Raw genomic sequence first — 56,976 nt, 5'->3', positions numbered from 1 at the left:
GCTACGCGACAATCTACCGAAAGTTAAGGCACAAATTCAGGGTACAGAAGTGCGGGTGAGTAGCGCCAAAAAGGATGAGCTGCAAGCTGCGATGAAAATTGTGCAGGCTCAGGATTTTGACTTCCCGGTTAACTTTACAAATTACAGGTAAAATTTTATAATAGGCGTTCATGTCAGCAACCGGCTGACATAGGTATCACGGAGGTGAGACGTGAGACGTTATCGACTCACGCTAGTGCTTGTCGCCATTTTGGCGGCGGCTGGCTGTACCACTCAGCTCGACACGTTCGAGGATAGTGGGCTGACGCGGAACCCTACATACCGCGGCCGCGCGGCGGCCATAACTCTGGTCGACCTGCCCCCTGTGGCAAGCGATCAGCAGATGCGGGTCTTCGCGGAGAGCACGATCACCCAGCTTCGCGAGCAGTGGGACATGTACGCCTACGGAAGCGTGCTGGTTCATCCACAGTCGTTCGAGGTCCAGTATCTGAGTGGCGACACCGAAGTCAAGGTGTCCTGTCGGGCTGAGAGAGGCGTGACTTCTCGCGACTCTCGCCCGACGCTATGCGAGAGTGTGCTGTACGTGCCCATCATCGGCATGCTCGTTTACTGGCAGGAGCTTCAGAGTGGGAAGTACGCCGGCAAGCCCGAGGCGGAGCTCGGAATGTTCGTCGAACTGGCCGCGGCGCTTGGCGACTACTACGAGTACTCGCTGACGCGCTTCGCGGACAACGTGTTCGAAGTCGAGCTCGCTCCGGCCAAGAACAAGCCGCTGTTCGCGCAGTGTGTGGCTGGCGTGTTGGCCTACCACAACGTCTCGATGTCGGGTGGGGCCGTCCCCAAGCCCTGGCGCCTGGCGATCCCGCGGCACGACAACAGCGAGGCTGTCGCTCTCGAGTCCGGCTACGGCAAGACCACCACGGTTCGCACCTGTTACGACCTGTACTGGGTTGCGTGATGCCTGGGGCGCGGTTCTGCGAGGAGCCGCGCCCTGCGCACAGAACTTATTTTGCTTTTTGTAGTAAAAACTGCTACAATAAGTTATCAACGCCTATCGACCTCTTGGGCGATCAGGGATATAATACAAACACGTTATGGGTAGAAAACGACGACGTACACCAAAAAAACTTCAGGCCGAGCATAAGTTGCCCGAAGGTTTTTGGCAGCAAGCCACTGCTGTTATTTTAATTGTTGCAGCATTTTTGGTTATTTTGGCCGTATTTGGTACTGGTGGACCAGTTCTCGAGTGGCTTAACGGCGCTCTTCGCTGGCTAATAGGCTGGACAATCCTTCTTGTTCCGGTTGTAGCGATTTACATTGCGATCGCAACTTTCAGAGCAGAGAACAACCGCTTACCGACTGTAGTCATCTTAGCCACAATCTTGTTTTTAGCAGAAATAGCTGGCCTAATTCATTTATTTAGTCCAAATGCAACTTCTTATGACCAAGTTTTAAGCAGTGACGGGGGAGGTTTCGTAGGCTACATAGTCTCTAGCTCGATGCTCTCGATTTTAGACACAAAAACTACTGGATTCATTTTGTTTATCGCAGCATTTATAACGAGCTTATTTGTTCTTAAATTATCTCCAATGACTGTTGTAAATGCGGTTGTTAACTTATTTAAACGTGAAGTTAGTGAAGAAGACCAAAACCGAGAAGTTGCCGAAAAGGCTGGCTTATTTACAAGCAAATCTATTGGCGAGCTTAAATTAAACGAAGGTGTGCCAACGTTAAACTCTGCTAAACTCGGATCGCTTAAAAACAGTGCAGAAAAACCCTCTGCAACCGATCAACAAGCTCTTACAAGCACAACCGATCCCGATTGGCAGAGTCCGAGTGTTGATCTGCTAGAGAAAAAACAGTCACCAGCTGATGCCGGAGACGTTAAACACAATGCTCAGGTAATTAAAGATACTTTGGGCGAATTTAACATCGATGTTGACATGGAGGGCGCCAACATTGGTCCAAAAGTTACGCAATATACGTTAAAGCCGCCAGCCGGCGTTAAGCTCACCCGAATTACTGCTTTAGAGACTAATATCGCATTGAACCTAGCTGCTCAAGCGATACGTATCGAGGCGCCAATCCCAGGCCAGCGGGCTGTTGGTATCGAGGTTCCAAACGTAAAAGCTGCTGATGTTCGCCTGCACGGAATTTTGACTTCTGGGCAGTGGCAAAATGCTGGCTCACCGCTTAGTTTTGCTATTGGGCGCGACATTGCAGGCGATCCCGTGATAGGGGAGTTAGACAAAATGCCGCACGTTTTAATCGCCGGTGCGACTGGTTCAGGTAAGTCGGTCATGATCAACAGTGTGCTTACAAGCATGCTTTACCGCAACAGTCCATCCGATTTGAAGCTCATTTTAGTCGACCCTAAGCAGGTAGAGCTGACTCCATATAATGATATCCCGCATTTGCTAACCCCGGTTATTACGGTGCCCGAAAAATGTATTAGCGCATTAAAATGGGCCGTAAACGAGATGGAGCGACGCTACAGTCTGCTTGCTGAAGAGAAGGTGCGTAATATCCAAGGTTATAACAGCTCGCGATCAGATGAACGCATGCCATACATTGTTATAGTGATTGACGAGCTGGCTGATCTTATGATGCTAGCTGCGCGCGATGTTGAGGCACTGATCGTTCGTTTAGCACAAAAGGCTCGAGCTGTCGGTATTCACCTTGTTTTGGCGACTCAACGTCCGAGTGTAGATGTTATCACTGGCTTAATCAAAGCCAATGTACCGGCTCGAATTGCATTCACGGTGGCGAGTCAGGTCGATAGTCGTACGATTTTGGATCAAGTGGGTGCCGAAAAACTGCTCGGAAAAGGTGACATGCTACTGCTTACGCCGGACATGAGTAAGCCGAAACGTGTCCAAGGTGCGTTTGTCGATGACCCTGAGGTGATTAAAGTTAGTGATCATTTGCGAATGCAGCGCCCACCTCAGTACGATGACGAAATTATTGCTCAACCAGTTCAGCTTAGCGGTAAAGGTGGCGTGGTTATGGACTACGACGGTGGTGGCGACGATGATATGTACAAAGATGCGGTGCGCTGTGTGATTGAAAGTGGTAAGGCAAGTGCCAGTTTATTGCAGCGACGCCTACGAGTTGGTTATGCACGAGCCGCGCGTTTGATAGAAACCATGGAAGAACAAGGAATAATCGGCCCCGCGGATGGCGCCCGACCACGAGATGTTCTTATCAAAAGTTTAGACGACGCTTTTGGTGGATCGACCGACGAAGCGTAAAAATACCGTAATTTATCAAAACTACAGAGCCAAGTTATGGTAGTGTATAAACAAGTCGGTGGCCACGACTGAAACAGGGTGATGTTTGCGCCGAGTCAGTCTAAAATAAACTGATCTCTGGCCGGATGAACTTGCAATTACCTCTGTTTTATAGTAAAGTTTACATATTAACAACTAACCGCGTATTTATACGCTCTTGGTATAAAAACCAAGATCCATGGAAGGAATCTATGCGAGATTACGAACTCGTTGTGGTTTTACACCCAGATCTAGAAATTGACCTGGAGAAACCGTTGACGAAAATCCGTCAAATTATCGCCGACAACAAAGGCGAAATTGTAAAAGAAGACAATTGGGGTAAGCGAAAACTTGCGTACAAGATCAAAAAAGAAGATTTTGGTGTTTACGTATACTTTGAGCTCAAGCTTCCAACTGAAACTGTTAAGAAGCTTCAAAGCACCCTTAACATCACTGACGAAGCCTTGCGCTACTTGCTAACTGCGATTGACCTAAAAGCTCGTGCAGCTCGCGAGGCAGCAGAAGCTGAAGCAGCTGAAAAAGAATCCAAAGAAGAAAAATAGTTAAACAAGCGAGGGTATATGAGCAAAAGTGTTAACCAAGTAATCCTTATGGGTAACCTAACTCGGGACCCAGAGCTAAAAACAACTCCGAGTGGGCAGAGTGTTTGTAGTTTTAGCCTAGCTATTAACCGCAGCTGGCAGGATCAATCTGGTCAACAGCAAGACGCAGTTGAGTTTTTTGACGTAACTGCTTGGGGTAAATTAGGTGAACTTGTTAACCAATATTTAAGCAAAGGCCGAAAATGCTTAGTAATGGGCAGATTAAGCCAGCGCAGTTGGGAGCAAGAAGGGCAAAAACGCAGCAAGGTTGAAGTGGTTGCAAGCGACGTAACTTTCCTTGATGGCGGTGGTGCTGGTGGTAATGGCGGTTCGGCCGGTTACTCAGCGCCAAGTTCAGACAAAAAATCTGACAAAAAAGATGATTCTGTAATTGAAGACATCGATGACAAACCAATTGACTTAAGTGAAATTCCATTCTAAGGAGTAAATAAATGAAACGAATAAAAAAAGATGTAGAGTTTGACTACAAAGATCCAAAACAGCTTTTGCGTTTTGTGAACCAATATGGTCAAATTGAACCACGCTCAAAAACTGGTTTAAGCCAGCGACAACAGAGCCGATTAGCTATTGAAGTTAAGCGCGCTCGTCATTTGGCATTGCTACCATTCGTAGCTAACAGCTAGGAGTTTTATGTACGGTATTACCGAGATTAAAAAGGGCACACTTATTCAAATCGACGGAAAACCTTTCCGAGTGATTGATTATTCGCAAAAAGTTATGGGTCGTGGCGGTTCGATCGTGAACGTTCGCTTGAAGAGTTTGCTTGATGGTGCTGTGATTCCAAAGACTTTTAAAGGCTCGGATAAATTGGAGCCTGCGCATGTCGAAAATCGTAAAGTGCAATATTTGTATACAGATGGAACAAATTACCACTTTATGGACGGCGAAAGCTTTGAGCAATTTGAGCTTCCTGGCGATTTAGTTGATGAAGCTAAAGACTACCTAAAAGAAGGCGACGAAGTCGAGCTACAGTTTTTTGACGGCAAAGTGATTAATATCGAGCTTGCAAAAAATGTTTACCTGACTGTAGCTTACGCCGAAACAGTGGTCAAAGGCGACACAACAAGTAGCGTTCTTAAAGACGCAACACTTGAGACCGGTTTAGTTTTAAAGGTTCCAGCTTTTATTAAAACTGGTGACGTAATAAAAGTTGACACTCGAACAGGTGAATACCTAGAACGCAAAAAGGACTAAATGCAAAAATCCAGGCTAGACCAAGCTATGGTTAAAAGAGGCTTGGTTCCAACTAGGTCGCAGGCCGAAAGCTGGATTAAAATGGGCAAAGTTAGCGTAAATAACCAGGTTATTTTAAAGCCTGGTTATTTTGTTGGCTCGGAAGCAAAAATTGAATTTAAAGCAGTCGAACAGTATGTTTCGCGTGCTGGATTAAAATTGGCATCTGTTGCCAAAGCCTTGAACCTAAATTTTAAAGATAAGGTGGTTTTGGACGTTGGTTCATCTACTGGCGGATTCACCGATTACGCTTTGCAACACCGTGCAACAAAAGTTATTGCCGTTGACGTTGGAACAAATCAACTGCACCCCACCTTGCGTAGTGATGACAGAGTGGAACTACACGAACAAACGGACATTCGAGATTTCCACAAGCTTTCCACAGCTGCTGATATCGTGGTTATAGATGTGAGCTTTATAAGCTTGCGTGATATTTTGCCAAGTGTAGCGAAGCTAAGCACTAAAAAAACTAAAATCGTCGCAATGGTTAAGCCGCAGTTTGAGGCCGGTAGCGCCGACAAACACAAAGGTGTGATTAAAAACGATGCTATGCGCCGCAAGATTTTAAAAGACTTTGAAACCTGGGCGAAGCAAAAGTTTATTATTCGTGATAAATCTGATAGCGAAATCGCCGGCGCTAAAGGCAATCGAGAGCGATTTTATTTGTTGAGTAAAGTTTAGAATTATTTTATAATTACACTGTCTTAGGAGGTGAAAAAGTGGCTTTCTTGTATCAGCTTTCGGCTAGCCAAAGCGCAAGAATTGTATTCGCTCTGAGTGCAATCGCGCTTGGCATCATGCTGGGAGTCGAGGACTGCGAGGGAGGCGGCGGCCGCGTGCCGTAGCACCTGGCCCTCGGCTAGTACTAGTGTGAGAGGAGGTGAAATGACTTCCACATGGCCTCAATTGCGCCCCCGGCTGGCAGCATTCCTTTTGGTTCTAGCTGCCACCCTGCTACTGATGGGAAAGAACGGCGGATGCGAAGTTCCGCCCGGCGGCGAATGGCGTCCGCCGTACACCGCCACTAACTGATCACCGCGACTTCTGTCGCACGAGATGAGGCGTTCTGAATCTTTCGGATCAGGGCGCCTCTTAAACGTTAAATCTAAACTCAACTACATCGCCAGGTTGCATCACGTAGGTTTTGCCTTCGGTTCGCATTTTGCCTGCGGCCTTAGCTGCGGCTTCTGATCCGGCGGCAACTAAATCGTCGTAGCTAACAATTTGGGCAGCAATAAATCCGCGTTCAAAATCTGTGTGGATCACCCCCGCCGCTTGTGGAGCCGTAAACCCTTTTTTGATCGTCCAAGCCCGAACCTCTTGCTTACCGGCTGTTAAGTAGCTCTGCAACCCTAATGTGTCATAAGCCGCGCTAATTAATTTATTTAAACCGGGCTCGTCTTGACCGTATGTTTCTAACATTTCAGCAGCATCCTCGGGTGATAAATCGCGGAGTTCTTCTTCTAGCTTTGCGCATATAAAAATGGATTTCGCAGGAGCGACCAAACTGGCCAGCTCTTGCTTGCGCGTTTCATTGGCTAGGGTCGTTTCGTCCACATTAAAAACATAGATTACTGGCTTTGCAGTCATTAAATTGATGTCTTTAATTGCTTCTTCGTCTAGTGATGGCAGTTTGTGCAGGGGAGTACCTTGCAACAAATGTTCTTTTAACCGCTCAATGTAGCCGGCAACTTCGCGGGCTTTCGGGTTGGCCTTGGCTTCTTTTTGAACTCGGGCTAGCTTGTTTTCAATCGTCTGCAAATCTGCCAAAATTAGTTCGGTATCGATGACTTCAATGTCGTCTTTTGGATCAACTTTGTCGGCTACGTGCAAAACGTTGTCGTCGGCGAAAGCGCGCACGACGTGTGCGATTGCATTGCATTCACGTATGTTGGCCAAAAACTTATTTCCCAAACCTTCACCCTTGTTGGCGCCAGCCACAAGACCTGCGATATCTACAAAAGTTACAGTTGCAGGAACAATTTTTTCGGTTGAATACATTTTTGCTAAAACATCCAGGCGTGAATCGGGCACTGGAACAATTCCCGTGTTCGGTTCGATGGTTGCGAACGGATAATTAGCCGCTAAAATTTTAGCGTCGGTTAGGGCATTAAATAAAGTAGATTTGCCGACGTTAGGTAGGCCGACGATTCCAATTGATAGACTCATGTGCCGTATTATAACAGAGGTAACGTAAAAATACATGCCCGAAAATAGTTATGCTATTATTTTTCTATGAGTGAAAATCCTGATTATAGTCGCGAGCAGCAGGCGGATTTTTATAATGCAGGGGAATTCCTTGAAGATGATCAAGATTCGGTGCTGCGTGATGAAATGCGCCGAGACTTATTTTTAGAGACAATTAGATCGTCTAGGAATCGAGGAGCGAGTTTAATAAAAGGGGTGGGTTGCGAGGTACACGTTACCGAAAACGGACATCCATATGTAATTGTCTCAGATATTATTAAGCGTGATTATGTGGAGCGCGGTGGAGGTCACGATGCTTTAGATATACAGCGTTTCGATGATCTAACAGAAGCTGAGTCGGGTAAAAAAACCAGAATGTTCTCCAAAAAAGCCATGAAACTTGCGGATGGACTTGGTCTCGACTTGGGTAATCTAGTCTCGCGAGGCTGGATTAAAATGGCCGAAGATGGTTCGGTGGCGCTTGAGCTGATAGGTTTTTCTAGGAGTCGATTGGGTAATGTGCAGGAGACTAATTCGTGGCTGCAGGAACTAAGGATGGCCAGAGATTATCTAGGGATTGATACAATGAGCTTTGAGAATGGTAAGGGATGGGAATCTTTTGATCAAGATGAAGTTATTTCTTTTGATCACCCAGAAATCCGAGTTTATCTCGATGATGAGAGTTTTACTAAAATTGATGCAGGCGATTTCGCTTCGGATGAAAGGGTGGTTGGTACTATCGCAGACCTTAATTTAACGAGTGAATTTGCCGAGCATAGAGGTGTTACTGAAACAGATTTATGGCCAAGCTTTTTGATTTCGGATAGTAAACTTCACGCTCCTTTATATGAACATTTGAACAAGGAGCCAAGTGAGTTATTTTTTCCGGTGCCCTGGGGCGATAAAGAGATTCAAGTTTCGGTAAGATTTGAAGGCGAAAGATCCAATGGCGAACTTAAGGTAGAACTTTTTGTGAACTCGCCTGCGCAGGACGCAGAAAGAGAGTATGTTCATGAAGCAACTGCAGTTTTACAGTGGTCGTTTTTGGAGTCATTAAGACAGTTTGGTGAGAAAACAGGTGAACTGCCTGTAAAAGAAATAAAAGTAAAAAAGATAGTGAATGGCAAGACATTGTAATGGGCCTGAGTGGTAAATTTGCCTGACTTTTTATTTTCGCTTATGCTTAATCTATGGAGCAACCCGAATCTTTAAACGTACAAACCGACAAACAGCTTTTAAAAGTTTTTTTACTTTTTATGTTCGTATTTTTAATAGGGGCAGTGTTTTTTCATTTAGTCGAAAAACTTTCTTACATTGATGCAATTTATTTTGCAGCAATGACGTTAACCACGGTCGGCTACGGTGACATTGCGCCACAAACTGATGCCGGTAAAATTTTTACAGCAATTTATGCCTTTTTGGGTATAGGTATATTTTTTGGATTTGCAGGAATTCTTTTTCAACGGGCGCGCGACCGCAGAATAATTTTGCACCGCAATCAGCCCGAAGAAAAATAGTGATACAATAAGCATAAGGCTAATAGGGGAGCTAAATGCAGCACGGTTGGATGGCTTTAGGTCATGTCGATCCGTCGTTGTTTAGGCATTGGCTTAAACATACAAAGTGGTTGCGACTTTTGGGTTGGGCGTTCCTGGGGATCGCATTTTTAACTATACCAATGCAACTTTTGTATCCCAGTGATCGTGCGCTGCCGCTTTACAGTGTGGGTGGCTTGATGATTGGCGGGAAAAACAAAGATCAGTTGATCGCAACTTTTGATGACTACGCTAATAATGGTGAAGTTACGATTGTTACTCCTAGTAAAACTTGGAAGGCGAAGTGGCAGGATATTGGATTGACGATTGATCGCGAAGCCAATGCAGAAATTGCACTGAATTACCCAACTTGGGAGAGGTTGATACCGTTTTCTAGCTGGATAAAAGTTGCACAATCTTCTAATATCCCAATGTTAGCGATTGTCGATAACGATCGATTGAACGCTTTTGCCGAGCAGCTAGTTGCCGAAGACAAGTTGGCAGCGAGCGATGCGGCGATCAGCATTAAGGCAGGCGAAGTTTTTATCGACGATGCAAAAAACGGCTATAATTTTAACGCGCATGATGTAAAGATGCAGATCCAGCGACAGGCGGTGGTTGCTTACGCTAAGGTGACTTTGACCCCAGATGCAGTTCCATTCAAAAGGTCGCTGACCGAGCTCCAAGATCTTAAAAAGCAAGCCGAGGACATTCTAGCCCACAGGCCAAAGCTTACGTTAAATGATAAAACTTTTGAGCCAACGCGCGATGTTATTGGTAATTGGATTAGTTTTGTAGAAAACCCCGAAACCAAACAGCTGACACTGGATTTTAACACCGAAGCAATAAAAGTCTATCTTAGCGAGATTGATCAGCAGAGTTCGATAGCTCCGGGCACATCTACAGTAACTTTGCTCGATGGTCAGGAGGTAGGTAGGAGTGAGGCTGCGTCAGGAAGATCGGTTTCTACCGACGATGCGGCCGAGCAAATAAAAGTAGCATTACTTGGACAAGACCAAAACCCCACGGTAGAGCTTAACGCGGTTGAGGTCCCGCCAAAGCTGCAGTATGTAAAAACTTATTCTAAAAGCAGCGAAGGTCTACTGGCCGTGATCCGTGACTGGGAATCTCAGGCGTACGGTGACTACGGGGTAATTATTCGTGAGCTTGGCGGCGAGCATCGTTACGCTGAGTGGCAGCCTGATAAACAATATGTTACGGCAAGCACTTTTAAGATGTTCGTGGCTTACGCGCTGTTAAAAAAGATCAACGAGGGTAGCATAAGTTATGATCAAATTACCGATATTGGATGGACGGTGGATGCGTGCTTAACCGAAATGATTGTTAATTCGACCAATCCTTGCTCGGTGTCGTTTTTAAACCTAATGGGCTGGGCTGAGGTTCAACGAATGGTTACCGAGGCTGGTTTTACGGATACTTTAATTAATAATGGATGCTGTGAAGAAAAGCATTCTACCGTGCGGGACGAAACCAATTTTATGTTGCGCTTAAACGCGGGCACTTTGCTTGACCCGGCAGGAACGGAACGACTACTAAGTATGTTCAAACGACAGGTGTGGCGTGGCGGGATTCCGTCAGGTGTACCGAGCAACGTAGTGGTTGCCGATAAAGTTGGTTTTTATGCTGGCTATATGCACGACGTTGCAATTGTTTATGCACCAAACGGAACGTACATTTTGGGCATAATGAGCTATGGCGGAAACAATCCAAATATGGCCGAACTTTCGCGGCGTGTTTATAACTTTTTTCAAAACTAAAAAATGATATACTTTTAAGCATAAGCATGAGTGGAATTAAAGACAAAAAGAAGCTAACTTTAGTGGCGATCTGGGTCGCGTTGCTTTTGCTGGGCGCTGTTGCGGCCGGGGCATTCGTACGCTGGGCGATTTTACAGTTTAGCGATCAGGCTGCAATTGATTCAGGTGTAAACGAATTGCCAGCCAACGTTGCTGAGGCTCAAAATTTGTTGCTCGAGGGCAAACCCGGCGAAGCAAACACGTACATCGATCAGTCGTTGGCAGATTCAAATATCTCTAATGCCGATAAGCAGATGCTTTTAGTGCAAAAGGGCAACATTGCTAGCGACCAAGGTGATACTAACGGGGCACTTGCGCTTTATCTTCAGGCTTATGAAATTTCACCGGATTTTCAAACTGCGAGCAAAATAGGCGCTCAATACCAAGGTTTAGGTGATAATGAAAAGGCAATCGAGTATTACAAAAAAGCGATCGAGCTGAATCCTGACAGTAACGCAATGAAAGAGGCCAACAACAATACATTGCGAGAATTAATTACTAGCTTGGGTGGACAGCCATGAGTAAAAAACTTATCCTAACGGCCGCTGTAATTGGCGCGTTTTTTATCGGGTATGGTGGAATGGTTCTGGCGTATCCCGCGGGTGGAATCCAGGGCAGGGCAGAGCACCGTGGTTACTTTACAAATAGTTTAGACACGGCTGGGTGGGAGGTTCTAAATCAATCTTGTAGTACGGGTGGCGAGTATGGCCCGTACAACTACAACAACGGCAATAACTGGTGTAATGCCATTCCTCGCGATTTAAATACAGCGGCAGAGTTAATTGCTTTTATCGAGGGTCGTTTAGCTAACGGAATTCCTAATGGAAGCTACGGTTTTGGTAGTGGAACTTACGGTGATGCCCGTGCTAAAACTGGTGCAGCGTTTATTGTACATACTATGCTTGGGACCCCGGCCGCTGAACGTAGTAGACCGCCAACTGCAGCGCAAATGACTGAATGGCGTGCTTTAGTTAACGCGTACGCATCGGCCGGTCGGATTAGTTGGAGTACTAACTACGCGTACAATATAAACACATATTACCAGGGAACGGATGATTCGCCATCGCCAAACGATGATGCATTTTTTGATTATAACAATGACGGCTTGGCAATCTTATTCCGCTCCAGTCCTACCGGTACGGTTCAGTATGCAATTAGGCGAGAATGCGGAAACCCGGTTGGCAATGGAAACATTCTACCGTTACCAAACCCCGTGGACTTTACTATGAATGGAAGAACTACTGTTAACGGAAGCTCGACCGACATTACAGTAAACCCTGGTGCTAGTTTGAGCTTTGTTAATTATCTCAGTAACTCCGGCCCATCTGCAACTCCATCATCTATTACTTGGTCGGCGCATAATATGCCCGGTGGCGCTTCTATAAGTTCTGGAAATGCAGGGACATTTACATCTGGTCAAGAAAAAACGGCGTATTCCGAGCCAGCATTTACAGTGCCGAATGGGACAGCGGCAGGAACTCAATATTGTAGACAAGTGCGCTGGTCGCCGTTGAACGAAAGCGGAGGTTCCGGTACGGGTGCGACAAGATGCGCTACTGTGGCTGCAGCATATGATCTGGTGCCCGTGACGGGTGTTAGTCCATCGACCACTGCGCAAGACGGTGATACGATTACGTTTACATTTACTATAGATAACGTAGGTAGTAATAATAGCCCAAGCGTAAGTTGTACGGTAAATGGCACTCAGCCTGGCGGAATAGCTGGACCTCCTTCGACAAGTTGTCCAACCACATTCACCTGGAATGCCGGTTCACCAACGGTAGTTGCAACTCAAAATATAACAATTTCTGGGCAAGCTCCGGGTAGTCAGATCTGCCGATCGCTAACGGTTTCTCCTGCCACTCCTAGCGTTGGATCCCGAACGAGTTCTACGGTTTGCGTAACGATAGTAAAGACCCCGTATGTTCACTTTATGGGCGGCGATGTTTGGGCTGGGGGTGGCCTAGCAGATTCTGCCGGGGCATGTACAAATGGATTAGCCAAGATTACAACTTCGTCTCGTACCTTGAGTGGTGGAGCAGGGTACGCTGGCTCAATGGTTGAGTATGCGTCGTTCTCACTCGGTGCTGTTACGAGCTTTGGATCTGCCAGCAAAGCCCTGGTAAACGGAGCTCCAGCCGGGCCGACTGCTCTAGCAAAGGCATTGACGTTCTCTAATACACAAGCAATTCCGGGTAACTTTGCAGCACCACAGCACTGTATAAAAGACTACGCAGCGGATTACGCAAACGTGACGACGGCTTGTCCATCGGCTGCGAACGTAGCTTCGCCACCAACTACACCTTGTAAGAGTTCGGGGATGTTTACAATTAGTACCGGCACATTGCCAGCGGGAAGTAAGCAAGTTTACATTATCGATGGAAATGTAAATATTACAGGCCTGGGAATTAACTACCCGGCAACCTATACCGACGCAGCTAGTATTCCTAGCTTAGTTGTAATAGCTACCGGTGATATTATGGTTAACGGAAGCGTCCGAAATTTGAGTGGAATATTTATAAGTAGAGGAACGTTCTTTACTTGCCAAGAAAAACCACCGTTACCGGCTGCTACTTGTAATTCAGATTTGTTGGTTGACGGTGCAATTATTGCTCGCCGATTGGATCTTTACAGAACTGCAGGTGCCGAAGGCTCAACGGTCGCGGCTAGGCGAGCGCCAGCAGAGATAATTAAATTGAGCCCAGAAGTCTTTTTGACAAACGCACTAAACGACAGTTCTTCGACAGTAATAACAACTTCACAGGTACGTGAACTTCCTCCAAGATTTTAAGCAAAAATGTAGTAAATATAAAAATGCTTATGCTATAATTTAGGGCAGTATGAGTTTGTTTTCATCGGTGGGCGACTTTTTCGCACTAGATATTGGCACTACAGCTATCAGGGTTGTACAGCTTAAAGAATCTGGCGGTGGCTGGAGCTTGGTTCGTTATGGCTCAGCCCCTGTTGATATTAAAATTTCAACATCTGACTCACCGGAAGACCAGCGTCGTTTAAGTGATGTGATAACTAATTTGATAGGGCAGAGCGGGATTACTGCGCGTAACGTTACCGTCGGAATACCTTCAAACAAAACGTTTATCACAGTAGTCGATTTACCTGATCTTCCTGCGCAAGAACTTTCTAGCACAATTAAGTATCAGGCTGAGCAGTTTATTCCTATGGCGGTGGACGATGTAAAAATAGACTGGGCTGTTCTGGGCAAATCTTTGCGTGACCCAAGTAAGATAGAAGTTTTGTTAGCTAGTGTTTCCAAGAAATTTAGTGAGGCTCGACTTGATATGGTCGAAGGTCTGGGCTTGAACGTTATTGCACTTGAGCCAGATTCATTGGCGCTTGTTCGAGCGCTAATTCCGCCAAACACCCAGGGCGCAAACATGATTTTGGATTTTGGTGACTTTTCAACAGATATTGTTTTGGTTTTGAACGACGCACCACGTTTAATTCGATCTATTCCAGTGGGAATGCAGACGTTAATTAGGGCTGCTATCCAAAATCTAAACGTTGATCCTAATCAGGCACAGCAGTTTATTACTAAGTTCGGTTTATATCCAGACAGACTAGAGGGGCAAATCCTAAAATCGCTAGATGCCACTTTAGAGCAGTTTGCGGCCGAAGTAACTAAATCGGCTAAGTTTTTCCAAACTCGCTATCCGAATGTGCCGGTTAATTCGGTGGTGCTATCAGGATATACACTTACAATTCCCGCATTTGCAGAATATATTTCGTCAAAGACTGGTATGCGTACGATCGCCGGTAACTCGTGGGCTAACGTGCAATACGGGTCTGGCATGCAGGATCAGCTTATGCAGCTTGCTCCACAATTTGGTGTTGCGGTTGGTTTAGCGGAGAGAAAGATATGATTCAACTAAACCTGTTGCCAGATCTAAAAAAAGAGTTTATAAACGCGCAAAAAACTAAGCACCTTGTTATCACAAGTTCGATCTTAGTTACCTTAATTGCTGCGGGCATCAGCGTATTGTTATTCTTTTATGTTAACTTTGGCCAGCAGTTCCAAATTACGCTAATCACAAACGCTATCAACGATAAATCCGAGGAGCTATCGTCAATTTCGGATGTAGACCAGTATTTAACGATACAGAATCAACTTGCAGCACTCGATCCGCTACATGCAAGTAAGGGCGTTTATTCTAGACTGTTTAGCTTTTTGAACATTTTGAACCCGAGCCCTCCTAATAACGTAAATTTGAGCAATGTGCAGGTTGCTGCAAGCGAAAGCTCAATTGTATTTACTGGAACCACTGGATCTTTCGAGGCACTTAACGTATTTATCGATACTCTAAAAAACGCTCAAGTAGAATTTAAACCAAACGGCGAGGGCGATCTAACCAAAGAAAGTATGTTTAGTCAGGTTATGACACAGTCAAGCGGATTGGCGAAATCAAATAATCAAACAGTTGTTTCGTTTACAATTAAGGCCTTTTACAACGCGCCAGTATTCGACGCAAAAAATACCGATGTGCAGGCAATTGTTCCAAATATAACCACAACTCAGTCTGTAACAGGTGCGCCTATTCCCCAAGATCAGTTATTTAACACTACTCCTACGGAGGCAGAATAATGGAAAAGCCCACAAAGCCCGAGCCTCAGCGATTGACTGGACTAAAAAAACGACAACAAATTGAGGTTGCCGGCCGAACAATGTTTATTTGGATCGCCGCAGCTGCGGTTTCGATAAGTTTGTGTGTTGCAACTGGGCAGTATCTGTTTGGAAGATGGGTTCATAATAACAAAGTAATCGCGGCAAAAAGTAAGGCTTCGGCAACGCTTAGCTCGAATCTTAGCAATATTACCGGGTTGACCGATGAGGTGGATGCGCTCGTTGCTAACCAGGCTTTGGCTTCTGTAAAAACTAACCCTAACGACCCAAACACAAAGAGTGTTCTGGATGCATTGCCAACAACTTTTGACCCAGCCGCTTTAGGAACATCTTTGCAGCAGATTATTTTAGGACGATCTGGTGTGGCGATCGAAAACATAATAGTGCCTCAGGATGCAACAGAAGCTGAGCAAATCCCAAGTACACCGCAAGAGATGGCTTTCAGCTTTGTGATATCAGGTGAATATAGCCAGGTGCAGAATGCAATTTTGGATATAGAAAAAACTATTCGCCCGATCAAGATTACAAGCATGAGCTTGACTGGAACGGATGCGGATCTTCGCGCAAATATAGAGGCAGTAACGTACTATCAGCCGCCCAAAACCGTCACCGTAGGCGAGGAGGTTATAAAATGAAAAAGAATGATATCGCAATTTTAATTCTAATTGCATCGATAACCTTGGTTATTTCTTACTTACTGGTAAAAGGTTTATTCGGGTCACCAGACGATCAAGAGACTAAAGTTGAATCTGTAGAGCCAATCTCTGCATCAATTGTCGAGCCCTCACCTCGTATATTTAACTCAAATGCAATTAACCCAACTGTGGTTATTCAAATCGGAAGTCCATCCAATCAGCAGCCATTTAGCGGCCAATAAGGGGACCGACTTTGAGTATTTTAACCGAAGAAAATCAAAAGAAACTCGAATCGCTACTAGTTAGTGAAAAGTTTTTGACTAGTGATGAACTGGTAAGTTTGCGTAAGCAAGCAGCTAAATTAGGGAAGCCATTTGTAGCACTTTTACTTGAAACTAAAAAAGTTAACGACGAGCAGCTGACTAAGCTTATGGCTGAGATTTCGGGAGTGCCGTATGTTGACTTATCGGACGCACAGATTGAAACCCGAGTTCTTGATCTATTGCCACGCGATGTCGCTGAGCATTTTATGGCGGTGCCGCTTGGTGATGTGCAAAAGCGTGTAGGTGTGGCGATGATTGATGCCAATAATGTACAGGCAGTCGACTACCTTGCCAACAAAATTGGCCGACCGATTAAGGTATACATGGCCTCTGAGGCTGGTGTGCGCCACGTCTTAGATCAGTACAAAACCAACCTAGAAGCTGGCGTAAGTGCCGCAATTGAGACCGCAAAAACAGAAGAAGAGGGAGCTAAAGTTGCGAGCGCAAATATTCGCGATTTGGTGCAAGATTCACCGATTAGCCGTGCGCTCAGCACGATTTTGGAGTATGCGGTCAGGGCCCGCGCATCTGATATACATATCGAGCCTCTTGAAAATTCGCTTAAAATCCGAGCTCGAATCGATGGTGTGTTACGCGAAATAATGAAGCTGCCAAAAAGCATTGAACCCGCACTAGTATCACGCATCAAAATTCTGTCAAACTTAAAAATCGACGAGCATCGTATACCGCAAGACGGTCAATTTGCCATTAGAATGATTGGCAAAGACGTCGATCTTCGTATCGCGATCAGCCCGGTAGTTTGGGGCGAACAGGTAGTTATTCGCTTGCTTGATAAAAGTGGAACCAACTTTAGGTTGCAAGAACTTGGTTTTGCTGGGCGAGCGCTGCGCCGAATTGAATCGGGGATTCGTAAGCCAAACGGAATGGTCTTGACATCTGGTCCGACTGGCTCGGGAAAAACCACATCGCTTTATGCGCTTATCCAGAGTATTAAAAGTGATGAAGTCAATATTGTTACTCTCGAAGATCCGGTTGAATATAAAATGGATGGCGTTAACCAAATTCAGGTTAATCCAGAAGTGGGCCTAACTTTTGCTAATGGTTTAAGATCGATCTTGCGCCAAGACCCAGACGTTGTAATGGTTGGTGAGATTCGCGACAAAGAAACAGCTGACCTAGCCGTGCAAGCTGCACTTACGGGCCACCTGGTGTTTAGTACACTTCACACAAACTCTGCCGCCGGAATTTTGCCCCGCTTGCTGGATATGGGAATTGAACCATTCTTGATTGCTTCAACAGTTAACGTAATTATTGGTCAGCGTTTAGTACGCAGAGTTACAGAGGAAAAAGAAACTTATACTTCGGGATCACTAGAGACCATGAGCATTCACGAAACTCTAAATGGACTGTTGCCGAAAACTAAAGACGAAGTAGCCAAAGTTGCGGCCGACTTAGGTTATAAAGACTTGCCGCTTGCCAACCAAAAAGCTTATACTTTAGTTAGGGGCAAAGATAGCCCTCAGACGCCAGGTGGCTTTAAGGGTCGCTTGGGGTTATATGAGGTTATGGATGTCAATCAGGATATCCAAAATCTAATTATAAAACGCGCAACCAGCGGCGACATTCAGCGTAGGGCTGTTGAACAAGGCATGGTTACGATGCGACAAGATGGGTATCTCAAGGCTTTGAGCGGATTAACCACGCTAGGCGAAGTTAATCGCGTTGCGGCAAATATAGCATAAAGGGGTAGCATGGCTGCAGAACTAAAAATCGAGATTTTACTGGAAGAAGTTATAAAAAAACGGGCTTCAGATTTGCATTTGCAGGTTAGTATGCCGCCAATGCTTAGGATAGACGGAACTCTAACGCCTATTTCTGGTTATCCAATTTTAGATGAAGAAAAGGTTGAAAGCCTAATTTTTGCAATTTTAGACGAAGAGCAAAAACAAATTTTGCTAAAAGATAAAGAATTTGACTTTAGTTTTGCATTCGGCGACTTAGGTCGGTTCCGCGTTAACGCATTTCATGAACGTGGCAACTTGGCTGCGGCGCTCCGTTTGATCCCCAATGAAATTAAAAGTATTTCGGAACTTGGATTGCCAGGAACTGTAACTAATTTTGCATCTTACCCACGTGGTTTGGTTTTGGTAACTGGCCCAACCGGATCGGGTAAGTCTACAACTTTGGCAGCCCTAGTTGACGTAATTAACACTAATCGCGCCGACCACATTATTACGATCGAAGATCCAATCGAGTTTACGCATAAGTCTAAACGCTCTTTAGTGGTGCAACGCGAGGTGCACTACGACACATATAGCTTTAGCGCGGCTCTTCGTTCCAGTTTACGTCAGGACCCGGATGTAGTTTTGATTGGTGAGATGCGCGACCTGGAGACAATTAGCGCAGCAATCACAATCGCAGAGACTGGCCACTTAGTGTTTGCAACTTTGCACACGAACAGTGCGGCACAGTCAATCGATCGTATGATTGACGTGTTTCCGCCACACCAGCAACCTCAGATTCGCAGCCAGCTAGCTAACATTTTGCAAGCAATTTGTTCTCAGCGTTTAGTGCCGGCAATCGGCGGCGGACGATTGGCTGCGGCCGAAATTTTAATCGCAACGCCAGCTGTGCGTAATATTATTCGCGAGGGTAAGAGTCACCAACTTGACGCGGTTATCCAGACCGGCGGTGACATAGGAATGCAATCGATGGACAAGACTTTGTCGGGTATGGTTCAGTCGGGTACTGTGAGTTACGATGAAGCTCGAAACTTTGCAGTTGATGTTTCGGAATTTGACCGGATGATGAGAGGCTAAAATGCTAAGTTTTGATTATTCTGCGCGAGATACCACCACTAATAAAGTCATACATTCCACAGTCCAGGCTGAGTCCGAGCGCGCTGCTGCAAAAGTTTTGATGGCGCAGGGAATTGTGCCATTGCAGATAACCGAACAAACAGGGAAGAGTAATATCTGGGCACGGTTAACTAACCGCGTAGGTGCAAAAGATCGAGTTATTTTTACTCGACAATTAGCCACATTAATTAACGCCGGTTTGCCGCTTGCACAAAGTTTGCGAACCTTGGCAGATCAGACCGAGAATAAACGGCTTGTTGCGGTGACGAATGATATCATCACCAGCATCGAAGGCGGAAGTACTCTAGCTGATGCTTTTGCGAAGCATCCTGAGATTTTTAATGATGTATTTATTGCGTTAATCGCCGCAGGCGAAGCGTCGGGAACTTTGGATAAGGCCTTGGAGCGTATCGCTGATCAGCAAGAAAAAGAAGCCGAACTTTTGAGTAAAGTTAGGGGGGCAATGGTTTATCCGGCAATCGTGCTGGTTGTGATCATGGGTGTTATTGCGTTTATGTTGTTTACAATTATTCCGCAGATTGAGCGACTTTATGAAGACCTGAATAAAGAGCTGCCTCTTGTGACTGCAATTTTGGTGGGTGCGTCAAACTTTGTGATTAAGTTTTGGTGGTTGCTAATTTTAATTTTGATCGCGGCGGGTTATTTTGCAAAACGCTACCTTGATACCGACGCTGGGCGCAAGTGGCTAGACACCTTTAAGCTTAACGTACCACTATTTGGTAATTTGTTCCGTAAGGTTTACATGGCGAGGTTTACGCGAACAGGTCAGACACTTATGTCTACAGGGGTACAGATGCTAGAGATGTTACGAATTTCTGCGCGCGCCGTCAATAATATCCCGATTGCCGAGAGTATTATGCGTGCCGCCGAGAAAGTTAAGGGTGGTAAATCTTTGTCTTCTTCGCTTAAAAACGAGCCTTATATTTTGTCACTTGTCCCGCAAATGATAGGAATTGGTGAGCAATCTGGTGGAATAGACAAAATGATGGGTAAGGCTGCGACATATTACGAGAATGAGGTTGATGCGGCTGTGCGCTCGATCTCAACTGCAATCGAACCGGTGTTAATGGTGGTACTTGCAGCTGTGGCTGGGATTATGGTTCTGGCCATCTTGTTGCCGGTTTACGGCTTGATAGGCAATCTGCCGGGTAGTTAAAAATGTATTGCATAGCTGCGGCAGGTTTGTATATAATCTAAACATAAGCGTTTTTGAACCAACTTAAGAAAGGTGGGATCCACAACAATGAAGAAGTTAAACAACGGTAAAGGATTTACGATCATCGAAGTCGTGCTTGTACTTGCGATCGCTGGTCTTATTTTCTTGGTAGTATTTTTAGCATTGCCTGCACTGCAGCGCGGCCAGCGCGATACGCAGCGTAAGAACGATCTTGGTCGATTTATGAGCCAGGTTACGTCTTACTCAAGTAATAACCAGGGTAATTTACCAACAAGCGCAACCGCCTGGAACACAATGATTAGCAACTACCTAACGGTTAACAGTGCTAATTTCTCTGATCCTTCAAGTGGAGCAACCTACAGTGTGCCGGCCTCGGGTGGATATAACACTGCAGCACCGGCTTCACCGGTAACTGTTCAGCAAGGTGAGATCAAGATTTACACGAACTCACGTTGCGGCGGAACCAACGGAGTCGAGACCAGTACCGGTTCCAGGAATATAGCGGCAGTAATTTACCAAGAACAAGGTGGATTCTACTGCTTAGACAATCGATAAGATGAAAGAACTCCCTCCGGGGAGTTCTTTTTAAATCTGACAGAAATTGATAAGCTTAAAAGTATGGATTTATTGCCGATTTTCTTGGGGCTAGTTGGGCTAGCTATGGGTAGTTTTGTTGACGCGCTTGTCTGGCGTCTAAAAAATAAAAAAGATTTTGTAGCAGACCGCTCCGAATGCGAAAGCTGCCACCACAAGTTAGGGGTAAAAGATCTCGTGCCTGTAATTAGCTGGTTGTCGCTTGGTGGCAAATGCAGGTACTGTGGCAAAAAAATAAGCACAGTTAGTCCAGTCATTGAGCTTAGTATGGGCGCTCTGTTTGTTTTGTCATACTTTTTTTGGCCGCTTGGGTTTGATCAGTGGCAGGCCGTTGCGTCGTTTGTAATTTGGCTAATTTATCTTGTTTTGCTGACCGCACTTTTTGTTTACGACCTAAGGTGGATGTTGTTGCCGGATAAACTAGTATTTCCTTTAATTACTCTTGGGTTAGTTGATGCTGGCTTGCGCGTAAGTTTGATGCCGGGTACAAACTACATTTTTTATGTTTTGTCTGGGGTGACGGCTATAGCCGGTTTTTATGGATTGTTATACTTTTTTTCAAAAGGTAAGTGGGTAGGCTTTGGCGATGTAAAACTCAGCATATTTATTGGAGCAGTATTGGGCTGGCAAAAAGCCATCATGGTATTATTGTTTTCCAATGTTATTGGCTTTTTATATGTTGTGCCGGGTTTAGCCTTGGGCAAGTTAAATCGAAAAAGTCGCATACCATTTGGTCCATTTTTAATAATTGCATTTTTTATTGCCGGCTTGTTTGGCGACATAATTTTGAATTGGTATATTTACGAACTTTTGCTGGTGGGCGTTTAATCTGCTTATGCTATAATTTGGTTAAATGAGTGGAAGATGTTCAATATCACGCCCAGAGGTAGGGGCGCTTCAGCAGGGTTACACCATTATCGAAGTTACCCTATTTTTAGCTATAAGTGGGCTACTTCTTTTAGTAGCAGTCTTAACCACGGGCGGCACAATTCGCAACTTACGGTTTACTGATAGTGGAAACTCACTAGAGGCATACGTTCAAAAACAATATGACAATGTTTTGGCTGGGGTTAACAGTCGTGACAACCAGCAGATCTGTAATGCCGGAAGCTTTAGTAGTGGCACGCAAGAGCCAGGCACGAGCAACTGTTTTTTCATGGGTAAATTAATCTTGTTTACCACGGGCGATTACAAGCTTAAAACCTACAATATAGTAGGTACTGAGCCGAGTAACTTGGACTTTAGCATGAGCGACGAGCAATTAATTGCGGCCTATCAACCGCGAATTGTAACGTCGATCGGCCCCGAGGAGTATTCTATACCGTGGCAGGCATACATATCTGGCGTGAGGCGGGTCAGTACGGCTGACGCCTCTCCAATCGCTGCAAATGCATTAGCAATCATTCGTAGCCCAAGCTCTACGCGAATGTTAACCTATACATACAAAGAACCGGCCAGTACTCCTACAGTTGCTCTGACGTCTATTGTTAATAACGCTAGCATTAACGCTGGCAAAATTACAAACTACTGCCTGCAGAATGCCGACAACCTAGGTCAGCCAGCTAAACTTGTTGTTAACGGGATGGTAAGTAATCAAAACGCGGCGCAAATTGTGTTTGATCAAGTCGCACCAGGGGATTGCAATGGATCGTAGAAATTTGGAATCAGGCGACACTTTGATTGAAGTCTTATTGTCTATAATTATACTTGGAGCTGTAATCGTTGGATCTATTACCATCATGAATCGCGGACTTTCAGCTGGTCAAAATGCCGTTGAGCATTCGCAGGTCCGCCTGACAATAAACGGCCAGGTGGAGATGTTGCGCAAGGTAAGAGACGACTACGCGGTTGACCCTACAAGTGACAACGGGCAAACTTGGCAGGCAGTCGTGTCAGGTATACCGGCAAGCGCAACGATAAGCTACGATGAAACATGCGACAAAAACCAACCCGGAACCGACTTTTACATGACACAAACATCCACTAGAATTGAGTCACAGCTCTATAATGATACTCAGCCAACAACGGTTCCTTCGCCTGGGCAAGGTATCTGGATTGAAGCACAAAAATCAAACGGTAATTTGCAGCCATACGTCGATTTTGTTGTGCGAGCTTGTTGGCAGGGACCCGGAACGGGGCAGCAACGTAGCGTAACGTCTGTGAGGCTATATGACCCGTCACGGTAAACAATCTGGTTTTACATTAGTCGAGCTCATGCTAGCCATTGCATTTATTGGATTTATCATTTTGTTTACGGTACTGGCTGTGGTGCAGGTTATGAGGACTTACAATAAAGGCCTAACTGTTAAAGAGATCAATCAAACCGCAAGGAATTCGGTTGATGACATGGCGCGTGCTGCAAGGTCATCGAGTAACGTAGTTACTACGGCTATTCCAGCCGGAAGAGTCTGTTTTGGTAGTGTAAGTTATGTTTGGAACTATCAAGGTGCAACAACCAATAAATATGATAGTGTCGGTAATCCTTCGGTTACAATGGCCCGCGTGAACGATCCGGGCAATGCCATGTGCGCGGCTTCTTCTGGGGTTTATCCAAACGTGCCAGCGGCTAATGCAACCTCTCTTTTAACAGATAGAGTTTGGGTACAGATGCTGAGCGTTGTTCCAAATACGAATACTGACTTAGTTACAATTACAATGCAACTTTCCACAAAGGAGGATGTAACTAATCCTACTTTGCTTGATCCGTTCCCGGCTGCTCCTCCTGATCCAAATAATCCAGCAACTTGGGTACGTTGCACTGGTGTTGGTGGTTCAGAATTTTGCGCAACGTCTACTTTTAGTACAACTGTATCTATGGGAGGTCAAAATTAATGAGTTACTCAAATAAAGAATCCGGTTTCGTATCTTTATTTACCGTAATATTTTTTATGCTGCTGGTAACAGTTATCACGGTTAGCTTTTTGCGAATCATGATAACCGAGCAAAGGCAATCGGTGGATAACGATTTAAGCGCGAACGCAAGAGCGGCTGCGGAATCGGGGATTGAGGACGGCAAGCGCGCCTTATTGGCCTACTATAATCCAGCAACTCCAGCAGATGTAAGAGCCGAGCTGGCGACTGCCTTTGGGGCGGACTCCAATAACTGTGATAGTTTAACCAGTAAAACTCAGATTAGGACACAGTTAAATATCACTGGTCAAGCCGTTGCAAGTAACGACCTTAACCAGTCGTACACTTGCTTAAATGTAAAGCTTAATTCGCCGGATTATGTTGATAGTTCATCGGCTAATGTGAGTAAAGTTTTCCCTCTAAGGGGAGTGAGCGATTTTAATCAGATTAAGGTTTCTTGGCACTTACTTAGCGAAACAGTTAGTGATGAGGCAGATGGTCGCCCAAATGCATTAGCGCCAAATGCTCCTCTACCTCTTTTGCCGCCGCAAACCGGAGCAAGCAGTTGGAGTAGTCTTGGCTACCCCGCATATTTGCGAGTTCAGCTGCTAGGATATCCAAACTCAGGAAGCTTTAACAGGTCAGATCTTGACACAAGGAGCAGGTCAGTCTTCCTTGCTCCCGTTAGTGGTGGTTCGGCAACAGTGATCGACTTAGGTACCGCCGATTCAGGTCATCAGTTCGATAGTTCTAAAAGCTCACCAAGTCCATTTGTTCAATGCAGCAGTACGTTTACTAGTTACGGATCATATTTATGTACTGCAACCTTACAGCTGCCTGCCGGACTTGCTAGTAATGCGAACAACTTCTCTTTGCGCGTAACGCCGATTTACGGCAAGACTCATTTTAGAGTTCAACTTCACAACAGTAGTACTAACTCTAGCGTGGAAATGAATGAAGTGCAGCCGCTTATAGATTCTACAGGTAAGTCACAAGATGTTTTTAGGCGGGTGCAGGCTCGAGTAAGGCTAAACCCAATCACCAGTTTCCCTGAATTTGCAGCCGAGACCACGGACGACATTTGCAAGAATATGCGTGTGGCCGATGCCGCGAACTCTGCAGATAACAATTGTCCTTAGGTCTCTTGTTCGGCGACAGAGTGAAATCGTTCATGTATATCTTTTAAGTGAGGGTCGGTTACATGTGTATAAATTTGCGTGGTCGCTATGTTGCTGTGGCCAAGCAATGACTGCACGCTTCTAAGATCGGCCCCATTCATTAAAAGATCGGTAGCAAAGCTGTGTCGCAAAGTATGCGGTGAAACCTGCTTGGTTATGCCAGCCAACTTTGCATATCCGCTAACAATTCGCTGAATACTACGTGGGGTTAGTCTGGCAAAGTCTCCGCTGTTGTCTACATTTTTTGTTCCACTATAACGGATGAAGAGAGCTTGGTCGTTATCATCGCGTGCGTCAATATATTCGTTGAGTAATTGATTTGCATATGAATCGATAAAAACTACGCGATCTTTTTGCCCTTTACCGCGCACAGTAAATTCGCCGCGTTTTAGGTTTATGTGATCCTTGTTTAAGCCTGCCAGTTCAGATACACGCAGACCGCTAGAATATAAAAGTGCCACAATAGCCCTGTCGCGAAGACCAATTAGGCTAGCTGCTTTAATGGACTCAAATAATCTTTTAAGCTCATCATCGTTCAAAAAACTAACTTGACGTTTTTTTACGCGGGGCAGCTCGATTTTATCAGGTGCTAGGGAACTAATTCCTCGCTTAGAGCAGAATTTTAAAAAACTCCTAAGCGCAATTAGGTGATAAGATTGAGTTAACTTAGACAGCTCCTGCCCTTTGTCATCTTTAAATCTCGCTAGCCAGAGCCGCCACTTGCGAACAAGCTCATCGTTTATCTGTTCGATCTTAATGTCGTCAGCGAACTCAACTAGGCGCATTAAGTAAAGGTGGTAGTTTTCGGCTGTCTTTTGAGAACGGTTTTGCTCAACTTCTAAATATTCTAAAAAGTCTACTATCAGCTCAGAAATATACTTAGACATAAGCGTAGTATACCATGGTTTATGTGAGCACATTTTTTATTCAATTTTACAGCTTGCCGACTTCTATTTATCTTACGAGCCTATTTATGTTACAGTATTCAAAAATAAGGAGCTCAAATGTCTAAAGAACTTCATCCTGTAGTACATAAAGTTAAGTTTGAACGCACATATTGTATGATCAAACCCGACGGTGTTATGCGAGGACTTGTAGGCGAGATTATTCATCGGCTAGAAAAAGCCGGACTTAAGGTTGTGGCGATGAAAATGTTAATTCCAACCGAAGAGCAGGTTAGGGCACATTACCCAGCTAGCGACGAGGCTTGGGTGTTACGTTTAGGCGAAAAAAGTTTGAGCGGATTCGAAAATTTGGATGTAACTGCCAAGGAAGTATTAGGCTCCGAGGACAAAGCCGAGTTAGGCAAAGAAGTTTTAGAGAGCCTAATCAAATTCATGCAGTCAGGCCCAGTGGTGTGTATGGTAGTCGAAGGTATTCAAGCAGTAGAAATGGTCCGCAAGCTTGCTGGCCACACGCTTCCATTCAAGGCCGACGTCGGCACCATCCGTGGTGACTTTTCGGTAGATAGCCCAGCAGTTGCAAACGCCGAAAAGCGATCGATTCACAATTTATTCCACGCTAGCGAAACCGCAGCCGAAGCCGAAAACGAAATCAAACTTTGGTTCGGTGATGAAAAAATCTACCATTATAATTTGTCTGGTAGCGAAACCATGTACGGCAAGTACTATTAATATATAATGTATCTGCAACTTTGGTTGCAGACTATGCTCCGGTAGCTCAGCTGGACAGAGCACCTCCGTCCTAAGGAGGGTGTCGCAGGTTCGAATCCTGCCCGGGGTACCAGAAATTATGTGGGGAATGCGACAAAACCGGCATTGTTGATTAAATTATAAAAGTAAGGTTGTTGTATAATAAAAACATGCCAGAATTCGAAGGCCAGCAAGAAGGTGAAAATTTAATTTTTACATTTCGTCATCACCCTATTATGATGCGAAAGGGATTTTACGCGTTACTTATTCCATTTTTGATCGCGAGTATTCCAGTATTGCTTTGGCCTGAAAACTTAAACTATTTATGGCTGGCTTTTGGTGGGTTGGTGTTGGGAATTGTGTTGTTTTTTTACCACTGGATGGGTTGGTATTTTAGCGTTTATATTGTTACGAATCAGCGACTACGACAAATTACTCAAAAAGGGTTTTTCAATAGAAGTGTAATCGACCTTGGCATATCTAAGATTCAAAACATAAGCTATAATATTCCTGGATTAAGTGCGTCTATGTTTGGGTTTGGAACAGTTGTGATCCAGACTTACGTAGGAGATCTGTTGTTAAACAAAATACATCATCCAGATAAAATCCATAACGATCTTTCGGATGTTGTAACTAAATATGGCGGTGAAGCCGCTGATCAATAATGAACAATATTATTCCAAGTAAATTCAACAAAAAAGAACCTGAACTTCCAGAGACTGGCGGTAGAATTACTAACGAAACAGTTGCGCAGCACCGCGAACGTATTTTAGCCGGCGGACGTAAGTTTAAATATCCGCTACAGTACACCAAGCACCGAGTACTTATAATTAGTATTCTCATTTTCGTTGTAGCCTTTATTGGCTTATTCAGTTTCGCTACATGGCAGCTTTACGGCGCGCAAAACGTTAGCGCGTTTATGTATAGGCTTACAACTGTTGTACCTTTTCCCGTGGCAAAAGTAGAGGGGCAGTGGGTGGCATATAGTGATTATTTGCGTGAGCTTCGGAGCTCGATCCACTACTTTAGTACAAAAGAGGCTGTCAATTTTAACTCTGATGACGGTAAAAGACAGCTTGAATACCAAAAACGTCTTGCTTTAAATAAAAGCACCGAGACAGCATTCATTAAAAAATTAGCCAAAGAAAATGACGTTTCTGTGAGTAGGCAAGAGGTTAATGATTTCGTTGCAATGCAAATCAGTAGTAACAAACTTGGCTTAACAGAAGACGCTTATCGACAGATTATCCGCAATTACTACGACTGGTCGCTAGATGAGTACAAGCAGTCGATCCACAATCAGCTTTTGCAGACAAAAGTTGCGGCAAAAATAGGTACCGAAGAACGTGCAAAAATTGACGGGTTTCTAGCGCAATTAAATGCCGGCGTGCCTTTTGAAGAAGTAGCTAAATCGTCTGAAGATGTAATTGCCGGCGCTAAGGGTGGAGATATTGGTACTTACGGCTTGGCGGACAACGACCCAAACGGTCTAATCGCTGCCGCAAATCAGCTTGAGGTTGGAGCAACGTCAGGTGTTATAAATGGCACAAACGGCTTTTACATTATCAAACTTGTTGCGCGACCTTCCGAAAAAGAAGTTACACTCTCGGCAATTTTTGTAGGTTATAAAGCCCTTCAACAAAAACTCGAGGAATTCCGCCAATCAGGTGTAATCGATGAGTTCATCAAAGTTGAGCCAATTGCTAGTCCAACAACTTGATTTAAAGGGTAAAAGCTGCTATTATTTTGTAGTCTTGGCGAGTCTGGGCTCGTAGTGAAGTTGGCCTATCACGCCTCCCTGTCACGGAGGAGATCGCCGGTTCGAATCCGGTCGGGCCCGCCAAGTGAACTTATTAAAATCCCCATTCTGGGGTTTTTTGTTTGCCAGAGTTTAAAAACTTAATTAACTTCGTATGATATAGTCTAAACACGGTGTCGTAAGCAAATCGTCGGCAGCTAGTGTTAGGAGTCGGTATGTCGGATGTCCGGCAAGGTATCGTTCGGATCGGCTTGCTCTACTTTTTTATGACTTATCCGCCAGCTCGGCACAGTCAAGTCACGAGGCTAATTCTGCCAGAAGCGCGTTCTGCGACCGCTGGCATTCGGCCTGCGCTGGCTCGCGGCAGTGCTGACATCCTTTTTTTCGGTGACCGTCCGTGCTTTGCGCTGTTAATCCAGCCGCAATTCGAGGTTACCGAAGAAGCTCAAGACAGGTTTATCGAGGACGTTCTTCGATACGCCTGGGATGGTCTCGTCGGATTTGACCTGGCCTCTGGTGAAATGCCAAGATTGATCGAAGGGGACCTCCGGAAGATGTTGTAGACGCTCGGCAGCGAAAAGCCGTTAACCCCTGAGCATCTTGCGCTACACGGCAGATGTTCAGGGGTCTTTAAATAAAACGCTAAGCAAGTAGATCTTGTACTTTTTGGCGGTAAGCCGTTTGATTAAAATGTCCTGGGTAGTCCACAAGCCCCTTATTTAAAACATTAAACCCGGCATCGCGCAGTGGCTTGGATGCGATATCAAAAACATTAGACTTTATTAGGATGATCTTTGTGTCTGCGTTTGCAAGTTTTTTAACGCGCTCTACCAGATCAGTAGCCGAAATTGCGATTTTTTGTTGACGTTCTTTTTTTGTGACTTCATGAACCTGGGATTCTCGAAGCGCTTCGATCATATAAAATCCGTCATTCATAAATTTGCTCAACCAATCTCTTTTAGATTCTTCGATCTGTGCTTCAGTAAGATGCTCAGCCGAAGAATACAGAGCTTTAATTGTGTTAACAAAAAGCCTGTCATCTCGGCGGATTTTTTCGTGGCGATAAAAGTGTCTACTGCTTTGCACATTAGCAGAGGGAGGAGGGGACTCGGCAATAAAAAGAACTTTTATAACTTTAGGTTTGAATTCTTCTCGGGCTTTGTCGTACTCACTCATATTAATATCATAAAGCTTGATGGTTTAGCTGTCATCAGGTTATTATGGTTCTACCGCTTTACAGAGGGAGGTGAGAGAAATTTTTCCGACTATCGAGGAAATATGTGCGTGTCAGGAACTCCGAGAAATTATGGAGCGCCGTGGTGAGCCTGTCATGTCTGGTTTCATCAAAGAACCTGTGCGTGGTCCGGTGGTGATCGACAAACTTGGTCTGCGAATAGACAAGCAGGCTGATGAGTCGGTGCACGGAGGTGAGAACAAGGCGATCTACGGATTCCCTGGAGAGCATCTGCCTGAGCTGCGAGAGTGGCTGCAAGCGCGCAACGGCACGTCGAACAACAAGTTCGGGGAGCCGCTCGAGGCGGGGAGTCTGGGCGCAAACTTCAGGCTCAAAGGGTTACTCGAGGACGAGGTGTTCGAAGGTGATCGATTCGAGATCGTTTCACCTGGCCACGTTCGTCGGGGTGCGACTCTGGTCGCAAGGTCGCCACGCGAGCCGTGCTTCAAGGCGAGCGAGCTGTTCCCGGGCATCGCCGACTGGATGATCAACGCCGCGAAGCCGGGTATCTACTTCGGCGTTCAGCTCGATCGAGCGCTCAAGAAGTCCGGCGCAACCATCTATCCCGGCGATCGACTGGTTCCTGTTGAGCGTCGCTCGATCACCGAGATCTTCTACGAGAAGATGGGCAAGAACCGAAAACTGTAAGGTGGTGGAGCTGCGCGCTGGTTTGGGCTGGCGCGCAGTCTCACTGCAAATCTGATATAATACATCTGTTTACGCCACTTTAGCTCAGTAGGTAGAGCAGCTCATTCGTAACGAGCAGGTCGCCGGTTCGATCCCGGCAAGTGGCTCCATGCGGGTATCGTATAGTGGTTAATATATGGCCTTCCCAAGGCTAGGCGCTGGGTTCGATTCCCAGTACCCGCACCATTGTTGTATACTAGAAACATCTATGATTAAAAGAGCAGAACTACTTGCGATTGTAAAAGACAGATTAATGCTAGGGCTCATTGGTCTGGTGGTGATGATGGCGTTGATCACCGTTTTAGTCACTTTAATTCGTTTAAATGCCAGTGACGTTCAGATCCCGATCCGTTATACAGATTATGGTACTGCGAATATTTACCGAAATCAGTGGTTTGCCCTGTATATTTTTCCGATTTTTGCACTTGTAGTTGCCGGAGTAAACGCTTTTATCGCTACTAAAATCTACTCACTTGATAGATTAATAGCTTTGTCGCTCCTTGGAATAACAACTTTTATCTTAGTAGTTGGTCTGATCGTAACAAACTCCATCCTTAACTTAGCTCCATCCGTATGACAGATATCGAAATTCCAGTAGGTAAACGGACTCCTAAGTATCGGTTTTTTGAGATGTTGCCGGCAATTATGAGCTATGGCTCACTTTTGCTCCCGGTTGTTTTAAGTTTAATTAACCCTCTTTACGGAGCAATTTTTATTACAGCCTTTGTGATATGGTGGTTTGTAAAAGCTATAGGTATGGCCTACAGAACATCGCAGGGCTACAACAGATTAGAGCGGGCTAGGCATGTAAATTGGCGTGAGCGGTTGGAGGACCTAGAGAATCCTCAAATTGCTATTGGTCGCTACGAGTCTAACTCGGACACTGGCGGTTGGCGTCGCGACGTTCACTATAAGAATCTTTTGGATATAAAATCTACTCCAAAAAATTATTTAATTCCGAGTAAAGTACTTAATGCAGTTATCATCCCGTTCGTTAATGAGTCGCGTGAGGTTTTAGAGCCTACCATTAAGTCTGTTTTGGCTAGTAATTATGATTGTAAGAATAACTTAATAATTATTTTGGCAGATGAAGCTCGCTACCCAGATGGCCATAAGCTTGGGGAGGCAATGGTAAAAGAATACGCCGATAAATGTTTGCATATGGAGGCTCTTTCTCATCCTCAAGGTTTACCGTACGAGCTAATAGGCAAAGGGGGTAACATTACTTTTGCCGGCCGACATCTTAAAAAATACACCGAAAAGCATGGGATCAAGCCAGAAAACGTAATTGTAACTACGCTTGACTCCGACAACCGACCACATCCAGAATATCTTGCGAGTGTAACTTACGAGTATATTGTTGAGCCAAAGCGCGAACATCGTTCTTTCCAACCAATCGCACTATTCATGAATAACATTTGGGATGCACCTGCACCAATGCGTGTGCTTGCAACAGGTAATTCATTCTGGGCTATAGTAAATTCGGTGCGGCCACATTTACTTAGAAATTTCTCATCGCATTCGCAGGGGTTGAAATCGTTAATCAAGACCGACTTCTGGAGCGTTCGCACAATCGTCGAAGACGGTCACCAGTATTGGCGCAGCTACTTTGCTTACGATGGCGACTATGAGGTAACCCCAATATCGATCCCGATTTATCAAGATGCGGTTTTAGAGAGTACCTACCTTAAAACCTTAAAAGCACAATTTACGCAGTTAAGACGCTGGGCCTACGGTGCTTCAGACGTAGCTTACGTTGCCGACAAAGGTTTTAGAAAAGATCGAACCGTACCGCTTCCCGGGCTGATAAGTCGTTTTTGGCGCCTGCTCGAAAGTCATTTTAGCTGGGCTTCGGCATCTATATTGATTACTTTTGGTGCCTGGATCCCACTTTTCTTTGGTAGCGAATCCGGCAGAAGTATAATCGCCCATGAACTTCCTCAGATCGCAAGTCAAATTCAATCCGTTGCGATAGTCGGCTTGTTTATAACTATGTTCCTTGCTTTAAAAATGTTGCCAAAAAGGCCTGCGCGTTACAAGCGCCATCGCACGCTTTTTATGCTTGCCCAGTGGTTGCTAATGCCGGTTACAAGTATCGTTTATGGGTCTGCTGCAGCGTTTAATTCTCAAACAAGATTATTCCTTGGTAAGTATCTGGAAAAGTTTGACCTGACCGTGAAAGCTGTAAAAAAATAACTCAGTTAGGGTAGTAGCTAGAATACTTAATAGCTGCAACTTTATCGAATCTTTTTAGAATTTCCGTAGTAGTAGATTTTATTTGATCAGTGTTTATAGTTTGATTATTCTTGCTGGATAACTTTAGTAAAGATTGCTCAATGGTTTCTAATAGGTACAATGAGTCGTCCTCTTGGTTTTGTCTGTGATCGCAGGATCGTAATAAGCTGGTCAGCAGCTTAGCCCGGCTGTACTTGGTCGGTTTTTTGGCGCCTTTTGTAGTAATCGAAATAACCAAGGACGGATCCACTAACTCTGTAGTAGTAAACTGTTTTTTGCAGTTTAAACACTGCCTCCTACGCCACACTTGGTTAAGTTTTTTGGATGGGCGAGAGTTGTAGACGGTTGTTTTATCGCTAAGGCAGTAAGGGCATTTCATGACTATATATTGTCATACAACTATTAAAAAAGCGAGTGGAAAACTAGCGAATAAGTGTGGATTAAAAAACCTCCAGAGGTGAATCTGGAGGCGGATAATAAATCAGGGGTGGGATTTAGGTACTTTACTTACGATGCTTCTTGGGTCGATTGTCGTCTATATGCTCATAAAACAATTCAAACTTTTCAAGTTCAGACTTTGTTTCTTTATGAGAGTGTTGTGTGTTGCTCATAACATTTTTAATATTAGCATAAACACTTTAATATGTCAATAATCTTAATTACGTTTACTTATATCATTTGTGAACTATTGTTTGTCGGGGACAGTTATTGTATCCTAGTTTGTAAGCGGGCTCTTAGCTCAGTTGGCTAGAGCGCTTCCTTGACGTGGAAGAGGTCACAGGTTCGAGTCCTGTAGAGCCCACCATAAAAAAGATCATTTAATGTATGGTCTTTTTTATTTGGGTCACTGTTGTTAAATACCTCAAATAAGGTTAAAATAAGTTCAGTTATGAAAAAGCTAGTAACAATAAAAAGAATCACAGCCACCCCGTAGGGGTATTACTTTTTTAACATTCACATTCTTATTAGCTTTAAAAAGGGATAATAATATGTCCAACCAAAAACAAGATGAATTACAAATAATGCGTCACTCGGCCGCGCATGTGTTTGCTACTGCTTTAAAAAGAATTTGGCCTGAGGTTAAACTGGGTGTTGGCCCCGCAGTTGATAACGGTTTCTACTATGATCTTGATCTGGGCGACAAAAAAGTTTCAGAAGATGATTTTGCAAAGATAGAAAAAGAGATGAAGAAGGTTATTGCTGAAGACCATAAATTTGAGCGATCTGTAAAAACAATAGATAATGCTATTAAGTGGGCTAAAGAAAAAAAGCAACCGTACAAGCTGGAACTTCTCAACGATCTTAAACGTGCGGGCACAACGGTTGCTAAAGACCTGAATGCTGAAGAGCTAGGCACAATTGCCGAAGGTGAGAGTAAGGTAGATGAAGTTGGTTTCTACAGCAATGGTGACTTTGAAGATTTGTGTCGTGGTCCACATGTTGAAAGTACTGGTAAAGTCGGCGCGTTCAAATTGATGAAGATTTCTGGTGTTTATTGGCGTGGCAAAGAGGGTAATCCTCAGATGCAACGCTTGTACGGCGTAGCGTTTAAAACTCAAGAAGATCTAGATAAGTATTTGGATGCGCTCGAACAAGCTAAGGCTCGTGACCATCGTTTACTGGGTAAGCAAATGGACCTATTTGCATTTTCTGATTTAGTCGGGCCGGGCCTACCGCTGTTTACGCCGCGTGGAACTACAATCAGACGGTTATTAAAAGATATGCTAACGCAGTTTGCTAAAAAATATGGTGGTATGGAGGTAGAAATTCCTCATTTAGCTAGGCGTGAACTTTATGAAATATCTGGTCATGCACAAAAATTTAGTGGTGAACTGTTTAATGTGCAGAGCCATTACGATGTGGATTTTGTTATGAAGCCGGTTAACTGCCCACATCATACTCAAATTTTTGCATCGCAACCACGTAGCTACAAAGATTTACCTATTAGTTACGCGCAGACATCTATGCAGTATCGAGATGAAAAGCCCGGTCAAATCGGCGGGCTAACCCGTGTGCGAGCTATCACTGTCGATGACAATCATGTGTTTTGTACTCCTGATCAAATCAAGCAGGTGGTAGTGGGTCTATGCAAACTTGTTGAGGAGTTTCATTCTAGTTTAGGAATGTACGGCGACCACTGGGTTTCTTTATCAGTGCGTGATTACAGTAAGCCCGACGCTTATGTGGGTGATGTGGCCGACTGGGATAAGGCCGAGAATATGCTAGAAGAACTAGCTAAGGAACTTGGGCTGAACGCCAAAAGAATGGAAGGTGAAGCTGCATTGTACGGTCCTAAATTAGACTTTATGTATAAGGATGTCTTAGGTAATGAGCGTCAACTTTCTACTGTTCAGTTAGATTTTTCGACTCCGAAGCGTTTCGGCTTAACTTACACTGATAAAAGCGGAAATGATGCTACTCCTGTCATGGTCCACTGCGCTGTTCTAGGTTCTTACGAGCGCTTTATGGCTATTTTGATCGAGAAAACGGCTGGTTGGCTACCGTTCTGGTTGGCTCCTGAACAAATCAGGATTCTGACAATTAATGACACTGTCTTGGAGTACGTTAAAGAAGTTGAGTCAGTCTTGAGCGGAACAGTTTTAATGACGCCACTTAAGTATAACGAGCTACGTTATAAAGTAGATGATCGCAATGAATCACTAGGTCGAAAGATCCGCGATGCCGTGGAACTTAAGATTCCAGTGCAACTTATCGTTGGTCCAAAAGACGTAGAAGCTAAACAGGTTAGCGCTAGGGTTAAAGGCGAGGAGAGTAAAGTTTCTCTCGAGGAATTGAGTGAATTTTTACAACATATTAACTAATGGTTGAAATTAGTTTTAGTAAAAAAATCTACGAACTTGTCGCTAAAATACCCGCAGGAAGATTGATGACATATGGTCAGGTTGCGGCGCTTTGCGGAAATCCAAGAGCCGCCAGGCAGGTTGGACAGGTAGCGCATTTCGGTCCTGTAGATCTACCCTGGCACAGAGTTGTTAATCGCGAAGGCAAGTTGGCTAGTGGTTGGCCCGGTGGAATACACATTCATAGACAGCTGCTCGAGCAGGAGAACGTTGTAATAAATGATGAGTACAAGGCTAATATAAAGGAGCTATTATGGTGGCCGGAGTAGCTCCTTTGCTGGTAATAGTAGGCCCTACATCTAGCGGAAAAACCAGCTTTGCTATTAAAATGGCTCAAAAATACAAGGGAGAGATTATTTCTGCTGACTCTCGGACAATATATAGAGGTATGGATATTGGCACGGCTAAGCCTACGGAACAAGACATTAAAAAAAATCCTCATCATTTGATAAATATTGTTGATCCGGATCAGCGATTTACCGTAGCTGACTTTAAAAAAATGGCAACTAAAACTATTGATGAAGTTTGGAACAGGGGTAAAATACCGATTATGGTTGGCGGCAGCGGCTTGTTCATAGACTCGGTTATTTATAACTATTCTTTTGGCAGATCGCCAGGCCAGCATGACCGAGAGTCGCTTAATGAACTTTCGATAGAAGAGTTGCAAGCTAAGTGCAAAGAACTTGGAATAAGTTTGCCTGAAAATTCTACAAACAAACGTTATTTGGTTCGCGCTATAGAGGTAGGTGGTTTGAGTAAAAAAGATAACGTTGTAAGAGATAACACTCTTATTGTTGGAATTTACAACGAACGAACCGAGCTGAAAAATAGAATCGAAAGACGCTTGGAACAAATGCTCCAAAGTGGTGTAATCGAGGAAACCAAGAAACTGTCAAAAAAGTATGGCTGGAATTGTGAACCGATGAAGAGTAATATTTACCGTTCACTCAGAGGTTACCTAAACGATGAAATTGATCTAGATCAAGCCAAGCAAGAAATTATAAAAAGTGATATTCGTTTAGCTAAAAAACAGATGACATGGTTTAAAAGGAATAAGTCCATTGTCTGGGGTGTACCTGATGAGCTGGAGCCCATTATAGATAACTTTGTTAAAAAGATTAATTAGGTAATAGTATACCCAACATGTACAGATCTTGTTACAATAAATACTCAGACAAGGTATAGTTGAAACATGATTGACGCATTATTTGGTTCTAAAACTCGGGTAAAACTTTTACATCTGTTTTTGAATAATCCTAACCGAGCTTTTTATGTGCGCGAGATAACCCGTAAGATTGACGAACAAATCAACTCCGTGCGTCGCGAACTTGCTAATATGTTGAGTATCGGCATCATAAAAAGTGATAGCTCCAATAACCGCCTTTATTATGAGGTGAATCAAAGCTATGTTCATTATGAGCCGCTGCGAGCTATATTTTCGGATGGCGCTTTTAACGCTCAGGCAACCGAGGGCGCCAAAAGCGACTGGTCGAGTAGGCTTAAGGCTCTTGGGGATATTAGATTAGCGTTGTTAAGCGGTAGTCTAGTTAGAGGTAGTGAGGGCGGCGTAGATGTCCTACTTGTTGGTGACATAAATAAAACTCAGCTCAAAAAATTCATCAAGGAACTGGAAGTCGAAGAAAAGCGTTCGCTTAACTACACGACCATGACCTATGAGGATTTTTATTACAGATTAAGTATTAAAGATCGGTTCATTATGGATATAATTAATAATAAATTTACGCTACTACAGGATACCGAACAGATTCTTTCAGGGGCTAAAGAGGAGTAAAAATGGATATTGAATACAAAGGCGCTAACTGCATTACAATCGACCGAAAAAAAGATGTGTTTGTGATTGATCCAAAATTATCAAGTGTTGGACTAAAAGATTTCAAGGGCAAATCTGTAGCTTTTATTGCAACAAAACATGCCTTTATGTCTGAACCTACAGATGAAGAAGTCGTATTGATTGATGGTCCAGGTGAGTACGAAGTCAAAAACTGCACCATAAAAGGTATTGCAGCACGTCCACATAGCTCTTTGAAAGATGACGACAAATCGGCAACTATGTATAAGTTGAATATTGATGATACAACTATAGCCATCATAGGTCATGTTGACCCAAATTTGAGCGATGAGCAGCTTGAAGCGCTAGGGGTAGTTGATATTTTAGTTGTGCCAGTTGGTGGCTACGGATACACTCTTGATGCAAAATCGGCAGCGAACCTCGTTAAAAAGATTGAACCTAAAACTGTGATCCCGACGCATTACGCCGACGCGAGTATTAAATACGAAGTAGAACAGGCCGGTCTGGATGAGTTTGTTAAAGAGCTTGGTGGGGCTAATGTAGAAGAGTACGCCAAACTTAAGGTTAAAAGCGGTCTATTGCCTGCGAGTCTAACTATTTATAAGCTGGCTCTTAGTAAATAAACTGGCTCAAACAAAAAACCTCGCCATAAAATGCGAGGTTTTTTTGTTGGTAATTTATGATTAAATAATTTAAAGAATACCTTTTTTCTTAAGTGTGCGGATAGCCTGAGTGCTAATTGCCATAGTCACTTTTTTACCGTCAACAACAAAGGTTTTTTTCTGCAGGTTAGGCTTCCATACGCGTTTTGTGTGACGCATAGAAAAGCTAACATTGTTACCAAATTGTTTGCCTTTACCAGTTAGTGCGCAATAAGATGCCATAATTTATCTCTCTTTTTTACAGTCTTGTACAATTTTACTCTTTTTCATCTGTTACGTCAAGGTTATAACTGCTATACTTATATACATGTCTCCAGAAGTTATAATCACACTAGTTTTTGTTCTTGTCTCAATCTTGATTTCGATAACTCTACATGAGGCTATGCACGCCTACATGGGGTATTGGTTAGGTGACGACACCGCTAAGCATATGGGCAGGCTAACTTTTAACCCGTTTGCGCATATAGACCTGTTTACTACAATTTTACTCCCATTGCTTCTGGTTGCTATTGGTGCGCCACCATTTGGAATGGCCAAACCAGTACCATTTAATCCAGATCGGCTCAAGTTTGAAGAGTTTGGGTCTGCGATCGTAGCCCTAGCTGGGCCGTTTACGAACCTAATTTTAGCCGTGGTTGCAGGTCTAATTTTACAATTTATCGCAATGCCTGTAATGCTAACAGGGTTTGTTTACTATTTTTGTTTAGTTAACCTAACGTTCTTCTTATTTAACATGATTCCTTTTCCACCTCTAGATGGCTCAAGACTGCTTTACGCATTAGCCCCCGATTTTGTCAGGAGGGGTATGGAAATTATTGAATCGGCTGGAATGCTTGCGATATTTGGGTTTTTCGCAATATTTTATTTGTTCCTAGAGGCTCCGTTTACGCAACTTTTGAACGTGATTTTTACGTTTATAACAGGTGTGCCGCAAGTATAGTGATATAATAAAAGTGTCCTACCGAGCGCGGCAAGGTGGATATGATTTTCCTGAACACACTTTTTTTGGGAATCTGAGCTTTTTGTCCCGTGGGATAAAAATATGATTCCCACCTGCAAATAAAAGCGGGAATTTCTATTCACTCTGCTAGTTCGGTGGGATTTTATGTTTTAACGGGATGTGGCGCAGCCCGGTAGCGCACACGGCTGGGGGCCGTGGGGTCGCAGGTTCAAATCCTGTCATCCCGACCAAATGGCAATATTTAGGGTTTTGATCTAAAGTATAAATATGAAACAAACACTTCACGTACGAGCCGTAATTAAACAAGACAGTAAAGTCTTGCTGCTCAGGCGCGCTTCTGGCAACCCTGCCTATATTGGTCTATTTGAATTACCTGGAGGTAAGGTTGATTTTGGTGAAGATCCAAAGGCTGCATTACAAAGAGAAGTAATAGAAGAAACAGGTTTAGAGATCGAGTCCTTGCAGCTATACGATGTTCATTCGATGCTCGATAGCTATGACTCACATCACCAGTATGTAGTGTTGAGCTTTTTGGCAACATTAAAAACAGGAAAAATTGTGCTCAGCAGCGAGCATGATAAATTTGACTGGATCAAATTGGGCGAAATCCATCTTAGTAACGTTACAGAAACAACTAGCAGAGCCCTTGCCTTGGATGAGCGCGGCGAGGTTCCAGAAGTATCCCCCGAAGTAAATGTAGAGCAGACAACAACAAAAACGGACCATTTGATCATATACGCAGACGGCGGGTCACGTGGAAATCCAGGACCTTCGGCGTCAGGGTTCGTTATTCTAGATAGTTCGGAGAAACTTATTTTTGAAGGTGGAAAATACTTAGGGATAACCACTAACAATCAGGCGGAATATAATGCCGTAAGATTTGCGCTCGACAAGGCTCGTGAACTTGGTGGTAGAGAGATTGAAGTGAGGCTCGATAGTTTGTTGGTAGTAAATCAGCTAAACGGCGTTTATCAGATTAAAAATCGTGATCTCTGGCCAATTCATACATACATCAAAAACATTTCTAAGGAATTTAAGCATATATCTTTTTCGCACGTTAGACGCGAGTTTAATAAAGAAGCAGATGCTATGGTTAATAAGATCCTAGACGAGCAGGCGTAAGCATAATTGCTTTTAGCTGCTTAACATAGTATAATTGTATGCGTCAGGTTGCTGGATGATCGCCTAAGCCATGCTTAGGAGGAAAGTCCGGGCAGCAAAGGATAAAGAACAATTGCTAACGGCAATCGGGGGCGACCCTAGGGAAAGTGCCACAGAAACGATACCGCCTTGCAAAAGGTAAGGATGAAACGAGTGGGGTAAGAGCCCACAGCGTGTCATGGTGACATGGCAAGAAGGTAAACCCTGTTCGCTGCAAGGGGACCATTACTATGTTACGTAGTAGCTATCCGCTAATGGACCATTATCCGCTTGATCCCTGCGGCAACGTTGGGACTAGATAGATGATCATCCTCGACAGAACCCGGCTTACAGGTGACCTGATATAAAAAAACCGCTCATGTGAGCGGTTTTTTTATTGTATGTAATGCCTATTTAGCAGCTTTTACGACTTCACTAAACGCGTGCGGAGCAGAGACGGCGATGTCTGCAAGAACTTTTCGGTCAAGTTCTACATTAGCTTTTTTAAGGCCGTCAACAAGTTTGCCGTAAGTTGTGTCGTTTTCGCGAGCGGCGGCGTTGATGCGAGTTATCCAAAGGCCACGTAAATCGCGCTTAAGGTTGCGGCGGTCGCGGTAAGCGTACTGCAAAGCCCGAATCACGGTTTGTTTGGCAAGCCGGTAAGAGCGTCGGCGTGCAGCTTGCATGCCTTTAGTTAGGTCTAAAATCTTCTTGTGTTTAGCTCTGGCTGTAACGCCTCGTTTTACTCTCATTTTATTCTCCTAGTGCGCGCTTAAGGTTTCGACCAATTGCGCCTGTTACTGAAGCTGAAGTTGAAAGCCTACGCTTGCGACCTTCGCTCTTTTTTTGTAGCATGTGTGACTTACTAGCGTGGCGACGCAAAATCTTACCGCTTCCGGTAATTTTAACGCGCTTAGCTGTTCCGCGATGGGTTTTGAGTTTTGGCATTGGTACTCCTTACAACAATTCCTAAATTCTTGCCTGCCATTATTGGCTTTTGATCTACGACGGCAACTTCTGAAAGTTGGTCGGCAATCTTTCTTAACAGATCGTAGCCTAGTTCTTGGTGAGCCATCTCACGACCTCTAAAGAAGACCATAATTTTAACTTTATGACCTGCTTCCAGAAATTCACGAATCTTGCGAAGCTTGATTTCTAGGTCGTTGGCGCCAATTTTAAGTCCCATTCGCATCTGTTTGACCTCAACGGCCTTAGAGTTCTTGCGACTTTTTTGTTGCTCTTTAGTTTTTTGATAGAGGTATTTACCCCAATCAACAATTCGAGCAACTGGTGGACTTGCCATAGGTGAGACTTCAACAAGGTCCAAACCGGCTTTTTCTGCTTCTGAAAGTGCTTCTGATCTAGACAGTACGCCAATCTGGTTTCCATCGGGTCCGACAACACGAAGTTCAGAGGCTCTAATTGCCCCGTTTATTCGAACCGATTTACTGATGGAATTTGCTCCTTTAATGGCTGCTTTCTCTCTATTCAAAGATATATTTTAGCAGAGGTCGATAAAAAATTCAAGATGAATTACTTCTTAATCTAAATTGTAATGCTTCGGAAATGTGGTGAGGGAGAATTGCCTCCGAACTTTCCAGATCTGCGATGGTCCTTGCGACCTTAATTACTTTAAAATAACTCCTCGCAGATAAACTCAAGTTGTTAGCGGCTTGGTTAAGCAAAACTATCGAGCTCTGATCTAGTTTTGCAAACTTATTTACGCCATCGCTACGTAGGTGTGAGTTGGTTGAGCCTTGCTTTTTATAACGATTCTCTTGAATGTGACGGGCGTTAATTACGCATTGCCTAACTTCATTAATTGTTTGATTGGGTGAGTCAGTTTGATCTAATATTTTATCTAGATCAACTCGGCCGACATCGATTATCATATCTATTCGGTCAAGCAGTGGCCCCGAAACTTTCTTTTTGTAAAGTTGAATTTGCGCCAACGTGCAACTGCAATTGCGCTTTTTGTCTCCAAGATATCCGCAAGGGCAGGGGTTTTGAGTTGCTATAAAGATAAAATCAGCAGGATAAACTACATGGTCGCTCACTCTTGAAATGCTAATTTCTCGATCTTCTAAAGGTTGTCTGAGCGACTCTAAGGCCTGTCGTGAATATTCTGGTAGCTCATCCATACAGAGCACTCCATGATGCGCCAAGCTAATTTCGCCCGGTTTTGGGTTTCTGCCCCCGCCAACTAATGAGGTGTGGCTGGCGCTATGGTGTGGTGACCTAAAAGGTCTTTCAGTAATAACCTGATCGTAATTGGCGCTAGATAGACTATGAATTTTTGTCATCTCGATTACCTGATCTGTTGTAGGTGGAGGAAGAATCTCTTTCAATGCCTTTGCTAGCATTGTTTTGCCGGACCCAGGTGGTCCGGAGAGTAATAAGTTGTGTCCACCCGAAGCCGCAATTAATAGTGCGCGTTTAGCTTGTTCTTGACCGCGAATACTCAAAAGCGTAGAGCTCCCGGCTGTAGAGGTGAAAGTCTTCCTTGGCGTGGAGCTTAACGTCTTCATCTTGGCAAAGTGTTCAAAAGTTTCCTTAAGCGATCCCACCGCTAGGACTTCAATTCCATCCACCAAGGTCGCCTGATCTGCGTTATCAGTAGGGACTATAACTCTCTTAAATCCATTGATTTTCGCGGTTTCGACGAAGTTTATAATTCCGCGTACAGATCTAACGGAGCCGTCCAGTGCGAGCTCTCCCACGATCAAAGTGTCTTTTATGGACTCCAGCGGTAGTTGTCCACTTACAGTCAAAAGTGCGATTGCAATTGGCAAATCCAGATGAGACCCATCCTTAGGTAGGTTAGCAGGAGCTAGATTTATAGTGATTCGCTTCTTAGGAAAATCTAATTTCGTGTTTCTGATTGCACTTCTGACTCTTTCTTTTGCTTCGTCTATAGCTTTGTTTCCAAGTCCAACTATTATAAGATTCGGCAGGCCGTTAGAAGTGTCGCATTCAACCTCTATCAATTTTCCGTCTATCCCCAAAAACGTTGCAGTGTATACCCTTGAAGTCATGATGGATCGGATTATGCCACTCTTTGCCTCTAAGCACAAGGATGATATAATATATCTGATGGGGCTGATTAAGCTTCGACGTTTGAACCTTACAATTTGTCTTGCAAGTCGTTTACCACGCACAGTATTTTTAATTGCAAACTTTGTTTCAAAAGTAAAAGCAGCTTTCGCTAGCGTTTTCGCTCCTAAGTTCGCTTTTGCAACAGTTGCCTAATTAATTGGTAACGGTCGATCTAGTTGATATCGAATAAGCTAGACGATCTCATATCATTCGGTCTACGTGCAAAGTCCTATGCTGTTGCACATCTAGTATTACGCATAGAAAATCGATCCTTTGTTTTGTCGGTAGTTTTGAGGAATCGGTTAAACCAACAACCGACTAAGCTTGTAGAAGGATTTTTTGTAATCGAACGGACCGGGGTGCGATACCCCGCAGCTCCACCAAAAGGGACTCAGATTTATCTGGGTCTTTTTTGATTTAACAATTTCGTAGTAGATGACGGGCCTCATTTTTAAACAATAAAAAACAACGGCCTGCGAGGAGCCGTTGTTAGTATTTTTCGTTTTTTGTTTTTGAGCACCTTTTTTATTCAAGTGCTACCCCTATAATAGTAATGCTTTAACTCAATGTCAACACTAATTTGTTACATTTTTTGTACTGTGGAAAACTGGCTATTTTTATAGATGGAGTACCAAATACGCAAGTTAGGCTAAATGAATATAAAGTAAGTTTGTAGTAATTTACGCATTTTCGAGAAATACTTGAACGGACGATAAGCGCATGCGAATGTTATTTAAAATTGTCGAAGGCGCTAAACAAAATGTACTAAAAATGGCAATATTTCTATTGTCGTAAATTTTGAAGTAATTTGGGCGAGGGCAAAAAAATTTCGTTAAAGGTTTAATCGCCAAAGCCAATTTATTATTTGCGCTTATTTCTTTTACTGCGAACAGTAGAAGCATTATATTTGCCAAATGTTTGAATTCAAGCAATTTTATATCTGCTTCAAAAACTAAAATAAATTGTTCGTTTTAGAGAGCCGTGTGCTAAAAATCTTTCTGCTGAAAATCGGGAAAACTAAAATTTAGCAATGAATAAAATCGCAATTATGTGCGTCAGGAGGATTAGTTAAAAGCTGACGTTTCGCGCATCAAATACCTATAGCTAGAGGACGATTGCATAGTTTCGTTGTGTAAATAGCTTCAAATATGTATTTACAAATATAGTAAATAAGGCAACGCTGCATCAGTAAGGATGTCAAAAATGCTACATATTTTTGAATAAAAGTGTTGACTAAAGTGCTTATGTCTGATAATGTAAAAGTAAGCTTTTGCTGAACAAAATAAAAATTAAAAAACAAAAGCTAGCACATTTTCCTAAGATTTTGCTATTCATAAACTGAGAAGTTCATGAAAACAAAGTTTGAGGATGCAGTCTAAAAGTTATAGGACTGCTAGGATATCGCTCTCTTTGTTGAGAGCGGTCAGTTAGCCCACGCGGGAAGCGCTACATAAGTCATATAAGTTAGCGGATTTCCCGCTGGGTTTTTTTGTAGCTTAATTTCTAGTAATCTTATAGTAATGCTTACGAAATTAAGGCTCAAAATTAAATATTTTATCTACATCTTGCCATTAGTTTGGCTTCTGGTTGTTGTGACTGCATTGAACGTAACCAGCCCTCTGGTGGTAGGGCCGGCCGGAATACTTATCATTTTTTGTATTTTTTATGCACTTATTGCGAGCTCTGTTTATGTAATCCTTCTAGCTTTAGGTAGGCTTATTTATAAGATGTATGGCAAAAAAATAGATAAAAAACGTTTATATTTTCTATCGCTAATTTTCTCGCTGGCGCCAATTTTTATGGTAGCCCTTAACTCCTTAGGGCAGCTCGGACCAATTGAATTGACGTTAATTGCCTTACTGGTAGGTTTGGCGAGTTTTTACGTGGCTAGGCGCTACGAAACTCAGACTGAATGAGTTCTTATTGCATAAACAGCATGGTACAATTTATTGTAGTTAGGCTATATAAGTAAGGTATGGGATGAATCCACAGAGTCCAGAATCTTTTCCAGGAGTGAGTAGCTCAGGGTTTAAGCCTGAGGTTAGTCAGGTTCCAATGGAGGTAAAATCTGAAAAACAGAAGCCTCTTGAAGTTGCTCCAGCTCAGGCAGAAGCAAGACATGCGGCCCAGGCAATGCAACCTTTGTCTCCAGTACTGCCAGCTCCGCAGGCGCCTCAAAATAGTGCGCAAGACCTAAGCGGTAATCCTATTGTTGCTGCGGACGAGGATGTCATAGAGAGAGAGTGGGTTCAGAAGGCTAAAAAGATAGTGTCTCAAACGAAAGACGATCCTTATACTCAAGAGCACGAGATTAGCAAACTCCAGGCGGATTATATTAAGAAAAGATATGGTAAAGAAGTGAAAATGGTGGGTGACTCCTAGATGCTTAATCAGGTAGTTATATCTTCTCTGGGTGTAGTTGTTTTGGCGATATTTATATATATCGCATTTTGGCAGTATAAAAAGGTTCTGCGAGAAGCTAAAAACTACGAGAGGGGACTAAAGATGGTGCCTCTGCTCATTCATCTGCCGCCATCTAGCGACGATACCGAGGTTGGAAGCAGGGACGTGCGTGACGTCACCGAAGAAACGATTTCTCAGGCACAAATCCTTTACAATATCATCGCCAGTACGGCCACTAAAGGTTTTAAAAGTAAGCTTTATGGTCAGCGACATCTCGCATTTGAAGTGGTAGCCACTAAAGGACTGATTCATTATTTTGTAGTTGTCCCAGTTTCTATGTTGGATGTTGTTAAGCAAGCTGTGGTTGCGGCTTATCCGACTGCCCGCCTAGAAGAGAGAGAAGAACACAACATATTTAGTAAAGTCGGGCGAATTAGCGGAACTTTCGGCGGTGAAATGTTGTTAAAAAAAGACTTTGCTTACCCAATTGCAACTTTTCAGGAGTCGAAGCGCGATGCAACTCAGGCCCTGCTTAATTCCATATCGGGTCTTGATAAAGCCGATGGAGCCGCTGTCCAGATTTTGATAAGGCCTGCTCCAGAGAAGTGGGCTAAAAATTCTTTAGGTTTCGCCGAAAAGATTCGAAAACAAAAAGGTGTGGGTTCGTCGTCTTCAATGAAAGATATCGCCGGTGCTTTATGGAAGCCACCCGAGGCCAAGGAAGTAAAACCCGAAGATAAACAGCTTAGCTCATTGGAACAGGCTACTGTAGACGCGATCGAAGATAAGACCCGACACCCAGGCTACGAGGTTATAATTAGAGTGATTGCTTCTTCCAATACGTCTGCGCGTTCTCAGGTAATTCTTAAGAATATGGTCGCTGCTTTCTCGTTATTTGATTCGCCAAGCAAAAATGGCTTTAAGTTTGCAGAGGCAAGAACTATGGAGGATTTTACTACTGCGTTTATTTTGCGACTGTTCCCGCAAACGATCTCCAAGAACATCTTAAACAGTGTAGAACTTGCAACAATTTTTCATCTGCCGGACCAAAGAAATACACCGACGTCACAATTACAACGACAAGCTTCTAAGATGGTGGATGGACCTTCGTTCGTATCTGAGACAGGTCTTTTGCTCGGCTATAACGTTTTCAGAGGAGCCAAGAAACAGATTCGGCTTGCAGATATCGACAGGCGACGACATGTGTACATTATTGGTCAAACAGGAACTGGTAAATCTGGTCTTCTTGAGAACTTGGCGCTGCAAGACATGCTTGACGGAAAAGGGTTTGCTTTTATTGATCCGCATGGCGATTCTGCTGACAGGATCTTAGGTATGGTGCCAAAAGAAAGGGTCGAAGATGTCATCTATTTTTCTCCTGGCGATGTCGATCATCCAATTGGTCTTAACCTGTTTGAGTTTGAAACAAAAGAGCAGAAGGACTTTTTGATCCAAGAGGCAATAGCTATGCTTTATAGGCTTTATGATCCAGGACACACTGGTATCATCGGCCCACGCTATGAGCATTGGTTCAGAAACGGTGCATTAACTGTCATGTCAGATCCTAATGGCTCTTCTTTCATTGATATTCCTCAGGTGTTCAATGATAATGATTTTGCTAAGGCCAAAATTAAATACCTAACCGATAAGACTGTTTTGGATTTTTGGAATAAAGAAATGGCCCAGACGAGCGATTACCATAAGAGTGAAGTCTTGGGCTGGTTCGTGAGCAAATTTGGTGCTTTTTTATCCAATGAGATGATGCGAAACGTTATTGGTCAAACTAAGAGTGGCTTTAATTTGCGCGAGATAATGGATAATAAAAAGATCCTTTTGGTTAACTTGAGTAAGGGTAAAACTGGTGAACTGAATTCACAGTTATTGGGTATGATCTTTGTAATGAAGTTTCAGGCAGCTGCTATGGGTCGAGCAAATATCCCCGAAGAACAGCGCGAAGATTTTAGCTTATACGTTGATGAGTTCCAGAACTTCGCGACCGAGTCCTTTGAAACAATTCTTTCTGAAGCGAGAAAATATCGTCTCAATCTTATTTTAGCGAACCAATTTATGACTCAGCTTACTGATAAAATCCGTGAAGCGATCATAGGCAACGTTGGTACGGTTATATCGGGAAGGATCGGAACTACAGATGCCGAAATCCTCTCTAAGAAGTTTACGCCTACATTTGACGCAGAAGATCTCACGAAGCTCCCTAACTTCGAGAGTATTGCATCAGTCATGATAAATAACGTTCCGTCGTCGGCGTTTAGTATGTCGTTTATTCCGCCACTTGGTAAGCCAAACCCTCAGCTTGCCAGTGCTCTTAAACGGTTATCGGCTGCAAAATATGGCAAACCGCGTCAGGAGGTCGAAAGAGATATTTTTAAACGATTAGGCGCAGGCGACGAAGAGCGTGAGGCTAAAAAGTTAGAGTCAACCAAAGCCGCAAATAAAACAGGATCTTCTCCTAAGTCCGGCGCACCATCTTTCTTGGATGAATGGTTGGCTAAGCGCAAAAAACAGTACGATAGCCAACCTCCATCTAAGGCTGTAGGAGCCTCTAAAACGTCGCCTAGTGCAGATAGTGGTATGTTAGGCGCATCTCAAAAAATAAGCACCAGCAAACCATTAAGCGCATCTCAAGAAGCTATTGTTAATCCTGTGACGCCTTCAAGCCAACCTAACGAGCTCAAGATTAACCGTGCTTCCACTAATGGCACTGGACTGACGGAACTACAGAAAAAAGGTATAGGTCAAAATATAAGTTTTGGCGCAAAGCCCGCTTTGTCTGCCAGTCATGATCTAAGCAAGCACGATACTGCCAAAGTCGACGATGCTATTAACGCAACCCTAAAGGACGACGTAATGAAAAACCAAGAAGTTGTTCAGTTGCCTAAAAAAGATCACCTCGAGGACCAAGAGCAAGGCCTAGACGAGATATTTATAGATGTTCGTGGTAAGATTCACCACAAAAATGAAAGCCCTACCGCTTAAATAGTCGCCTTAGCCCATCAAAAATTAGTCCAACTATCCATCCTAGGATAAAAGCACCTATAGTCTCAAAGCCTGACAAGGCAAAGCCGGTGTACTGAGCAATTGCATATAATGCGACGACCGCTATGAAGGCTAGCAAGCTACCGCTGATAATTGAGTCAGGGCGGGCGATAGTTTTGCCAACAATGTCACTTGTTTTTTCGACTACAGGATTGTGAATAAAGTCACTAAACAAACGAGCTGTAGGACTTAATTCTGTTTTAACCTGTGCCATTGTTTTGTTGTAGCTATCGTTGCGCTGTTTATCAGGGTGGTCGTGCTCAACAATATCAACCTTTTCTTCCATTGTCTTAGCTTCTGCTATCTCGGCTAGCTCAAGGGCTTCTTGTCGAGCTTTGCTCTCGCGCTGCTCCGACTTCTCAGCTGTCTCAATAAAGGATTCTTTACTTTTTAGAGCCTCAGAGCGCTCGGCTGCCTCTTTCGATACTTCAACGCCTTTTTCGTGCGATTGATTAAGTCGTTCACTCATCTTGAGCCTCCGTTAAATTCGCGGTGGATAATATTTATCTCTTTTTTCATAAGTCGACTTCTCATATAGAAGTAGGTGACTAATACGATTAAGATTGTTGAAAATACAATGTTTGCCCCTGGTCCCGTTTCGGGGAGTCGCTTAACGGCCGACTCGACGGCTTTTGTAGGCGGGCAGTTAACGCCAATTTCAATAGTATTACCATACGCATTAGTCATAACGCAGTTAAATGCAGCAGGATCGTTGGCGCCTCGAGGTGTTGCAGGTATTACATCGTTCACTTGAACTGTAAATCTTCTAACGTCTGTTTGATTGGCGCCGATTTTTATATCTTTCCAGCTGAGGACATTGTTCGTGCTATTAAAATTTCCACCGCCATTGTCTATTAACCTGGCGTATTCCAGAACGTCAGAAAGTTGCTCATCTATAGTGTAAGTAACCTCACTGCTACTAATGTTAGTGGTGTAAATTGTAAACTCTATCCTGTCCGACACAGTGGCGACGGTTCCGTTCGCGTTCGCAGAATCTTTGGTAAGATTCTTGGCTTCTTTAGATAAACTAATCTGCGGGTTGCACTCAGGGCTATCTATCCAGATAGTTTCACCGTAAGGGCAGGGTAGGCAATTTGGATCATTTTCTTCTAGGGTGGAACCGTAGTAAGGGCACCTGTTAATTTCGGTTATCGTTATTTCTTTCGAGCAATCAGGAGAAGTTTGCTCTCCAATCGCTGTAATAACCACAACTCTAGCTGTGTATTTACCGGGGGTAAGTTCTATGTCTTGGATTGATTCTTGCAACGCGCTAGAGGTGATGCTTTGTTCTTTAACGATATTTCCGTTGGTGTCAAGGATAGAAAATTTGTAGCCTTGTATCATAGAAGCTTGTTCGGCTACTGCCTTCGCTTCGAGTTTAACCTTGTTGTTTGTTTGGATTACGTTCAAGCTGTCGCAGCTGGCGGTTTTTGGTGGCACGCAGTTTCCAGGAATTTCAACAACGTTGTCGAACTGGACCGTCGGTGCATTCCATCCTGGCAGAGGTTCCATAACCGCCCAAACTTGAACGGATCGTCCTAATTTTTGATACTCTTCCGGAACCGCAAAATTAAACCCGTGGTTACCTGAAACAGGTGAGGCAGGCTGGCCGAGATTAGCGTTTATTGGCCCGTACTGCTTTCCTTTGCCTGGTTGGCCGTCAAAGTACAAGTAAACTTTTACTGGTATGTTTGTCTGTCTTTCGTCGTAAGCAAAGCCTAAAACGTTGCGGCAAGTCGCGCTTACAAAGTGACCTTTAGGAAATTTTTGAATATTCTTTTTTATCTGAACATTGCCGCATTTGCGCATAATTGCAAACCAGCCAGCTTTTGCAGAATTTCCTACATATGCGTCGTAGCAATTCACGCTGTTATTGACACTATCGAACCTGTATAGCGGGACAGAGTAAAATATCGAAAACCCACCAGTTTGACGAGGGACGTTATGCGTTAGGCTACCTTCTGACGCAGAGTAATGTTGAACGCGGCCGAAGCTAATAATACTCTTGTCGGTTGAACAGATGTAAACAACTTTGCTGTCAAGCGACGCTAGTTCATCACGAGTTATTCCCATGTATTCCATTAGATCTTTAAAATCGTTTTGACCTTTGGCGCCAGCGTCGTATTGGTCGACAATTTGCTTTACCGAAGAAACTCCACCTGGAATTACATCTGGCCGACTGCTTGCCAGTGCTTGTTCTGCGGGTCTGAAAACGGCAAAAGACTGCATAATCACAGCTAAAACAGTTAGAATCAGACCAAGTCTCCGTGTTATTTCTTCTTTGCGAAGCCGCTTTACGTAAAAGCCTAGCTGTCCGACTAATGCCGGGCTAAAGGAAAGGCCGGAGACAAGTTTTCTAAACATTTTTGTTTTAGCTCCTTATCTATAAAATTAGCATAACAATTATGTTCAATACAAGTAGTTGCACAAAAGACTTTTTAGTCGTTATAATATGGAGTTGTAAATACTGACTTTCGTGAAGCGAGGGGAAATGACCAAACAAACACAAACTTCTGATTATGATGCTAGTCAAATTCAAGTACTGGAAGGTCTTGAGCATGTGCGCAAGAGACCTGGAATGTACATTGGCAGCACCGGCTATGATGGTGTCCACCATTTAATAAAAGAGATTGCCGATAACGGTATCGATGAGGCGATCGCCGGTCACGCTAAAGCCGTATCTGTTACATTTTTAGCTGACGGGGGCGTAACTATTTTCGATAATGGTAGGGGTATACCAGTTGATGTCCATCCTAAAACAGGCAAGAGCACATTAGAGACCGTGCTTACGGTCTTAGGTGCTGGTGGTAAGTTCGGCGGCGGTGGGTATAAAGTGTCAAGTGGATTACACGGCGTTGGTTCCAGCGTAGTAAACGCTCTTTCAACAAAGCTTCATGCCGAGGTATATAAAAACGGCAAAATTTATTCTCAGGACTACGAACATGGTGTGCCTCAGTCTGACGTAAAAGAGATTGGTAAGACCACAAAAACAGGAACATTAATAACGTTTTATCCTGATCCAACAATTTTTGAGACAGTCGAACTTGATTACAACTGGGCTGTTAATTATTTGCGTCACCAGGCATATTTAACTAAAGGCGTTCATGCTTCGGTTGTTGATGAGCGAACCGGTGATAGATGCGCGTTTTATTTTGATGGCGGCATTAAATCTTATGTTAAGCACCTCAATATAGGTAAAGATGTTGTCACTGATGAAATCTTTTACGTTGAACGCGAAATCGACCAGTCAATTGTCGAAATTGCACTTCAGTATTCTGACACCTATGTTGAAACTGTTAAGGCTTTTGCCAACAACGTATATAACCCCGACGGCGGTACGCATGTTGTAGGTTTTAGAACGGCGTTAACCCGGGTAGTTAACGACTACGCGCGTAAAAACGGCATCTTAAAAGAGAAAGAAGAAAACTTAACCGGTGAAGATGTTCGTGAAGGTTTAACTGCTGTGATCCTCGTTAAGCTGCCAGATCCACAGTTTGAGGGCCAAACTAAGAATAAGCTAGGTAACCCGGAAGTCCGCCGGTACGTTGAGCAGGTGATGAACGAGTACTTCGCCTATTACTTAGACGAAAATCCTGGAACTGCCAAAAAAATTATTGGCAAGGCGTTGTTAGCAGCTAGGGCTCGTAAGGCAGCTCGCGCAGCTCGCGAGAATGTTATCCGAAAAGGAGCTTTGGATGGACTTTCGCTGCCTGGTAAATTGGCCGACTGTTCGAGCAAGGATCCTAAAAATTCAGAACTTTATATTGTAGAGGGTGACTCGGCCGGCGGTTCGGCTAAGAGTGGTCGAGATAGTAAAACTCAAGCTATCCTGCCGCTGCGCGGTAAAGTGTTGAACGTTGAACGTGCTCGATTGGATAAGATGCTTGCCAACAACGAAATTGTTAGCTTAATTAAAGCTTTGGGTGTGGGTATTGATGAGCAATTTGATATGCGATCCTTGAGATACGAGCGTATTATTATTATGACCGATGCCGACGTCGACGGAAGCCACATTAGTACTCTACTGATGACGTTCTTCTTTAGGTTCATGGCTCCCGTTATTGAAGGTGGACATTTATATTTGGCAAAACCTCCGTTGTATCTTCTGAAGTCTGGTGGAAACAAGCGCACTTATGCTTATAGTGACGTTGAGCGCGATGAAATTCTGGACAGGCTGATCGAGGAACGCAAAGCACGTGGTACAAAAATTAATCCAAGCGAAGACCGTAACAAGCAGGCTGGACTCACAGATCTTCAGCGATACAAGGGGTTGGGTGAAATGGATGCTGACCAGCTTTGGGAGACTACAATGAACCCAGAGAACCGTGTTTTGATTCAGGTTAGGGTGTCGGACGCAGAAAAAGCCGATGCGATCTTTAACAAGCTTATGGGAACAGAGGTGGAGTTACGCAAGAACTTTATTCAGACTCATGCAAAATTCGTAAAGGACTTGGACATTTAGTATGGAAAGTACAGATCAAAACCCAGAAACAAACATGCCGGTTGAGGGCGAAATTTTGCAGGATGCTCATTCTAGAAGTCTAGAACTAAGAACCGTCGAAGACGTTATGGAGGATAGCTATCTTAAGTATTCGATGAGCGTTATTGTTTCGCGCGCGCTTCCTGATGTACGCGACGGATTAAAACCGGTGCATCGCCGAATTTTGTACTCGATGCAGCAAAATGGTATCCGATCGAACTCTAAGTTCGTAAAAAGTGCTCGTATCATCGGTGATGTAATGGGTAAGTATCACCCTCATGGTGACACGGCAATTTATGACGCAATGGTTCGTTTAGCACAAGACTTCTCGACTCGCTACTTGCTTGTGACAGGTCAGGGTAACTTTGGATCAATGGATGGCGACCCACCAGCTGCCCACCGATATACAGAGGCGCGCTTGAATCGTCACGCAGAAGAACTTTTGTCGGATATCGAAAAAGACACCGTAGAGTTCCGCGATAACTTCGATGGATCTGAAAGAGAGCCTTCTGTTCTGCCTGCACGTCTACCAAACCTGTTGCTTAACGGCCAGATGGGTATTGCTGTGGGTATGGCTACGAATATCCCGCCCCATAACTTGAGTGAGCTTGTTGATGCAACTATTCATATTATTGATAATCCAGAAACTACGACTCTTGAGGACCTTTTAAAGTATGTAAAAGGTCCAGACTTTCCAACCGGAGGTATTGTTTATGGCGGCGCACCGCTTAAGCAAGCATACGCAACAGGTAAGGGCGGTGTTGTAATTCGTGCAATAGCCAATATCGAAGAGACAGCAAAAGGTCGTCATCGTATCATAGTTACCGAGATTCCTTATGCTGTAAACAAAGCAACGTTAGTAGAAAAGATTGCTGATCTTGTAAAGGAAAAGAAGATCGTGGGGATTTCGGATCTCCGTGACGAAAGTTCCAGAGGCACAGTAAGGATCGTTATTGAGCTTCGTAAGGATTCTTACCCTAAAAAAGTTCTTAACCAACTATTTAAATTAACGCCGTTGCAAACGAGCTTTCATTACAACATGCTGGCGCTTATAGATGGAATCCAACCAAGGATTCTAGGTCTAGAAGAGATTTTACGCGAATATATTAAACATCGTCAGATTGTTGTTCGCCGCCGTACCGAGTACGAGTTGAGAAAGGCCAAAGAGCGCGCTCATATTTTAGAAGGCTTGAGTATTGCGCTTGATCATATTGATGAAGTGATCAGGATTATTCGAGAGAGCCAAACTACTGAAGAGGCGCATGCTAATTTGATGCAAAAGTTCAAACTTAGCGAAATTCAGGCCGAAGCTATTTTGGCTATGCAGTTACGAAGACTCGCAGGTCTAGAGCGTAAGAAGATCGAAGATGAACTAAAAGAACTTCGTGAATTAATTGCTAAGCTCGAATCGGTCTTGGCAGACGAAAAAGAGATTTTGGCGATTATCCGCACCGAACTTTTGGATATGAAAAAGACCTACGGTGATGAACGTAGAACTCAGATGGTCGGTCATGAACTTGGTAAGTTTAGCGATGAAGAACTGATACCAGATGAACAAGTTGTAGTTACAATAACAACAGAGAACTACATTAAGCGAACGCTAGTAAATGAATATCGCAAGCAAAATCGTGGCGGTAAAGGTAAGCGCGCAATGACAACCAAAGAAGAAGACGTGATCGACCAGCTTGTTACTGCGAGTACTCATGATTGGCTGTTGCTATTTACTAATAAGGGACGTGTGTTTAGGCTTAAGGTTCATGAGGTTCCGGCTTCGAGTCTGACGGCTAAAGGTGTTGCAGTTGTTAATTTAGTTCAACTACAACCAGAAGAACAAGTTACTTCAATGGTCCGTGTTTCTAAGGATCATGGCGACAATGGATTCATGTTTATGGCCACTACACATGGAACTGTTAAAAAAACCCCGGTTGCCGATTTTAATAACATTCGAACATCTGGTCTAATTGCAATTAACTTAGATGATGGCGATGAGTTGCGCTGGATCCATTTGACAACTGGAAACGATGAAATTGTAATCTCGACCTCTATGGGTCAAGCAATCAGATTCAATGAAAAAGAAATTCGCCCAATGGGTCGAGCTGCAAGAGGAGTTCGTGGAATTCGACTTCGACCTAAAGACGTGGTCGTTGGGGCTGACCTTGTAATTGAAGATCGCCAACTTTTAGTCCTCAGTAAAAACGGTTACGGAAAACTAACTCAAGTCTCCAACTTCCCGACACATCGTCGAAGCGGAGTAGGCATTAAAGCTGCTATAGTTAATAATAAGACTGGCGAGTTGGTTGCGGTACGATCACTACCACCAACAGCGAAAGAAGTCTTAATTATATCAGCTAAAGGACAATCAATAAGAATGGAACTAAAAGGTATACCAACGCTCGGAAGAACTACCCAAGGCGTTCGCATTATGCGCCTCGCAGATTCTGATGCCGTTGCAACTCTTGGTTTAGTAGCTGAGACTGTAGAAGAAGAGGTAGCAGAATAATGGAAAGCTGGCTCTCGGTTTACATAGCTGCTCCTATTCTTGCCTGGTTGGTGGCTCAATTCATTAAGCTTTTGATTGCTATAAAAGACAAGAGTCACTCTAAAGATGTAAGTATTTTGTTCAGGTCTGGGGACATGCCTAGTTCTCACACGGCAACAATGTTAGCCTTGGTAACTACGGTTGGCTATACAGAGGGCATAACCTCGGCAGTTTTCGGGGTTGCGGTGGTATTAACCGCGGTAGTGATTTACGATGCATTAAATGTACGACGCGCCGTAGGTGAGCAAGGTGCAGTTGTAAAAGAACTGGCCGAAGCTTCTAAAATTAAGAAGAAATTCTATATGGCTGAAGGCCACAAACCTCTTGAAGTTGTAGCCGGCGCCGCTGTTGGTATTGTGTCCGCAGTTGTAATTTTGTACATCTTTGAGATTTTTTAAGATTTTTGTTGACAGATCAGACTCGGCACGATATGATACTTAGCAGTCTGATCTGTCTCGGTGGTTGAGCAAGATAAAGGGCACATTAACAATGTGGTAGTGCAAGTCAACGTCAGTAACGTTTTTGAATGTTCGTAAAACATTCTATTTTTTTGAAGAGTTTGATCCTGGCTCAGGATGAACGCTGGCGGCGTGCCTAAAACATGCAAGTCGTGCGGTAACAGGGAGAAGTTTACTTCTCTGCTGACGAGCGGCGGACGGCTGAGTAACGCGTGGGAATCTGCCCCAAAGTGAGGAATAACTGCCCGAAAGGGTGGCTAATGCCGCATATGCTCTACGGAGTAAAGCTTCGGCGCTTTGGGAGGAGCCCGCGTAAGATTAGATAGTTGGTGAGGTAATGGCTCACCAAGTCGATGATCTTTAACTGGTTTGAGAGGATGATCAGTCAGACTGGAACTGAGATACGGTCCAGACTCCTACGGGAGGCAGCAGTTAGGAATATTCCACAATGGGCGAAAGCCTGATGGAGCAACGCCGCGTGGAGGATGAAGGCCTTCGGGTTGTAAACTTCTTTTCTATGCGATGAATATGACAGTAACATAGGAATAAGGGTCTGCTAACTACGTGCCAGCAGCCGCGGTCATACGTAGGACCCAAGCGTTATCCGGATTGACTGGGCGTAAAGAGTTGCGTAGGTGGTTTATCAAGCGAATAGTGAAATCTTGTGGCTTAACCATGAGGCTATTATTCGAACTGATAAACTCGAGAATAGGAGAGGCATCTGGAATTCTTAGTGTAGGGGTAAAATCCGTAGATACTAGGAGGAACACCAATGGCGTAGGCAGGATGCTGGACTATTTCTGACACTAAGGCACGAAAGCGTGGGGAGCGAACCGGATTAGATACCCGGGTAGTCCACGCCGTAAACTATGGATGCTAGCTGTAAGAGGTATCGACCCCTCTTGTAGCGAAGCTAACGCGTTAAGCATCCCGCCTGGGGAGTACGGTCGCAAGACTAAAACTCAAAGGAATTGACGGGGACCCGCACAAGCGGTGGAGCGTGTTGTTTAATTCGATGGTAAGCGAAGAACCTTACCAAGGCTTG

57 protein-coding genes, 6 tRNA genes, 1 rRNA gene and 2 other RNA genes (1 of these 66 only partly in view) are annotated in these 56,976 nt (G+C 44.0%); 56 read left to right on the top strand and 10 right to left on the bottom strand.

All coding sequences use genetic code 11. The features are described from left to right. The 9 genes from VLA77_00380 to VLA77_00340 form a co-directional block, all read left to right on the top strand. Positions 1 to 151 carry the 3' portion of a YajQ family cyclic di-GMP-binding protein gene (locus VLA77_00380; protein HSE29028.1) on the top strand. The gene continues 350 nt to the left of window position 1, outside the view, so the window shows 151 of its 501 coding nt (coding positions 351-501); the start codon falls outside the window, past its left edge; the stop codon is at positions 149 to 151. A gap of 60 nt (positions 152 to 211) precedes the next feature. Beyond that, positions 212 to 958 carry a hypothetical protein gene (locus VLA77_00375; GenBank protein ID HSE29027.1) on the top strand — a complete coding sequence of 249 codons (747 nt, stop codon included), beginning with the start codon at positions 212 to 214 and terminating at the stop codon, positions 956 to 958. Between the two features lie 136 nt (positions 959 to 1,094). Beyond that, entirely contained in the window at positions 1,095 to 3,251 is a 2,157-nt protein-coding gene (locus VLA77_00370) for a DNA translocase FtsK 4TM domain-containing protein (GenBank protein HSE29026.1), read from the top strand. Between the two features lie 125 nt (positions 3,252 to 3,376). Then, positions 3,377 to 3,832, top strand: coding sequence for a 30S ribosomal protein S6 (gene rpsF / locus VLA77_00365; GenBank protein HSE29025.1), 456 nt, complete (start codon positions 3,377 to 3,379; stop codon positions 3,830 to 3,832). An 18-nt stretch (positions 3,833 to 3,850) separates the two neighbouring features. Continuing rightward, a complete protein-coding gene (gene ssb, locus VLA77_00360; protein HSE29024.1) occupies positions 3,851 to 4,312 on the top strand; it encodes a single-stranded DNA-binding protein in 462 nt (153 codons plus the stop codon). 11 nt (positions 4,313 to 4,323) lie between these two features. Further along, positions 4,324 to 4,515 carry a 30S ribosomal protein S18 gene (rpsR, locus tag VLA77_00355; GenBank protein ID HSE29023.1) on the top strand — a complete coding sequence of 64 codons (192 nt, stop codon included), beginning with the start codon at positions 4,324 to 4,326 and terminating at the stop codon, positions 4,513 to 4,515. Between the two features lie 7 nt (positions 4,516 to 4,522). Then, complete coding sequence (gene efp / locus VLA77_00350) at positions 4,523 to 5,086, top strand: elongation factor P (GenBank protein ID HSE29022.1); 564 nt, start codon at positions 4,523 to 4,525, stop codon at positions 5,084 to 5,086. Continuing rightward, on the top strand, positions 5,087 to 5,806 hold the full coding sequence (locus tag VLA77_00345; protein HSE29021.1) for a TlyA family RNA methyltransferase: 720 nt from the start codon (positions 5,087 to 5,089) through the stop codon (positions 5,804 to 5,806). A gap of 38 nt (positions 5,807 to 5,844) precedes the next feature. Beyond that, on the top strand, positions 5,845 to 5,970 hold the full coding sequence (locus tag VLA77_00340) for a hypothetical protein (protein ID HSE29020.1): 126 nt from the start codon (positions 5,845 to 5,847) through the stop codon (positions 5,968 to 5,970). Positions 5,971 to 6,217: 247 nt separating this feature from the next. On the opposite strand, the gene ychF is transcribed toward VLA77_00340, so the two are convergent. After that, a complete protein-coding gene (ychF, locus tag VLA77_00335; protein ID HSE29019.1) occupies positions 6,218 to 7,294 on the bottom strand; it encodes a redox-regulated ATPase YchF in 1,077 nt (358 codons plus the stop codon). A 66-nt stretch (positions 7,295 to 7,360) separates the two neighbouring features. On the opposite strand from ychF, the gene VLA77_00330 reads away from it, so the two are divergent. From VLA77_00330 to VLA77_00245, 18 genes are all read left to right on the top strand, one after another. Next, positions 7,361 to 8,449 (top strand): hypothetical protein, encoded by a 1,089-nt coding sequence (locus VLA77_00330; GenBank protein ID HSE29018.1) that lies wholly within the window; start codon positions 7,361 to 7,363, stop codon positions 8,447 to 8,449. Between the two features lie 53 nt (positions 8,450 to 8,502). Then, positions 8,503 to 8,829, top strand: coding sequence for a potassium channel family protein (locus VLA77_00325; GenBank protein HSE29017.1), 327 nt, complete (start codon positions 8,503 to 8,505; stop codon positions 8,827 to 8,829). A gap of 35 nt (positions 8,830 to 8,864) precedes the next feature. Then, the gene (locus VLA77_00320) at positions 8,865 to 10,625 is read left to right on the top strand and encodes a serine hydrolase (protein ID HSE29016.1); all 1,761 of its coding nucleotides are present in this window, start codon (positions 8,865 to 8,867) and stop codon (positions 10,623 to 10,625) included. A gap of 26 nt (positions 10,626 to 10,651) precedes the next feature. Then, entirely contained in the window at positions 10,652 to 11,185 is a 534-nt protein-coding gene (locus VLA77_00315; GenBank protein ID HSE29015.1) for a tetratricopeptide repeat protein, read from the top strand. Further along, on the top strand, positions 11,182 to 13,455 hold the full coding sequence (locus VLA77_00310) for a hypothetical protein (GenBank protein ID HSE29014.1): 2,274 nt from the start codon (positions 11,182 to 11,184) through the stop codon (positions 13,453 to 13,455). The genes VLA77_00315 and VLA77_00310 overlap by 4 nt, the downstream gene beginning before the upstream one ends. A 49-nt stretch (positions 13,456 to 13,504) precedes the next feature. Continuing rightward, positions 13,505 to 14,545: a type IV pilus assembly protein PilM gene (pilM, locus tag VLA77_00305; GenBank protein HSE29013.1), complete on the top strand. Its 1,041-nt coding sequence runs from the start codon at positions 13,505 to 13,507 to the stop codon at positions 14,543 to 14,545. Then, on the top strand, positions 14,542 to 15,264 hold the full coding sequence (locus VLA77_00300; protein ID HSE29012.1) for a hypothetical protein: 723 nt from the start codon (positions 14,542 to 14,544) through the stop codon (positions 15,262 to 15,264). Before pilM ends, VLA77_00300 begins: the two co-directional genes overlap by 4 nt. Next, entirely contained in the window at positions 15,264 to 15,938 is a 675-nt protein-coding gene (locus VLA77_00295) for a hypothetical protein (protein HSE29011.1), read from the top strand. The genes VLA77_00300 and VLA77_00295 overlap by 1 nt, the downstream gene beginning before the upstream one ends. Further along, positions 15,935 to 16,180: a hypothetical protein gene (locus tag VLA77_00290; GenBank protein ID HSE29010.1), complete on the top strand. Its 246-nt coding sequence runs from the start codon at positions 15,935 to 15,937 to the stop codon at positions 16,178 to 16,180. Before VLA77_00295 ends, VLA77_00290 begins: the two co-directional genes overlap by 4 nt. An 11-nt stretch (positions 16,181 to 16,191) precedes the next feature. After that, on the top strand, positions 16,192 to 17,964 hold the full coding sequence (locus tag VLA77_00285; protein ID HSE29009.1) for a GspE/PulE family protein: 1,773 nt from the start codon (positions 16,192 to 16,194) through the stop codon (positions 17,962 to 17,964). A gap of 9 nt (positions 17,965 to 17,973) precedes the next feature. Further along, entirely contained in the window at positions 17,974 to 19,041 is a 1,068-nt protein-coding gene (locus tag VLA77_00280; GenBank protein ID HSE29008.1) for a type IV pilus twitching motility protein PilT, read from the top strand. Between the two features lies 1 nt (position 19,042). Continuing rightward, complete coding sequence (locus VLA77_00275; protein ID HSE29007.1) at positions 19,043 to 20,257, top strand: type II secretion system F family protein; 1,215 nt, start codon at positions 19,043 to 19,045, stop codon at positions 20,255 to 20,257. Between the two features lie 87 nt (positions 20,258 to 20,344). Then, entirely contained in the window at positions 20,345 to 20,833 is a 489-nt protein-coding gene (locus VLA77_00270) for a type II secretion system protein (GenBank protein ID HSE29006.1), read from the top strand. 63 nt (positions 20,834 to 20,896) lie between these two features. Then, on the top strand, positions 20,897 to 21,700 hold the full coding sequence (locus tag VLA77_00265) for a prepilin peptidase (GenBank protein ID HSE29005.1): 804 nt from the start codon (positions 20,897 to 20,899) through the stop codon (positions 21,698 to 21,700). Positions 21,701 to 21,725: 25 nt separating this feature from the next. Beyond that, positions 21,726 to 22,526 carry a hypothetical protein gene (locus VLA77_00260; GenBank protein ID HSE29004.1) on the top strand — a complete coding sequence of 267 codons (801 nt, stop codon included), beginning with the start codon at positions 21,726 to 21,728 and terminating at the stop codon, positions 22,524 to 22,526. Continuing rightward, positions 22,516 to 23,058 (top strand): hypothetical protein, encoded by a 543-nt coding sequence (locus VLA77_00255; GenBank protein ID HSE29003.1) that lies wholly within the window; start codon positions 22,516 to 22,518, stop codon positions 23,056 to 23,058. The genes VLA77_00260 and VLA77_00255 overlap by 11 nt, the downstream gene beginning before the upstream one ends. Further along, the gene (locus VLA77_00250; GenBank protein ID HSE29002.1) at positions 23,042 to 23,704 is read left to right on the top strand and encodes a type II secretion system protein; all 663 of its coding nucleotides are present in this window, start codon (positions 23,042 to 23,044) and stop codon (positions 23,702 to 23,704) included. Before VLA77_00255 ends, VLA77_00250 begins: the two co-directional genes overlap by 17 nt. Then, on the top strand, positions 23,704 to 24,861 hold the full coding sequence (locus tag VLA77_00245) for a hypothetical protein (GenBank protein HSE29001.1): 1,158 nt from the start codon (positions 23,704 to 23,706) through the stop codon (positions 24,859 to 24,861). Before VLA77_00250 ends, VLA77_00245 begins: the two co-directional genes overlap by 1 nt. Here the strand turns inward: VLA77_00245 and xerA are convergent. Further along, positions 24,858 to 25,787, bottom strand: a complete 930-nt coding sequence (xerA, locus tag VLA77_00240) for a site-specific tyrosine recombinase/integron integrase (protein ID HSE29000.1) — start codon at positions 25,785 to 25,787, stop codon at positions 24,858 to 24,860. The two genes, VLA77_00245 and xerA, sit on opposite strands and share 4 nt — an antisense overlap. Before the next feature lie 117 nt (positions 25,788 to 25,904). Here xerA and VLA77_00235 point away from each other — a divergent pair, with 117 nt between their 5' ends. The 6 genes from VLA77_00235 to VLA77_00210 all read left to right on the top strand — a co-directional run bounded on the left by VLA77_00235 (position 25,905) and on the right by VLA77_00210 (position 28,874). Beyond that, positions 25,905 to 26,534: a nucleoside-diphosphate kinase gene (locus tag VLA77_00235; GenBank protein ID HSE28999.1), complete on the top strand. Its 630-nt coding sequence runs from the start codon at positions 25,905 to 25,907 to the stop codon at positions 26,532 to 26,534. A 35-nt stretch (positions 26,535 to 26,569) separates the two neighbouring features. Beyond that, positions 26,570 to 26,646: transfer RNA gene (locus tag VLA77_00230), tRNA-Arg, on the top strand. Positions 26,647 to 26,722: 76 nt separating this feature from the next. Further along, entirely contained in the window at positions 26,723 to 27,217 is a 495-nt protein-coding gene (locus VLA77_00225) for a PH domain-containing protein (GenBank protein HSE28998.1), read from the top strand. After that, positions 27,217 to 28,272, top strand: coding sequence for a SurA N-terminal domain-containing protein (locus tag VLA77_00220; GenBank protein HSE28997.1), 1,056 nt, complete (start codon positions 27,217 to 27,219; stop codon positions 28,270 to 28,272). Before VLA77_00225 ends, VLA77_00220 begins: the two co-directional genes overlap by 1 nt. A 45-nt stretch (positions 28,273 to 28,317) precedes the next feature. Then, positions 28,318 to 28,395, top strand: a tRNA-Asp gene (locus VLA77_00215). A 131-nt stretch (positions 28,396 to 28,526) separates the two neighbouring features. Then, positions 28,527 to 28,874 carry a hypothetical protein gene (locus tag VLA77_00210; protein ID HSE28996.1) on the top strand — a complete coding sequence of 116 codons (348 nt, stop codon included), beginning with the start codon at positions 28,527 to 28,529 and terminating at the stop codon, positions 28,872 to 28,874. Between the two features lie 79 nt (positions 28,875 to 28,953). Here the strand turns inward: VLA77_00210 and VLA77_00205 are convergent, their stop codons facing one another. Continuing rightward, positions 28,954 to 29,487 carry a hypothetical protein gene (locus VLA77_00205; protein HSE28995.1) on the bottom strand — a complete coding sequence of 178 codons (534 nt, stop codon included), beginning with the start codon at positions 29,485 to 29,487 and terminating at the stop codon, positions 28,954 to 28,956. Between the two features lie 130 nt (positions 29,488 to 29,617). Between VLA77_00205 and VLA77_00200 the strand changes: the two genes are divergently transcribed. The 11 genes from VLA77_00200 to VLA77_00150 all read left to right on the top strand — a co-directional run bounded on the left by VLA77_00200 (position 29,618) and on the right by VLA77_00150 (position 37,761). Continuing rightward, positions 29,618 to 30,193, top strand: a complete 576-nt coding sequence (locus tag VLA77_00200) for an MOSC domain-containing protein (GenBank protein HSE28994.1) — start codon at positions 29,618 to 29,620, stop codon at positions 30,191 to 30,193. A gap of 73 nt (positions 30,194 to 30,266) precedes the next feature. After that, positions 30,267 to 30,342, top strand: a tRNA-Thr gene (locus VLA77_00195). A 1-nt stretch (position 30,343) separates the two neighbouring features. Further along, positions 30,344 to 30,418, top strand: a tRNA-Gly gene (locus tag VLA77_00190). Positions 30,419 to 30,440: 22 nt separating this feature from the next. Then, entirely contained in the window at positions 30,441 to 30,809 is a 369-nt protein-coding gene (locus VLA77_00185; protein ID HSE28993.1) for a hypothetical protein, read from the top strand. Beyond that, positions 30,806 to 32,428, top strand: a complete 1,623-nt coding sequence (locus tag VLA77_00180; protein HSE28992.1) for a glycosyltransferase family 2 protein — start codon at positions 30,806 to 30,808, stop codon at positions 32,426 to 32,428. Before VLA77_00185 ends, VLA77_00180 begins: the two co-directional genes overlap by 4 nt. Positions 32,429 to 33,195: 767 nt before the next feature. Then, positions 33,196 to 33,272, top strand: a tRNA-Val gene (locus tag VLA77_00175). 184 nt (positions 33,273 to 33,456) lie between these two features. After that, positions 33,457 to 35,289, top strand: coding sequence for a threonine--tRNA ligase (thrS, locus tag VLA77_00170; GenBank protein HSE28991.1), 1,833 nt, complete (start codon positions 33,457 to 33,459; stop codon positions 35,287 to 35,289). Next, positions 35,289 to 35,597, top strand: a complete 309-nt coding sequence (locus VLA77_00165; GenBank protein HSE28990.1) for a methylated-DNA--[protein]-cysteine S-methyltransferase — start codon at positions 35,289 to 35,291, stop codon at positions 35,595 to 35,597. The genes thrS and VLA77_00165 overlap by 1 nt, the downstream gene beginning before the upstream one ends. Continuing rightward, the gene (gene miaA, locus VLA77_00160) at positions 35,585 to 36,454 is read left to right on the top strand and encodes a tRNA (adenosine(37)-N6)-dimethylallyltransferase MiaA (protein ID HSE28989.1); all 870 of its coding nucleotides are present in this window, start codon (positions 35,585 to 35,587) and stop codon (positions 36,452 to 36,454) included. The genes VLA77_00165 and miaA overlap by 13 nt, the downstream gene beginning before the upstream one ends. 66 nt (positions 36,455 to 36,520) lie before the next feature. Beyond that, positions 36,521 to 37,120 carry a transcriptional regulator gene (locus VLA77_00155; GenBank protein HSE28988.1) on the top strand — a complete coding sequence of 200 codons (600 nt, stop codon included), beginning with the start codon at positions 36,521 to 36,523 and terminating at the stop codon, positions 37,118 to 37,120. Between the two features lie 2 nt (positions 37,121 to 37,122). Continuing rightward, positions 37,123 to 37,761 carry an MBL fold metallo-hydrolase gene (locus VLA77_00150; protein HSE28987.1) on the top strand — a complete coding sequence of 213 codons (639 nt, stop codon included), beginning with the start codon at positions 37,123 to 37,125 and terminating at the stop codon, positions 37,759 to 37,761. Between the two features lie 69 nt (positions 37,762 to 37,830). Here the strand turns inward: VLA77_00150 and rpmB are convergent, their stop codons facing one another. Then, positions 37,831 to 38,022 (bottom strand): 50S ribosomal protein L28, encoded by a 192-nt coding sequence (rpmB, locus tag VLA77_00145; GenBank protein HSE28986.1) that lies wholly within the window; start codon positions 38,020 to 38,022, stop codon positions 37,831 to 37,833. 85 nt (positions 38,023 to 38,107) lie between these two features. Between rpmB and VLA77_00140 the strand changes: the two genes are divergently transcribed. The 4 genes from VLA77_00140 to rnpB all read left to right on the top strand — a co-directional run bounded on the left by VLA77_00140 (position 38,108) and on the right by rnpB (position 40,268). Then, a complete protein-coding gene (locus tag VLA77_00140) occupies positions 38,108 to 38,740 on the top strand; it encodes a site-2 protease family protein (protein ID HSE28985.1) in 633 nt (210 codons plus the stop codon). A gap of 174 nt (positions 38,741 to 38,914) precedes the next feature. Next, positions 38,915 to 38,991 (top strand) — tRNA-Pro (locus tag VLA77_00135). Between the two features lie 37 nt (positions 38,992 to 39,028). Next, the gene (locus VLA77_00130) at positions 39,029 to 39,883 is read left to right on the top strand and encodes a reverse transcriptase-like protein (GenBank protein ID HSE28984.1); all 855 of its coding nucleotides are present in this window, start codon (positions 39,029 to 39,031) and stop codon (positions 39,881 to 39,883) included. A 43-nt stretch (positions 39,884 to 39,926) separates the two neighbouring features. After that, an RNA gene (gene rnpB / locus VLA77_00125) (RNase P RNA component class A) lies at positions 39,927 to 40,268 on the top strand. A gap of 43 nt (positions 40,269 to 40,311) precedes the next feature. Here rnpB and rplT read toward each other — a convergent pair. The 4 genes from rplT to VLA77_00105 are packed head-to-tail and all read right to left on the bottom strand — an operon-like array spanning position 40,312 to position 42,936. Then, positions 40,312 to 40,653 (bottom strand): 50S ribosomal protein L20, encoded by a 342-nt coding sequence (rplT, locus tag VLA77_00120; GenBank protein ID HSE28983.1) that lies wholly within the window; start codon positions 40,651 to 40,653, stop codon positions 40,312 to 40,314. 1 nt (position 40,654) lies between these two features. Continuing rightward, positions 40,655 to 40,849, bottom strand: coding sequence for a 50S ribosomal protein L35 (gene rpmI / locus VLA77_00115; GenBank protein ID HSE28982.1), 195 nt, complete (start codon positions 40,847 to 40,849; stop codon positions 40,655 to 40,657). Then, positions 40,815 to 41,393, bottom strand: coding sequence for a translation initiation factor IF-3 (gene infC / locus VLA77_00110; GenBank protein HSE28981.1), 579 nt, complete (start codon positions 41,391 to 41,393; stop codon positions 40,815 to 40,817). Before infC ends, rpmI begins: the two co-directional genes overlap by 35 nt. A 31-nt stretch (positions 41,394 to 41,424) precedes the next feature. Continuing rightward, positions 41,425 to 42,936, bottom strand: a complete 1,512-nt coding sequence (locus VLA77_00105) for a YifB family Mg chelatase-like AAA ATPase (protein ID HSE28980.1) — start codon at positions 42,934 to 42,936, stop codon at positions 41,425 to 41,427. A 60-nt stretch (positions 42,937 to 42,996) separates the two neighbouring features. Here VLA77_00105 and ssrA point away from each other — a divergent pair. The 4 genes from ssrA to VLA77_00085 all read left to right on the top strand — a co-directional run bounded on the left by ssrA (position 42,997) and on the right by VLA77_00085 (position 48,394). Continuing rightward, positions 42,997 to 43,380, top strand: a transfer-messenger RNA (tmRNA) gene (ssrA, locus tag VLA77_00100). 1,137 nt (positions 43,381 to 44,517) lie between these two features. Beyond that, entirely contained in the window at positions 44,518 to 44,913 is a 396-nt protein-coding gene (locus VLA77_00095) for a hypothetical protein (protein ID HSE28979.1), read from the top strand. 64 nt (positions 44,914 to 44,977) lie between these two features. Beyond that, positions 44,978 to 45,379: a hypothetical protein gene (locus VLA77_00090; protein HSE28978.1), complete on the top strand. Its 402-nt coding sequence runs from the start codon at positions 44,978 to 44,980 to the stop codon at positions 45,377 to 45,379. Continuing rightward, on the top strand, positions 45,380 to 48,394 hold the full coding sequence (locus VLA77_00085) for a type IV secretory system conjugative DNA transfer family protein (protein HSE28977.1): 3,015 nt from the start codon (positions 45,380 to 45,382) through the stop codon (positions 48,392 to 48,394). On the opposite strand, the gene VLA77_00080 is transcribed toward VLA77_00085, so the two are convergent. Together VLA77_00080 and VLA77_00075 are read right to left on the bottom strand one after the other, a co-directional pair. Next, a complete protein-coding gene (locus tag VLA77_00080; protein ID HSE28976.1) occupies positions 48,384 to 48,923 on the bottom strand; it encodes a hypothetical protein in 540 nt (179 codons plus the stop codon). The genes VLA77_00085 and VLA77_00080 overlap by 11 nt on opposite strands. Beyond that, positions 48,920 to 50,818, bottom strand: coding sequence for a hypothetical protein (locus tag VLA77_00075; GenBank protein ID HSE28975.1), 1,899 nt, complete (start codon positions 50,816 to 50,818; stop codon positions 48,920 to 48,922). Before VLA77_00075 ends, VLA77_00080 begins: the two co-directional genes overlap by 4 nt. A gap of 127 nt (positions 50,819 to 50,945) precedes the next feature. On the opposite strand from VLA77_00075, the gene gyrB reads away from it, so the two are divergent. The 4 genes from gyrB to VLA77_00055 all read left to right on the top strand — a co-directional run. Further along, on the top strand, positions 50,946 to 52,916 hold the full coding sequence (gyrB, locus tag VLA77_00070) for a DNA topoisomerase (ATP-hydrolyzing) subunit B (GenBank protein ID HSE28974.1): 1,971 nt from the start codon (positions 50,946 to 50,948) through the stop codon (positions 52,914 to 52,916). A gap of 1 nt (position 52,917) precedes the next feature. Beyond that, the gene (gyrA, locus tag VLA77_00065) at positions 52,918 to 55,434 is read left to right on the top strand and encodes a DNA gyrase subunit A (GenBank protein ID HSE28973.1); all 2,517 of its coding nucleotides are present in this window, start codon (positions 52,918 to 52,920) and stop codon (positions 55,432 to 55,434) included. Then, a complete protein-coding gene (locus VLA77_00060; protein HSE28972.1) occupies positions 55,434 to 55,871 on the top strand; it encodes a divergent PAP2 family protein in 438 nt (145 codons plus the stop codon). The genes gyrA and VLA77_00060 overlap by 1 nt, the downstream gene beginning before the upstream one ends. A 149-nt stretch (positions 55,872 to 56,020) precedes the next feature. Beyond that, positions 56,021 to 56,976 (top strand): 16S ribosomal RNA (locus tag VLA77_00055); the annotation flags it as partial.

This window comes from Candidatus Saccharimonadales bacterium (genome assembly GCA_035457485.1).
GTDB lineage: Bacteria > Patescibacteriota > Saccharimonadia > Saccharimonadales > EFPC-124 > DATIBO01.
Note: the sequence above shows the minus strand (reverse complement) of the source record. Positions and strands in the feature narration are given on the sequence as shown.

Excerpts from the sequence above, each read along its gene's own strand:
- rpsF (HSE29025.1), top strand. The coding sequence starts at position 3,377 with ATGAACTTGCAATTACCTCTGTTTTATAGTAAAGTTTACATATTAACA.
- VLA77_00255 (HSE29003.1), top strand. The coding sequence starts at position 22,516 with ATGGATCGTAGAAATTTGGAATCAGGCGACACTTTGATTGAAGTCTTA.
- VLA77_00260 (HSE29004.1), top strand. The coding sequence starts at position 21,726 with ATGAGTGGAAGATGTTCAATATCACGCCCAGAGGTAGGGGCGCTTCAG.
- VLA77_00220 (HSE28997.1), top strand. The coding sequence starts at position 27,217 with ATGAACAATATTATTCCAAGTAAATTCAACAAAAAAGAACCTGAACTT.
- VLA77_00105 (HSE28980.1), bottom strand. The coding sequence starts at position 42,936 with ATGACTTCAAGGGTATACACTGCAACGTTTTTGGGGATAGACGGAAAA.
- xerA (HSE29000.1), bottom strand. The coding sequence starts at position 25,787 with ATGTCTAAGTATATTTCTGAGCTGATAGTAGACTTTTTAGAATATTTA.
- VLA77_00060 (HSE28972.1), top strand. The coding sequence starts at position 55,434 with ATGGAAAGCTGGCTCTCGGTTTACATAGCTGCTCCTATTCTTGCCTGG.
- rpsR (HSE29023.1), top strand. The coding sequence starts at position 4,324 with ATGAAACGAATAAAAAAAGATGTAGAGTTTGACTACAAAGATCCAAAA.
- VLA77_00165 (HSE28990.1), top strand. The coding sequence starts at position 35,289 with ATGGTTGAAATTAGTTTTAGTAAAAAAATCTACGAACTTGTCGCTAAA.
- VLA77_00225 (HSE28998.1), top strand. The coding sequence starts at position 26,723 with ATGCCAGAATTCGAAGGCCAGCAAGAAGGTGAAAATTTAATTTTTACA.
- VLA77_00250 (HSE29002.1), top strand. The coding sequence starts at position 23,042 with ATGACCCGTCACGGTAAACAATCTGGTTTTACATTAGTCGAGCTCATG.
- VLA77_00325 (HSE29017.1), top strand. The coding sequence starts at position 8,503 with ATGGAGCAACCCGAATCTTTAAACGTACAAACCGACAAACAGCTTTTA.
- VLA77_00300 (HSE29012.1), top strand. The coding sequence starts at position 14,542 with ATGATTCAACTAAACCTGTTGCCAGATCTAAAAAAAGAGTTTATAAAC.
- VLA77_00370 (HSE29026.1), top strand. The coding sequence starts at position 1,095 with ATGGGTAGAAAACGACGACGTACACCAAAAAAACTTCAGGCCGAGCAT.
- ssb (HSE29024.1), top strand. The coding sequence starts at position 3,851 with ATGAGCAAAAGTGTTAACCAAGTAATCCTTATGGGTAACCTAACTCGG.
- VLA77_00320 (HSE29016.1), top strand. The coding sequence starts at position 8,865 with ATGCAGCACGGTTGGATGGCTTTAGGTCATGTCGATCCGTCGTTGTTT.
- VLA77_00280 (HSE29008.1), top strand. The coding sequence starts at position 17,974 with ATGGCTGCAGAACTAAAAATCGAGATTTTACTGGAAGAAGTTATAAAA.
- VLA77_00090 (HSE28978.1), top strand. The coding sequence starts at position 44,978 with ATGAATCCACAGAGTCCAGAATCTTTTCCAGGAGTGAGTAGCTCAGGG.
- thrS (HSE28991.1), top strand. The coding sequence starts at position 33,457 with ATGTCCAACCAAAAACAAGATGAATTACAAATAATGCGTCACTCGGCC.
- VLA77_00245 (HSE29001.1), top strand. The coding sequence starts at position 23,704 with ATGAGTTACTCAAATAAAGAATCCGGTTTCGTATCTTTATTTACCGTA.
- VLA77_00235 (HSE28999.1), top strand. The coding sequence starts at position 25,905 with ATGTCTAAAGAACTTCATCCTGTAGTACATAAAGTTAAGTTTGAACGC.
- VLA77_00185 (HSE28993.1), top strand. The coding sequence starts at position 30,441 with ATGATTAAAAGAGCAGAACTACTTGCGATTGTAAAAGACAGATTAATG.
- VLA77_00130 (HSE28984.1), top strand. The coding sequence starts at position 39,029 with ATGAAACAAACACTTCACGTACGAGCCGTAATTAAACAAGACAGTAAA.
- gyrB (HSE28974.1), top strand. The coding sequence starts at position 50,946 with ATGACCAAACAAACACAAACTTCTGATTATGATGCTAGTCAAATTCAA.
- VLA77_00205 (HSE28995.1), bottom strand. The coding sequence starts at position 29,487 with ATGAGTGAGTACGACAAAGCCCGAGAAGAATTCAAACCTAAAGTTATA.
- VLA77_00085 (HSE28977.1), top strand. The coding sequence starts at position 45,380 with ATGCTTAATCAGGTAGTTATATCTTCTCTGGGTGTAGTTGTTTTGGCG.
- VLA77_00310 (HSE29014.1), top strand. The coding sequence starts at position 11,182 with ATGAGTAAAAAACTTATCCTAACGGCCGCTGTAATTGGCGCGTTTTTT.
- VLA77_00200 (HSE28994.1), top strand. The coding sequence starts at position 29,618 with ATGGAGCGCCGTGGTGAGCCTGTCATGTCTGGTTTCATCAAAGAACCT.
- VLA77_00275 (HSE29007.1), top strand. The coding sequence starts at position 19,043 with ATGCTAAGTTTTGATTATTCTGCGCGAGATACCACCACTAATAAAGTC.
- VLA77_00075 (HSE28975.1), bottom strand. The coding sequence starts at position 50,818 with ATGTTTAGAAAACTTGTCTCCGGCCTTTCCTTTAGCCCGGCATTAGTC.
- gyrA (HSE28973.1), top strand. The coding sequence starts at position 52,918 with ATGGAAAGTACAGATCAAAACCCAGAAACAAACATGCCGGTTGAGGGC.
- VLA77_00180 (HSE28992.1), top strand. The coding sequence starts at position 30,806 with ATGACAGATATCGAAATTCCAGTAGGTAAACGGACTCCTAAGTATCGG.
- rplT (HSE28983.1), bottom strand. The coding sequence starts at position 40,653 with ATGAGAGTAAAACGAGGCGTTACAGCCAGAGCTAAACACAAGAAGATT.
- VLA77_00295 (HSE29011.1), top strand. The coding sequence starts at position 15,264 with ATGGAAAAGCCCACAAAGCCCGAGCCTCAGCGATTGACTGGACTAAAA.
- VLA77_00315 (HSE29015.1), top strand. The coding sequence starts at position 10,652 with ATGAGTGGAATTAAAGACAAAAAGAAGCTAACTTTAGTGGCGATCTGG.
- VLA77_00140 (HSE28985.1), top strand. The coding sequence starts at position 38,108 with ATGTCTCCAGAAGTTATAATCACACTAGTTTTTGTTCTTGTCTCAATC.
- VLA77_00290 (HSE29010.1), top strand. The coding sequence starts at position 15,935 with ATGAAAAAGAATGATATCGCAATTTTAATTCTAATTGCATCGATAACC.
- pilM (HSE29013.1), top strand. The coding sequence starts at position 13,505 with ATGAGTTTGTTTTCATCGGTGGGCGACTTTTTCGCACTAGATATTGGC.
- rpmI (HSE28982.1), bottom strand. The coding sequence starts at position 40,849 with ATGCCAAAACTCAAAACCCATCGCGGAACAGCTAAGCGCGTTAAAATT.
- VLA77_00345 (HSE29021.1), top strand. The coding sequence starts at position 5,087 with ATGCAAAAATCCAGGCTAGACCAAGCTATGGTTAAAAGAGGCTTGGTT.
- VLA77_00095 (HSE28979.1), top strand. The coding sequence starts at position 44,518 with ATGCTTACGAAATTAAGGCTCAAAATTAAATATTTTATCTACATCTTG.
- VLA77_00265 (HSE29005.1), top strand. The coding sequence starts at position 20,897 with ATGGATTTATTGCCGATTTTCTTGGGGCTAGTTGGGCTAGCTATGGGT.
- VLA77_00270 (HSE29006.1), top strand. The coding sequence starts at position 20,345 with ATGAAGAAGTTAAACAACGGTAAAGGATTTACGATCATCGAAGTCGTG.
- VLA77_00330 (HSE29018.1), top strand. The coding sequence starts at position 7,361 with ATGAGTGAAAATCCTGATTATAGTCGCGAGCAGCAGGCGGATTTTTAT.
- rpmB (HSE28986.1), bottom strand. The coding sequence starts at position 38,022 with ATGGCATCTTATTGCGCACTAACTGGTAAAGGCAAACAATTTGGTAAC.
- VLA77_00080 (HSE28976.1), bottom strand. The coding sequence starts at position 48,923 with ATGAGTGAACGACTTAATCAATCGCACGAAAAAGGCGTTGAAGTATCG.
- efp (HSE29022.1), top strand. The coding sequence starts at position 4,523 with ATGTACGGTATTACCGAGATTAAAAAGGGCACACTTATTCAAATCGAC.
- ychF (HSE29019.1), bottom strand. The coding sequence starts at position 7,294 with ATGAGTCTATCAATTGGAATCGTCGGCCTACCTAACGTCGGCAAATCT.
- VLA77_00210 (HSE28996.1), top strand. The coding sequence starts at position 28,527 with ATGTCGGATGTCCGGCAAGGTATCGTTCGGATCGGCTTGCTCTACTTT.
- VLA77_00150 (HSE28987.1), top strand. The coding sequence starts at position 37,123 with ATGGATATTGAATACAAAGGCGCTAACTGCATTACAATCGACCGAAAA.
- VLA77_00155 (HSE28988.1), top strand. The coding sequence starts at position 36,521 with ATGATTGACGCATTATTTGGTTCTAAAACTCGGGTAAAACTTTTACAT.